This is a genomic window from Streptomyces sp. NPDC086989, from assembly GCF_044745505.1.
GTDB lineage: Bacteria > Actinomycetota > Actinomycetes > Streptomycetales > Streptomycetaceae > Streptomyces.
In genome coordinates this window covers 107272-151767 of record NZ_JBIVAL010000004.1, presented here as the reverse complement: position 1 = coordinate 151767, position 44496 = coordinate 107272, and the positions used below count along the sequence as shown (strand labels likewise).

36 protein-coding genes (1 of these 36 only partly in view) are annotated in these 44496 nt (G+C 72.9%); 19 read left to right on the top strand and 17 right to left on the bottom strand.

Features of this window, described 5'->3' with window-relative positions; genetic code table 11:
- Positions 1-160 precede the first annotated feature (160 nt).
- The 5 genes from ACIPK4_RS10375 to ACIPK4_RS10355 form a co-directional block, all read right to left on the bottom strand.
- Entirely contained in the window at positions 161-859 is a 699-nt protein-coding gene (locus tag ACIPK4_RS10375) for a DUF4191 domain-containing protein (RefSeq protein WP_054225534.1), read from the bottom strand.
- Between the two features lie 10 nt (positions 860-869).
- Positions 870-1067 carry a hypothetical protein gene (locus ACIPK4_RS10370; RefSeq protein WP_054225563.1) on the bottom strand — a complete coding sequence of 66 codons (198 nt, stop codon included), beginning with the start codon at positions 1065-1067 and terminating at the stop codon, positions 870-872.
- A gap of 304 nt (positions 1068-1371) precedes the next feature.
- Positions 1372-2319, bottom strand: coding sequence for a lipoyl synthase (gene lipA / locus ACIPK4_RS10365; protein ID WP_054225535.1), 948 nt, complete (start codon positions 2317-2319; stop codon positions 1372-1374).
- A gap of 110 nt (positions 2320-2429) precedes the next feature.
- On the bottom strand, positions 2430-3227 hold the full coding sequence (gene lipB, locus ACIPK4_RS10360) for a lipoyl(octanoyl) transferase LipB (RefSeq protein WP_402310906.1): 798 nt from the start codon (positions 3225-3227) through the stop codon (positions 2430-2432).
- Positions 3228-3322: 95 nt separating this feature from the next.
- Positions 3323-3601: a hypothetical protein gene (locus tag ACIPK4_RS10355; protein ID WP_054225537.1), complete on the bottom strand. Its 279-nt coding sequence runs from the start codon at positions 3599-3601 to the stop codon at positions 3323-3325.
- Positions 3602-3774: 173 nt separating this feature from the next.
- On the opposite strand from ACIPK4_RS10355, the gene ACIPK4_RS10350 reads away from it, so the two are divergent.
- Positions 3775-5217: a regulator gene (locus ACIPK4_RS10350; protein ID WP_402310904.1), complete on the top strand. Its 1443-nt coding sequence runs from the start codon at positions 3775-3777 to the stop codon at positions 5215-5217.
- A gap of 78 nt (positions 5218-5295) precedes the next feature.
- Here the strand turns inward: ACIPK4_RS10350 and ACIPK4_RS10345 are convergent, their stop codons facing one another.
- From ACIPK4_RS10345 to ACIPK4_RS10335, 3 genes are all read right to left on the bottom strand, one after another.
- Entirely contained in the window at positions 5296-6552 is a 1257-nt protein-coding gene (locus ACIPK4_RS10345; RefSeq protein ID WP_402310901.1) for an FAD-dependent oxidoreductase, read from the bottom strand.
- Positions 6553-6710: 158 nt separating this feature from the next.
- Entirely contained in the window at positions 6711-7604 is an 894-nt protein-coding gene (locus ACIPK4_RS10340) for a TIGR01777 family oxidoreductase (RefSeq protein WP_402310899.1), read from the bottom strand.
- Positions 7605-7653: 49 nt separating this feature from the next.
- Positions 7654-8382 (bottom strand): VIT family protein, encoded by a 729-nt coding sequence (locus tag ACIPK4_RS10335; protein WP_402310897.1) that lies wholly within the window; start codon positions 8380-8382, stop codon positions 7654-7656.
- 89 nt (positions 8383-8471) lie between these two features.
- Here ACIPK4_RS10335 and ACIPK4_RS10330 point away from each other — a divergent pair, with 89 nt between their 5' ends.
- Complete coding sequence (locus ACIPK4_RS10330) at positions 8472-9686, top strand: PP2C family protein-serine/threonine phosphatase (protein ID WP_402310895.1); 1215 nt, start codon at positions 8472-8474, stop codon at positions 9684-9686.
- Between the two features lie 68 nt (positions 9687-9754).
- Here ACIPK4_RS10330 and ACIPK4_RS10325 read toward each other — a convergent pair whose 3' ends face one another.
- Positions 9755-10012: a hypothetical protein gene (locus ACIPK4_RS10325; RefSeq protein ID WP_054225542.1), complete on the bottom strand. Its 258-nt coding sequence runs from the start codon at positions 10010-10012 to the stop codon at positions 9755-9757.
- A gap of 107 nt (positions 10013-10119) precedes the next feature.
- Here ACIPK4_RS10325 and ACIPK4_RS10320 point away from each other — a divergent pair, with 107 nt between their 5' ends.
- The 3 genes from ACIPK4_RS10320 (at position 10120) to ACIPK4_RS10310 (ending at position 12868) form a co-directional block, all read left to right on the top strand.
- A complete protein-coding gene (locus tag ACIPK4_RS10320; protein ID WP_376200172.1) occupies positions 10120-10491 on the top strand; it encodes an ArsC/Spx/MgsR family protein in 372 nt (123 codons plus the stop codon).
- A gap of 203 nt (positions 10492-10694) precedes the next feature.
- Positions 10695-12155, top strand: coding sequence for a PLP-dependent aminotransferase family protein (locus tag ACIPK4_RS10315; RefSeq protein ID WP_402310891.1), 1461 nt, complete (start codon positions 10695-10697; stop codon positions 12153-12155).
- A 164-nt stretch (positions 12156-12319) separates the two neighbouring features.
- Positions 12320-12868, top strand: a complete 549-nt coding sequence (locus tag ACIPK4_RS10310) for a hypothetical protein (protein ID WP_402310889.1) — start codon at positions 12320-12322, stop codon at positions 12866-12868.
- Positions 12869-12928: 60 nt separating this feature from the next.
- On the opposite strand, the gene ACIPK4_RS10305 is transcribed toward ACIPK4_RS10310, so the two are convergent.
- On the bottom strand, positions 12929-13837 hold the full coding sequence (locus tag ACIPK4_RS10305) for a Gfo/Idh/MocA family protein (protein WP_402311768.1): 909 nt from the start codon (positions 13835-13837) through the stop codon (positions 12929-12931).
- 269 nt (positions 13838-14106) lie between these two features.
- Between ACIPK4_RS10305 and glnII the strand changes: the two genes are divergently transcribed.
- Both glnII and ACIPK4_RS10295 read left to right on the top strand, forming a co-directional pair.
- Positions 14107-15126, top strand: coding sequence for a glutamine synthetase (glnII, locus tag ACIPK4_RS10300; RefSeq protein ID WP_054226367.1), 1020 nt, complete (start codon positions 14107-14109; stop codon positions 15124-15126).
- A 398-nt stretch (positions 15127-15524) separates the two neighbouring features.
- A complete protein-coding gene (locus tag ACIPK4_RS10295) occupies positions 15525-16145 on the top strand; it encodes a winged helix-turn-helix domain-containing protein (RefSeq protein ID WP_402310887.1) in 621 nt (206 codons plus the stop codon).
- Positions 16146-16250: 105 nt separating this feature from the next.
- Here the strand turns inward: ACIPK4_RS10295 and ACIPK4_RS10290 are convergent, their stop codons facing one another.
- Positions 16251-17813: a PepSY-associated TM helix domain-containing protein gene (locus tag ACIPK4_RS10290; protein WP_402310884.1), complete on the bottom strand. Its 1563-nt coding sequence runs from the start codon at positions 17811-17813 to the stop codon at positions 16251-16253.
- Between the two features lie 86 nt (positions 17814-17899).
- Positions 17900-18490: a hypothetical protein gene (locus ACIPK4_RS10285; protein ID WP_402310882.1), complete on the bottom strand. Its 591-nt coding sequence runs from the start codon at positions 18488-18490 to the stop codon at positions 17900-17902.
- A gap of 203 nt (positions 18491-18693) precedes the next feature.
- Between ACIPK4_RS10285 and ACIPK4_RS10280 the strand changes: the two genes are divergently transcribed.
- The 8 genes from ACIPK4_RS10280 to ACIPK4_RS10245 all read left to right on the top strand — a co-directional run bounded on the left by ACIPK4_RS10280 (position 18694) and on the right by ACIPK4_RS10245 (position 27447).
- Positions 18694-19296, top strand: coding sequence for a rhomboid-like protein (locus ACIPK4_RS10280; RefSeq protein WP_402310880.1), 603 nt, complete (start codon positions 18694-18696; stop codon positions 19294-19296).
- Positions 19297-19379: 83 nt separating this feature from the next.
- Positions 19380-20177 carry a tyrosine-protein phosphatase gene (locus ACIPK4_RS10275; RefSeq protein ID WP_402310877.1) on the top strand — a complete coding sequence of 266 codons (798 nt, stop codon included), beginning with the start codon at positions 19380-19382 and terminating at the stop codon, positions 20175-20177.
- A gap of 107 nt (positions 20178-20284) precedes the next feature.
- Positions 20285-22228: a hypothetical protein gene (locus ACIPK4_RS10270; RefSeq protein WP_402310874.1), complete on the top strand. Its 1944-nt coding sequence runs from the start codon at positions 20285-20287 to the stop codon at positions 22226-22228.
- 153 nt (positions 22229-22381) lie between these two features.
- A complete protein-coding gene (locus ACIPK4_RS10265) occupies positions 22382-23866 on the top strand; it encodes a hypothetical protein (RefSeq protein ID WP_402310871.1) in 1485 nt (494 codons plus the stop codon).
- Between the two features lie 204 nt (positions 23867-24070).
- Positions 24071-24991 carry a metal-dependent hydrolase gene (locus ACIPK4_RS10260; RefSeq protein WP_402310869.1) on the top strand — a complete coding sequence of 307 codons (921 nt, stop codon included), beginning with the start codon at positions 24071-24073 and terminating at the stop codon, positions 24989-24991.
- The gene (locus tag ACIPK4_RS10255; RefSeq protein ID WP_402310867.1) at positions 24988-26034 is read left to right on the top strand and encodes a PDR/VanB family oxidoreductase; all 1047 of its coding nucleotides are present in this window, start codon (positions 24988-24990) and stop codon (positions 26032-26034) included. The genes ACIPK4_RS10260 and ACIPK4_RS10255 overlap by 4 nt, the downstream gene beginning before the upstream one ends.
- A gap of 30 nt (positions 26035-26064) precedes the next feature.
- Positions 26065-26787: a TetR/AcrR family transcriptional regulator gene (locus ACIPK4_RS10250; RefSeq protein ID WP_402310864.1), complete on the top strand. Its 723-nt coding sequence runs from the start codon at positions 26065-26067 to the stop codon at positions 26785-26787.
- Positions 26788-26910: 123 nt separating this feature from the next.
- On the top strand, positions 26911-27447 hold the full coding sequence (locus tag ACIPK4_RS10245) for a GNAT family N-acetyltransferase (protein WP_054226356.1): 537 nt from the start codon (positions 26911-26913) through the stop codon (positions 27445-27447).
- Here ACIPK4_RS10245 and pulA read toward each other — a convergent pair.
- Entirely contained in the window at positions 27434-32776 is a 5343-nt protein-coding gene (gene pulA, locus ACIPK4_RS10240) for a pullulanase-type alpha-1,6-glucosidase (RefSeq protein WP_402310862.1), read from the bottom strand. The genes ACIPK4_RS10245 and pulA overlap by 14 nt on opposite strands.
- Before the next feature lie 85 nt (positions 32777-32861).
- Complete coding sequence (locus tag ACIPK4_RS10235; protein WP_402310859.1) at positions 32862-34559, bottom strand: carbohydrate-binding module family 20 domain-containing protein; 1698 nt, start codon at positions 34557-34559, stop codon at positions 32862-32864.
- 575 nt (positions 34560-35134) lie between these two features.
- Here ACIPK4_RS10235 and ACIPK4_RS10230 point away from each other — a divergent pair.
- The 4 genes from ACIPK4_RS10230 (at position 35135) to ACIPK4_RS10215 (ending at position 41125) form a co-directional block, all read left to right on the top strand.
- The gene (locus ACIPK4_RS10230; protein WP_402310857.1) at positions 35135-35983 is read left to right on the top strand and encodes a hypothetical protein; all 849 of its coding nucleotides are present in this window, start codon (positions 35135-35137) and stop codon (positions 35981-35983) included.
- A gap of 50 nt (positions 35984-36033) precedes the next feature.
- Complete coding sequence (locus tag ACIPK4_RS10225; RefSeq protein WP_402310854.1) at positions 36034-37371, top strand: FG-GAP repeat domain-containing protein; 1338 nt, start codon at positions 36034-36036, stop codon at positions 37369-37371.
- 117 nt (positions 37372-37488) lie between these two features.
- Positions 37489-38670: a transglycosylase family protein gene (locus ACIPK4_RS10220; protein WP_402310851.1), complete on the top strand. Its 1182-nt coding sequence runs from the start codon at positions 37489-37491 to the stop codon at positions 38668-38670.
- A 61-nt stretch (positions 38671-38731) separates the two neighbouring features.
- Complete coding sequence (locus ACIPK4_RS10215; protein WP_402310848.1) at positions 38732-41125, top strand: FG-GAP-like repeat-containing protein; 2394 nt, start codon at positions 38732-38734, stop codon at positions 41123-41125.
- Between the two features lie 45 nt (positions 41126-41170).
- Here the strand turns inward: ACIPK4_RS10215 and ACIPK4_RS10210 are convergent, their stop codons facing one another.
- From ACIPK4_RS10210 to ACIPK4_RS10200, 3 genes are all read right to left on the bottom strand, one after another.
- Complete coding sequence (locus tag ACIPK4_RS10210; RefSeq protein WP_402310845.1) at positions 41171-42187, bottom strand: LacI family DNA-binding transcriptional regulator; 1017 nt, start codon at positions 42185-42187, stop codon at positions 41171-41173.
- Complete coding sequence (locus ACIPK4_RS10205; protein WP_376196876.1) at positions 42175-43782, bottom strand: glycoside hydrolase family 13 protein; 1608 nt, start codon at positions 43780-43782, stop codon at positions 42175-42177. Before ACIPK4_RS10205 ends, ACIPK4_RS10210 begins: the two co-directional genes overlap by 13 nt.
- Positions 43783-43856: 74 nt before the next feature.
- Positions 43857-44496 carry the 3' portion of a sugar ABC transporter permease gene (locus tag ACIPK4_RS10200; protein WP_054226351.1) on the bottom strand. The gene runs 221 nt beyond the window's last position, so only the last 640 of its 861 coding nucleotides appear in the window; its start codon lies beyond the right edge, outside the window; the stop codon is at positions 43857-43859.

The window sequence follows — 44496 nt, the reverse complement described above, 5'->3', positions numbered from 1 at the left end:
GGCCCCCACTCCCCCCCCCCCCACCCCAACCCCCCCCCGCCCCCCACCCCCCCGCCGGGGCCCACACCCCCCCGGCGGCCCAAAACGGCCCAGCCGGGCCCCCCGGCCCCGCCGGGCCGGGGGCGCCCCTTCTGTCGTATACGACGATCGGCTGAGCGGGTCAGCGCATCTTTCCGCCGCGCGGCATCCGCGTGCCCTTGGGCATCGGGCCCTTCGGCAGCGGCATGTTGCTCATGAGGTCACCCATGGCGCGCAGCTTGTCGTTGACCTGGGTGATCTGCGGGCCGGCCAGCACGCGCGGCAGCTTGAGCAGCGTCGTGCGGAGCTTCTTGAGCGGGACCTCGCCCTCACCGGTGCCCACGATGAAGTCGTGGACCGGGATGTCCGGCATGATCCGGGCCAGCTTCTTCTTCTCGGCGGCGAGCATCGGCTTGAGCCGGTTCGCGTTGCCCTCGGCGATCAGTACGACGCCGGCCTTGCCCACGGCCCGGTGGACGATGTCCTGGCTGCGGTTCATCGCGATGGCGGGGGTGGTCGTCCAGCCCCGTCCCACGTTGTCCAGTACGGCCGCGGCCGCGCCCGGCTGTCCCTCCATCTGCCCGAAGGCAGCCCGCTCGGCCCGTCGTCCGAAGACGATCGCCATCGCGAGGAACGCCACCAGGAAGCCCAGGATGCCCAGGTAGACCGGGTGGTCGATCAGGAAGCCGATCGCAAGAAAGACACCGAAGGTGACGATTCCCACGCCCGCGACGATCAGACCGACCTTCGGGTCGGCCTTGCGCGTCATCTTGTACGTCAGGGCGATCTGCTTCAGTCGCCCGGGGTTCGCAGCAGTCTCTGCGTTTGACTTCCTCGCCATAGAGCGAAGTTTACGTGGCCTGCGGGGTCCGGGTCGCCGCGGCCTCGAGTACGTGCTCGGTTTCGACCCGGTCCTTGGCTCGGCGGCGGTCCTCCAGAACGGCGGTCCACGCGTTGCGGCGGGCGCCGCTCATGAGCAGCGACTCGAAGCCCCGGAAGGCGTCGGTGAACGACGGAATGGCAATGGCGCGTACGGGCGCGGCCTGCATGATGTCGATCCCTTTCACAGTGCTCACGGTGTTCATCGGGGGGCGGGCGGGCACGGCGGGACGGCGCGACGGTGTGCGCCGGCGTGCGCGGTGCGTCGCATTATCGTCACTGACTGGTGTTACCAGGGCATGACCGGCCGGTCAAACGGTGATGAAACATTTACGCGGCCCGCCGGACTCTTCGTTACAAAGAGCCTAGGGGCCGCGTCGATGCGGTGTTACCGGGTGGTAAGACTTTGTGCGTGAGTTCACACAGTCCGTGTGGTAGCGCGCGTCACACCGCCGCGCGCCACTCCCTTTGCGATCAGACCCGGCTGCGCTTCTCCATCGCCTGGGCGTAGAGGCGCCCCGCACGGTACGAGGAGCGGACCAGCGGGCCCGACATCACGCCGGAGAAGCCGATCTCCTCGGCCTCCTTCGCCAGCTCCACGAACTCGGCGGGCTTCACCCAGCGCTCGACGGGGTGGTGCCGCGGCGAGGGCCGCAGGTACTGGGTGATGGTGATGAGCTCGCAGCCGGCCTCGTGCAGCTCCTTCAGTGCCTCCGAGACCTCCTCGCGCTCCTCGCCCATGCCCAGGATCAGGTTGGACTTGGTGACCAGGCCGTAGGCGCGGGCCTGGCGGATCACGTCGAGGGAGCGCTCGTAGCGGAAGCCGGGGCGGATCCGCTTGAAGATCCGCGGCACGGTCTCGACGTTGTGCGCGAAGACCTCGGGGCGGGAGGCGAAGACCTCCTCCAGGAGCTCCGGGACCGCGTTGAAGTCGGGGGCCAGCAGCTCGACCTTGGTGTGGCCGCCCTCGCGGCCCGCCGTCTGCTGGTGGATCTGGCGCACGGTCTCCGCGTACAGCCAGGCGCCGCCGTCGGCCAGGTCGTCGCGCGCGACGCCGGTGATGGTGGCGTAGTTCAGGTCCATCGTGACGACCGACTCGCCGACGCGGCGCGGCTCGTCCCGGTCCAGGGCCTCGGGCTTGCCCGTGTCGATCTGGCAGAAGTCACAGCGCCGGGTGCACTGGTCACCGCCGATGAGGAAGGTGGCCTCGCGGTCCTCCCAGCATTCGTAGATGTTGGGGCAGCCGGCCTCCTGGCACACGGTGTGCAGTCCTTCGCCCTTCACCAGGGCCTGCATCTTCGTGTACTCGGGACCCATCTTCGCCCGGGTCTTGATCCACTCGGGCTTGCGCTCGATGGGGGTCTGGCTGTTACGGACCTCCAGGCGCAGCATCTTGCGTCCGTCGGGTGCGACTGCGGACACGACCGGCTCCCTGTGACTTCGATTCTTCGGCGCCCACCAGGGTACGCCCGTAATTTCATACGCTCTTACGTCGGCCAACCTGGGGGCGGCCGGACGCATTCCCCCGGTCGTCAGCCCGCGGCGGGCTCGATCTCCCGGGGTCGCAGCTCGGCCTGCTCCAGTACGTCCTTCAGGTGGCGTTCGACGACCGGCAGCACGTCGGCGATGGTGATCTCGCGGCCCAGTTCGTACGAGAGCGAGGTCACACCGGCGTCGCGGATCCCGCAGGGCACGATCCGGTCGAACCAGGTGTTGTCCGGGTTCACGTTGATCGCGAAGCCGTGCATGGTGACGCCCTTGGCCACGCGGATGCCGATGGCCGCGAGCTTGCGGTCCTCACGGCGCTGCCCGGCGTTGGAGGGGGCGTACTCGGGGCCGTTCAGGCGGGCGTCGAACTCCTCGTCCGTCAGCCGCGGGTCGAAGTCGAGCGAGAGCCCGCCGATCTTGGGGCGCTCCTCGATCGGGTCGCCGAGCACCCAGACCCCGGAACGGCCCTCGACGCGGGTGGTCTCCAGTCCGAACTCGGCGGCGGTGCGGATCAGCGCCTCCTCCAGACGGCGGACGTGCGCGACGACGTCGACCGGCCGGGGCAGCTTCATGATCGGGTAGCCGACCAGCTGGCCGGGGCCGTGCCAAGTGATCTTGCCGCCGCGGTCCACGTCCACGACGGGGGTCCCGTCCAGCGGGCGCTCGCTGTCCGCGGTGCGCCGGCCGGCGGTGTACACGGGCGCGTGCTCCAGCAGGAGGCAGGTGTCGCCGATCTCGTCCGCGAAGCGCGCGGCGTGGACCCGCCGCTGCTCCTCCCAGGCCTGGGTGTACTCGACGTAATCGGGTCCGAAGCCCAGATGGACAAACCCAAGCTCAGCCACCGCAGCGCCTCCTCGTTGAACCTGCTGTGTGCACGCATCGCACCAGCCAAGGGTACGGCGGGCGGTTTCCGGCCCCTCGGTCGCCTTCCGACCCCTCAGTAACCCGGGGGCGGATCCTCCCCGGGGCCCGGGGGCAGCGGCCTGGGCCGCCTGCGGCCCCGGGGCGGGCGGTCCGGATCCTCGTCCGCCCGCGGCAGCCGCCGGTGGCCCTCCGAGTGGTCGTTGACCCAGCCGCACACCCCGCACGCGTACCGGCCGTCGAGCCCCGCGATGTACGTACCGCAGCGACGGCACTCGGCCTCGGTCAGTTCGGGCGCGGGCAGTGGCGCGGTGGCGTCGGCGGAGGTCTCCGCCCCGGTGGGCCTGCGGGTCATGTCGCGCAGCGTACGCGGACGGAGGGGGCCAGTCCGTAAAGGGCCCTACCGATTCTGCACACGATCGGATGAATGTGGGACAGACAGGGCGGTATGAGCGGTGTTCGCCGCTACATTCACGCCGTTCACAGGGCCGGGACTCCGGTCCGTCACGTCAGGAAACCGTGGAGCCGATGACGGAACGACCTGCCCAGCGCGTCCCCAACCGGCAGCTCGCGGCGCTGATCGCGGAAGCCGGGTTCTCCAACGCCGGTCTGGCCCGCCGGGTCGACCAGCTCGGCCTGGAACACGGTCTCGATCTGCGGTACGACAAGACCTCCGTGACCCGGTGGCTGCGTGGGCAGCAGCCGCGCGGGACCACTCCGGCGCTGATCGCCGAGGTCTTCACCCGGCGCCTGGGCCGGCGGCTCTCGGCTCAGGACCTGGGCCTGGACGCCTGCGCGCCCGTCTACGCCGGCCTGGAGTTCGCGGCCACCCCGGAGGAGGCCGTCGACATCGCCAGCGGGCTGTGGCGCAAGGACTCCGGCTCCCACGCGGAGCTGCGGAAGATCGCGTTCACCCCGGCCGGGCTGGTCGTGCCCAGCCGGGACTGGCTCATCGGGCGCCCCGACGAGCGGGTGGGCCGGGGCGCCGATCCCGCGGCCGCGGCCAGGGTCCCGGTGCAGGGCCGTGCCGCGGTGCCCCGGCAGCGGCAGATCGACAGGGGCCCCGGCCAGCGGGTGACCGGCGGGGACATCGCGGCGCTGCGGTCGGTGAGCGAGCTGTTCCGGGCCCTGGACCAGACGTACGGCGGCGGGCACGCCCGGCAGGCCCTCGTGCGCTACCTGGAGCACGAGGCCGAGCCGATGCTCCGCGGCACGTACGGGGAGACCACCGGCCGGCGGTTGTTCGCGGCCGCCGCCGACCTGACCCGGCTGGCCGGCTGGACCTCGTACGACATCGCCGCGCACGGGCTCGCCCAGCGGTACTTCGTCCAGGCCCTGCGCCTCGCGCAGGCCGCCGGGGACCGGCCGTACGGCTCGTACGTGCTGGTCACCATGAGCCGGCAGGCCGTCTACCTGGGTCACGGCCGGGAGGCGGTGCAGCTGGCGCGCGTCGCGCAGCAGGGCGTCGGCTCGGGGCCGCCGCCGGTGGTGCAGGCGCTCCTGCACTCGGCCGAGGCGCGCGGGCACGCGGTGATGGGCGACGTCCGGGCCGCGACGGCCTCGCTGGTACGGGCCGAGCGGGCGCTGGGCGCGGCCCGGCCGGGGGACGACGTACCGCACTGGGCGCGGCTCTTCGACGAGGCGCAGCTGGCGGACGAGTTCGGGCACTGCCACCGGGACCTCCAGCAGTACCGGGCCTCGGCGCAGCACGCGGAGCGCTCGCTCCAGCTGTGGGCGCCGGGTTTCGCGCGCTCGCGGCTGTTCTGCCGGGTGGTGCTGGCCACGGCCCGGCTGGGGCTGGGCGAGCTGGACCAGGCGTGCGCGCTGGGAGCGGAGGCGGCCCAACAGGCGATGGAGATGCGGTCGGTGCGGGCGGTGGAGTACGTACGGGACTTCGAGCGCAGGCTGGAGCCGTACCGGGACGCCTCGGCGGTCCGCACGTACCGCGACCGGGTCGCTGCACTGTCCTGATCACGGCGCGCCCGGCGGTCGGCGGGTGCCTGCACAGGGCCCGGTCCCCGTCGGGAACCGGGCCCTGGCGGAGGTTTCTCAGGCCACCGCCGGCAGAGCGGGTTCCGCGCTCGCGGGGAGGCGGATGCCGAAGTCGCGCAGGACGGCCGTGGCGGCGCGGCGGGCCGAGTGCAGCGCCCCCTGGACGGTGTTGACGTCGCGGTGGTCGCCGCACACGTACAGCCCGGCCAGGACCCGGACCGGACGGCGCAGGTCGTACGGCGGCGGCATCGCGGGGACGGCCTCCGGGACGTGGTGGACGGCCAGCAGCTCCCAGTCCCGGGTGCCGGTCTCGTACAGCCGGGCGAGGCGCGAGGCGACCGTGCGGGCGGGCGGCGGCGGGCCGAGCACCGTGGTGGTGACCAGGCTGCGGCCGGCCGGAGCCCGCACCGGGTCGACCGCGCTCATCACCGCGGTGTGGGCGACGGGCCACCGGGGATCGCCGTCGAGCAGGAGCGAGCCGTCCCACGGCAGCGGCGCGGCGGTGGCGTGGTGGATGACGGTGACCTCGTGGAACGCCGGCACCCGCAGCCCGGGCAGCAGTTCGGCGGCGGCCCGCGCCCCGGTGGCCAGGACGGCGGAGCGACAGCTGAAGTCGCCGTGCTCCTCGGTGGTGACCAGGTTCGTCGCCACCGACCGGACCCGGACCCCGGTGCGCACGGTGCCGGGCGGCAGCGCGGCGGCGAGCAGGTCGGGCAGAGCCGCGGCGCCGCCCTCGGGCACGGCGAGCCGGCCGCGGGCGAAGGTGCGCAGGGCCAGGTCGGCGACCCGGCTGGAGGTCGTGAGCTCCGGATCGCGGAGCAGTGCGGAGAGCAGGGGCCGCAGGGTGGCGCCGAGGGCCCGGGAGCGCAGGGCGGCCAGCGCCGTGCGCTCGGGGCGGGCCAGTACGCGTTCCACCGGCAGGGCGGCGAGCCGGCCCAGGTAGGCGCTGAGCCGGGCCTGGTCGAAGGATCCGCTGGCCAGCGCGCGGGCCGGGGTCAGCGCTCCGGCCCGCAGCTGCCTGCCGTCGGCGTGGACGAGCACCCCCGCCGCGAAGGGCCGCAGGACCAGGCCGACCAGGCCCGGGGTCCGGTCGAGCTCCGTGTACGAGGTGTTGAGCAACTGCCCGACCCGGTCCAGCCGGAACCCGTCGACGTGCTCGGTGGCCATTCGTCCGCCGGGATCACCGGCGGCCTCCAGGACGGTGACCGTGACCCCTGCCGCGATCAGGTGGTGTGCCGCCGCGAGTCCTGAGACCCCGGCTCCTACGATGACGACGTCCGCATGCTGTGCGGCGCGGTGCGAGCTGCTGAGCACGTGCCCCTCCCCGAGGTCGGCGCGGCTGTGTGGGAATCCTCCTTCCCCCAACCGGCTCCATGGGAACCCGAGTTCGGTCGGGTATTACGCTCCGGTCCGGTCGCACGCCGGTCGCATCCGGGTCACGGAAGGTCGCACGGGGGCGGGGGCGGGGCCCGTCACCGGCCGAGGGCGGACCTGATCGCCTCGTCGATCCCGGGGTGGCGGAAGGTGAATCCGGACTCCAGCAGCCGGGAGGGCAGCACCCGCTGACTGCCCAGCACGTCCCCGGCGAACTCCCCGACCACCACGCGCAGGACCGGCGCCGGAACGGGGAACGGCGTCGGACGGTGCAGCACGCGGCCCATCGCCGCGGTGACCTCACGGTTCGTCAGCGGCTCGGGGGCGGTCAGGTTGACGGGGCCGGACAGCTCGGGGGTGTCGATGGCGTACCGCAGCGCTGCGATCTCGTCGTGCAGCGAGATGAAGGACCAGTACTGCCGGCCGTTGCCCAGCCGGCCGCCGATCCCGGCCCGGAAGACGGGGAACAGCTTGTGCCAGGCCCCGCCCTCGGCGGCGACCACCAGTCCGGTCCGGGCGAACACCGTGCGGACGCCCGCCTCCTGGGCGGGGGCGGCGGCCGCCTCCCACTCGATGCAGACCTCCGGCAGGAAGCCCCGCCCCGCCGGGGCGTACTCGTCGACGGCGTGCTCGCCGGTGTCCCCGTAGTAGCCGATGGCGCTGCCGCAGACGAAGACGGCCGGCGGCGCGTCGAGCGCGGCGATCGCCCGGGCCATCGCGCCGGTGCCGCGGACCCGGCTGTCCCGGATCTCCTTCTTGTACGCGGCGCTCCACCGGCGGTCCCCGACCCCGGCCCCGGCGAGGTGGACGATGGCCCCGCAGCCGGCGAGCCCGGCGGGGTCGACGTATCCGCGGCCCGGATCCCAGGCCGCCTCGTCGGGGGCGGCGGGCGCGCGGCGCACGAAACGCACCACGTCGTGCCCGTCCGCCCGCAGGGATCGTACGAGGGCCTGCCCGATGAGCCCGTTCGCTCCGGTGATCGCGATACGCATGCCCCCATGATGCAGCCCCGTCCCGCGCCGGGGGTGCGGCGCGGCCCGGTCAGGTACCGCCCAGCCAGGTGCCCACCGCGTACGTGACCGCCATCGCCAGGGCGCCGCCCGTGACGTTGCGCAGGACCGCCCGCGGGACGGGGGCCCCGCCCAGCCGTGCACTGATCACCCCGCACAGTGTGAGCGCCCCCAGCACCGCCACCACCGTCACGGGCACCCGCTGTGTCGGGCCCGGCAGCACGATCGCCAGCAGCGGCAGCAGCGCGCCCACCGTGAACGCGACCAGGCTGGCGAACGCCGCGTGCCACGGGTTGGCCAGCTCGTCGGGGTTGATCCCGAGCTCGACCCGCGCGTGCGCCTTCAGCGCGTCGCGCTCCGTCAGCTGCACCGCCGCCTCCCTGGCGAGCTCCCGGTCCAGCCCCCTGGCCTCCAGGAGATCGGTCAGCTCCGCGAGCTCCGCCTCCGGCTCCTCCGCGAGCTCCCGCCGCTCGGTCTCCAGCGCGGCCCGTTCCGAGTCCCGCTGGGAGCTCACCGAGACGTACTCCCCCGCCGCCATCGACAGCGATCCCGCCAGCAGTCCGGCCACCCCCGCCTCCAGGATCGACGCGCGTGAGGTGGTGGCCCCGGCCACGCCCACCACCAGCCCGGCGGTGGAGATGATCCCGTCGTTCGCGCCGAGCACCCCCGCCCGCAACCAGTTCAGCCGTGTGCTGATCGCCGCGCTCTGCTCCGCCGGCCCGTGCGCACCCGTACCCGTACCCGCTCCCGCATCCGTCACGGGACCACTGTCGGCGCCCGGCCCCCGCAGGGCCACCCGGCGGGCCGGTCCGGGGTGCGCGGCCACCGCCCCCGTACCAGGGTGGAGGGGTGAGACGCCGACGCGAGGAGCCTGGCTGGCTGCACGGAAAGCCGCCACCGCGCTGGGCCCGTATTGCCCCCGTGGTGGCCCTCGTGGTGCTGGTGCTCGTGCAGCGACTGACCCGGGGCGAAGCGGAGGTGGGCTTCTTCCTGGCCGGCGTGCCCCCGGTGGCCGCCTTCGCCTACGGGGCCGCCGGCACCGCCGTCTTCGCCGCGATCGTGCTCGCGCTGCTCAGCGCGCCGTTCGCCGGATCCGCGCACCCGCGGGGCGCGGACCTGGCCACCGTGGCCGCGATCGGGCTGCTCAGCGTGGTGATCGCCTGGGTCCGCAGGCGCCGTGACGCGCAGCTGGTCAGCGTGCGGACCGTCGCGGAGGCGGCGCAGCTGGCCGTCCTGCCGCCGGTGCCGGACCGGGTCGGTCCGGTGCGCTGCGCCGGGCTGTACCGGGCGGCCCAGCGCGGAACCCTGGTCGGCGGCGACCTGTACGACGTACGGGCCGGGCCGTACGGGGTGCGGGCGCTGGTCGGGGACGTGCAGGGGCACGGCCTGGCGGCGGTCGGCACGGTGGCCGCCCTGCTCGGCGCCTTCCGCGAGGGGGTGCTGGACGATCCCGAGCTGGCGGGCGTGGCGGCCCGGCTGGACCGCCGGCTGCTGGCCGACGCCGCGGGCCCGGCGACCCCGGCCGGTTCCGCGCGGGCGGGACGGGGCGATCGGCCGGGCGATCGCCCGGGCCGCGACGACCGGGCGGATCCGTTCTTCCGGGGCGAGCCGGGCGCCCCGCAGGACCGCGCCACAGGCCATCCGGAGCTGTTCGCGACGGCGCTGCTGCTGGAGTTCCCGCCCGGGCTGGAGCTCGTGCGGATCGTTTCGTGCGGGCATCCGCCGGCGCTGCTGCTGCGGGCCTCGACCGTGTCGGAGGTGGCCGTGGAGCCGGGCCCGCCGCTCGGGCTCGGGCTCGCCGGGGCGGAGCTCGCGGTGGTGGCCGCCGTACCGCTGCTGCCGGGCGACCGGCTGCTCGCGCACACGGACGGGGTGACCGAGGCCCGGGACACGGCCGGCGAGTTCTACCCGCTGGCGGCCCGGGTCCCGGGCCTGGCGAAGGATCCGGAGGAGCTGGTCGAGGCGGTGTGGCAGGACCTGGTGAAGTTCACGGACGGCGGCCCCCGCGACGACGTGGCCCTGCTGGTGCTGTCCCTTCCGGACTCCGCGGACGGCAGCCGGTGACCGGCCGGGCCGGACGCGCCGGGCCGGACGCGTCGGGTCCGGCCCGGCCGGGCGGTGCGGTGCGGTGCTCAGGCTCCGTTGCTGATGATGAAGGCGCGGACCATCTTGCAGGTGACGTTCGACGGGCGGTGGATGCCCGTGCGGACCGCCATCGTGCGGATCTTCCGGTTGGTCGCGCGGCGGGCGTCGTACGTCCCCGAGTCGAGCAGGGATATCGCCAGCCGCATCGCCTTCAGCCGGCGGTTGTGGCTCTCGTACCATTCGCGGGGCAGGCCCGCCGGAAGCGGCTTCTTCTTGACGGGCCCAGCGGTCATGGCAGTGGCCATCTACAGCCTCCCAAACGGTAGTTGGCTTCCTGTCGTTCTCCTTCGATTTTACCGGGGAGCACTGACAGAAGCCCCTGGCCAGACAGGCTCCGGATAGGCTGCGGGCCATGGAGATCTGGATCAACCCCGCCTGTTCGAAGTGCCGCAGCGCGCTGACGCTGCTGGACGCCGAGGGGGCCGAGTACACGGTGCGCCGCTACCTGGAGGACGTGCCGACCGAGGCCGAGATCCGCGAGGTCCTGGGCCGGCTCGGCCTGGAGCCGTGGGACATCACGCGCACCTCGGACCCGCTCGCGGCGGAGACCGGCGTACGGGACCTGCCGCGCGAGGAGACGGACGCGGCCCGCGGGCTCTGGATCGCCCACCTGGCGGCGCACCCGAAGCTGATCCAGCGTCCGATCATCACCGCCGAGGACGGCACGGCGGTGGTCGGCCGCTCGGAGGAAGCGGTCCGCGAGGCCCTGTCCCGCCGGGCCTGAGCCGTCCGGCGAACCGTCCGGCATGAGCCGCCCGTTCTGAACCGGCCAGCCTGAACCGGCCAGCCTGAACCGTCCGGGCTGAACCGTCCGGTCGAGCCGTATCGCCTGAGCCGTCCGGCCCGGACGGGCGTCCGACGGCGCTCCCGGCAGCGGCCCATGCGGCGCCCGGGGGCGGCCCGGCGCGGCCGCCTACGCTCGCCCGTATGACGTCCGACGACACCGCCCCCGCGTCCGCCGCGGGCACCGGATCAGGCAGCGGCTCCGGCACCGGCCCCGGCGGGGCCGACCTGCACCTCGATCTTCCCCCGCACGGGGCCCGGCGGGCCGTCCTGGCCCGGGCCCTGCGGGACGCCGTGCGCAGCGGCCGGCTCACCGGCGGGACCCGGCTGCCGCCGTACCGGGCGCTGGCCGCCGACCTCGGGCTGGCCCGCAACGCCGTCGCCGACGCGTACGCCGAGCTCGTGGCCGAGGGCTGGTTCACCGCCCGGCAGGGCTCCGGCACCCGGGTCGCCGAGGGCGTGGCCGTCCCCGCCGCCCCGGCGGCGCCCGCCGCGGCCGCCCCCGAGGGTCCCCGTCACGACCTGCTCCAGGGCAAGCCGGATCCCGCGTCCTTCCCGCGGGGCGCCTGGTCCGCGAGTGCCCGGCGGGCCCTGGCCGAGGCTCCCACCGAGGCCTTCGGGCCCGGCGATCCCCGGGGCCGCCCGGAGCTGAGGCGGGCGCTGGCGGCGTACCTCTCCCGGGCCCGGGGCGTGCGCACCGGCCCGGGGAACATCGTGGTGTGCTCGGGCTTCGCGAACGGGCTGCGGCTCCTCGCGTCACTGCGGCCCCGCGACTGGGCCGTGGAGGAGTACGGGCTCCCCTTCCACCACCGCATCCTCGAAGCCGCCGGGGTCAGCCCGCACCCCGTGGCCGTCGACGAGGACGGAGCCCGCACGGACGCGGTCCCGGACCGGGCGCGCACGCTGCTGCTGACACCCGCGCACCAGTTCCCGACGGGCGCCCGGTTGCTTCCGGCGCGGCGGGCCGCCGCCGTGGAGTGGGCCCGTACGACGGGGTCGCTGATCGTCGAAGACGACTACGACGGCGAGTTCCGCTACGACCGCAAGCCGGTCGGTGCGGTCCAGGGGCTGGCCCCCGGGCACGTCGTGTACGCGGGCTCGCTGAGCAAGTCCCTCTCCCCCGCGATCCGCCTGGGCTGGCTGGTGCTGCCGGACCACCTGGTCGACCGGGTCGTGGCGGCGAAGGGCCTGCGGGAGTCCTGGGCGAGCACCCTGGACCAGCTGGCACTGGCCGACTTCATCGAGTGCGGCGCGTACGACCGCCACATCCGCCGCATGCGCCACCGCTACCGCGACCGGCGCGACCGGCTGGTCTCCGTACTGGCTTCGCGCGCCCCGGAGTTGCGGGTGACCGGCATCTCGGCCGGCCTGCACGCGGTGCTGGAGCTCCCCCCGGGCACGGAGGCCGCGGCGCTGGAGGCGGCCGGGGCGGCGGGTCTGGCCCTGGACGGCCTCTCGGGGTACCGGCATCCGGCCGCGGCGGGGACGGGCGCGGGCAGGGAGGGGCTGGTGGTGGGATACGCGGCGCCGCCGGAAGCGGCGTTCGGCCGGGCGCTGGAAGCGCTGGCGGGGGCGGTGGGAGCCGTGGGCGCGCCCCGGCCGTAGCACGGGCGGGTCCGGACGGCGCCCGGCCGGTGCCGCCCGGCCGCCGCCGGCGGCTGTCGTGGGGCGGGACGGGCCGCGAAGGGGCCGGCACTCATCTCGTCCTCATCCGTCACCCCCTAGGGTGTATAGCGACCAAAAGGGATGTATCACACCAAGGGACGGCGATGACCGACACGAAGGACCTGCAGCAGCTCCGACCCCGGCTGCCCCCCGCGCGGCCGGACCTCCCCGCCCCGCGCCGGGGTGCCGACTGGATGTTCGGCGGGGTCTACGGGACCGTGCTCGCGTCCGGGCTGATGGCCGCGCTCAACCAGGAGGGCGAGGCGTTCACCCCGTTCCACGACGCCAGCTGGGTGCTGGTCACCGCCTGCGCGGCCGCCCTCGCGCACGGCTACTCGCACCACATGACCACCCATCAGACCCGCTCCGCCGCCCACCGCCTGCAGGTGCTCTCGCGGGTGCTGTGGAACGAGTGGCCGATGGTCGTGGCCACCCTCCCCACCGTCCTGCTCCTGGTCGCCGCCGGGTTCACCGGATGGGACGCGTACGGGGTCACCTCCGTCGGGCTCGGCCTGAACACCGCGCTGCTGTTCGCGTGGGGCTCCTTCGTGGCACTGCGCGTCGGCTACCGGATCGGTTCCGCCTTGCTGAGGGGCGTCGCGGACGCGACCCTCGGGCTGGCCATCATCGTGGCCAACGCGGTCATCAAGTAGCGCCCGGCCCCACACCGGCCCCCGCACCCGGCCCCCTGCCCCGCCCCCCGCACCGGGCCCTCAGGCCGGCAGCTGGGCCTCCGCCTCCGCCAGGATCTGCGTCAGCCGGGCCGCGAACTCCGCGTCGCGCGGGTCCGCCACCCCGGTCCGGGCAGCGGTGACCAGGGCGTCCAGGGCGCGCCCGTACGCCCCCGGCACGTCGGTCCAGTCCGGCAGCGAGAACACCCCTTCGGCCCCGCGCAGTTCCAGCCCGACCCCGGCCGCCGCGGCCGGCGCACCCAGGCTGAGCACGGCGGTGCTGGCGGCGCCCGAGGCGTGGCGCAGCGCGAGCTGGACCACGTCGGAGGGCCCCCGGGCGGCGATGACGGACGTGACGTCGCCCAGGACCGGGATCAGCACGGACAGCGCGTGCGGGCCGACGTCCCAGAGCCCGCCCTTGTCCTTGCGCCAGGGCGAGGCGGCGTAGGCACTGGGCGCGCCGTCGGGCGGGAAGACGGCGCCGAGCCAGTGGGCGCTCGCGGTGAACCAGCCGGAGCGGGCGGCCTGCTCGGCCACCCAGCCGGCGGCCGGCTCGGCGAAGCGGAGGGTGAGGAAGACGACGGAGGCGACGCCGTGCCGGGCGGCGGCGTCGGCCACGGCGCGGGCGTCCTCGACGGTGGTGGCGACGGGCTTGTCGAGGAGCAGGTGGCGGCCCGCGGCGGCGGCGCGCACCGCGAGCGGGGCCTGCACGTCCGGCGGCAGGGCGAAGGCCACGACGTCACAGTCCGCGAACAGCGCGTCGGGGTCTTCGTACACCTTCACGCCGTACGCGTCGGCCAGCTCGGCGGCGGCTTCGGGGCGGCGGCCCCACACCCCGGCGAAGTCGGAGCCGGCGTGCGCGGCGAGGGCGGGGGCGTGGGTGCGGTGGGCCCAGGGGCCGGTGCCCAGCAGGCCGACCCGGGGGCGGGCGGGAAGGCGGGGTGAGTCCATGGAGTCACCGGCCGAGGTCAAATCGTACGAAATGCTCACCTGCTCAGTGTGCCCCACTCGGACGGGTGTGCTGCCGTCAACCCGCACAACCCCCTCGAACTGCGGAGTAAACCTCGGTAACACGGGGTTCACACCCGGGCAACGGAAGAGAAATCGCGTGCGGGCACGCTGCGGCATACACCGCAACGACACCGCAGCACCGCGAACGCAGCACCCGCAGCAGCACCCGCTGAGTCTGCACCGGAGCGACGCACCGAAGGATGGGGCCCGTGAGCTACAAGGCTGAGTACATCTGGATCGACGGCACCGAGCCGACGGCGAAGCTGCGCTCCAAGACGAAGATCCTGGCCGACGGCGACGCGCTGCCGGTCTGGGGCTTCGACGGATCGAGCACCAACCAGGCCGAGGGCCACGCCTCCGACCGCGTGCTCCAGCCGGTGTTCTCCTGCCCGGACCCGATCCGCGGCGGCGACAACGTCCTCGTGCTGTGCGAGGTCATGAACATCGACATGACCCCGCACGAGTCGAACACCCGCGCCCTGCTCCGCCCGGTCGCCGAGCAGTTCGCGAACCAGGAGCCGATCTTCGGCATCGAGCAGGAGTACACCTTCTTCGACGGCATCCGGCCGCTCGGCTTCCCCGTGGGCGGCTTCCCGGCCGCACAGGGCGGCTACTACTGCGGCGTCGGCTCGGACGAGATCTTCGGCCGCGAGATCGTCGAGAAGCACCTGGACCACTGCCTCGCGGCGGGCCTGAGCATCTCCGGCATCAACGCCGAGGTCATGCCCGGCCAGTGGGAGTTCCAGGTCGGCCCCGTCGGCCCGCTGGAGGTCTCGGACCAGCTGTGGATCGCGCGCTGGCTGCTCTACCGCACCGCCGAGGACTTCAACGTCTCGGCGACGCTGAACCCGAAGCCGGTGAAGGGCGACTGGAACGGCGCGGGCGCACACACCAACTTCTCCACGAAGGCGATGCGCGAGGACTACCGCGCCATCATCACCGCCTGTGAGGCGCTGGGCGAGGGCTCGAAGCCGCTGGACCACGTCAAGAACTACGGCGCCGGCATCGACGAGCGCCTGACGGGTCTGCACGAGACCGCCCCGTGGAACGAGTTCAGCTACGGCGTGTCCGACCGCGGCGCCTCGGTCCGCATCCCGTGGCAGGTGGAGAAGGACGGCAAGGGCTACATCGAGGACCGCCGCCCGAACGCGAACGTGGACCCGTACGTGGTGACCCGGCTGATCACGGACACCTGCTGCGCGGGCCTGCAGAAGGAGGGCCTGGTCTAGGACCGGTCCGGACTGCGTGACGTGCGCGCCCGCCGAGCCCCCGTGGCCCGGCGGGCGCGCACGTCGTGGGGGGCCACTGGAGGCCTTCTCGCGGAATTTGGGATTCCGCTCCACTGGTTGAGACGAGGTCTGCCCCGGGACCCCCGCATCTGCTTCAATGGACCCATGGCCAGCCCTTTGCACACCTCGAACGGTCGCAGCGACCTCGAGCCGTTCTGGCCGTCCCGTCAGGATCACGATTTCGACCGGGTGTGTTGCCGCGCGAAGAACGCGCCGGCCCCCTAAAGCCTCCAGGAACCTCCACCGGACGTTCCCCGCCGAGGCCTTCGGTCTGCGCGGTACGCGATGACGTACGCACGTCTCCTGCCGACCACTCCGCGTGAAAGAGCCGACCACTCATGTCTCACACCCGTTCCCTGACCTCTGCCGCCTCCACCGCGACGGCGAACGCTGCGACCGTGCCCCACACCTATCCGCCCAGTCCGCGCCACCGGCTGCGCGCCGTGGACCGCAACGAGGCCGCCCGCGTGGTCGACCTCCTGCCGCCCGGCGCCACTTGGCTGCCCGCGCCCCAGCACACCCTGCCGGCACTGCCGGGCCGGCCGCCGATGGTCGGCTACCTGGTCCTCGTACCGGCAGGGGCGGCGGACGGGCAGCCTCCGATCGCCTTCGCCCCCCAGTCCGTTCCCGCACCGGCCGCTCCGCAGGCCGCGCCGGACGCCGGGACCACCACCGGGGACGAACTCGTCCGCATCGACCCGGCGCAGCGCACCGCCGAGGTCGACGGCCAGGTACTCGACCTGACGTACCTGGAGTTCGAGCTGCTGGCCCACCTGGTGGCGCACCCGCACCGGGTGCACAGCAGGGACCAGCTGGTGACCACCGTCTGGGGCTACGGTCACGTCGGCGACGGCCGGACCGTGGACGTCCACGTCGCCCGTCTGCGCCGCAAGCTGGGCGCGGCGCACCGCGGGGCCATCCAGACCGTGCGCCGCGTGGGCTACAAGTACGCGCCCTGACGGTGCGGCACGGCACCGCACGGCACGGCACGGCGTACGCCGGTGGGCCCGTACTCCCCTCGCGGAGTACGGGCCCACCGGGCGTTCAGGCGCCGGCCGTCCGGATCAGGCGGCGGCCGCCCCGGCGCGGCGCGCCGCGACGGCGCCCAGCAGGACGTCGACGGCCAGGAACGCGACCAGGCTGATGCCGAGCAGCGGGACGAACCAGCCGACCACGGCGGTCACGGCGGCGAGCGGGAGCAGCAGGGTCAGCGGCACCTTGCGCCAGGCTCCGCGCGGCTGGGGCCGGCCGGCCGAGAGGGCGCGGTCCTTGGTGGGCCGGCGCAGCCACCACATCCGGTAGCCCCAGAACACCAGGAACATCACCGCGACGGCGAGCGCGGCGAGCGCGATCTGGTTGGCGAGGCCGAGGGTCTTGCCCATGTGGAGGTCGATGCCGAACCGCGTCAGCTTCGCGAGGAGGGGGTAGTCGGCGAAGCGCAGTTCGTCGATGATGCGGCCGTCGGCGGGGTCGACGGCGACGGAGTCGAGGTGGACCGGCAGCTGCTTGTCCTGCTCCTTGATCACGTAGCCGTTGCCCTTGGCGGGCAGGGTGATGCGCAGCTCTTCGGTGACCCCGGCGGCGCGGGCGGCGGCCACCGCCTTGTCGATGCCGATGTCCGCGGTGGGCGGCGTCGCGGGCATCTCCATGCCCGGGGTCATCCCGTGCCCCGCGTGGTCACCGGAGCCGGAACCGGAGCCGGAATCGGAACCGGGTGCGAGGGCCGCGGACACGGAGGGGGTGGCGCCGCCGAGGCCGTCCTGGAGCTTCCCGATGTGCTCGCCCGCGTACTTCGACCAGGTCAGGCCGGTGGCGGAGAGGGCGACGAGTCCGATGGCGGCCCAGATGCCGACGGCCCCGTGCCAGGACAGGGTCTTGCGGCGCCCGGTGGCGGCGCGGTCGGGCAGGACGAGCAGGGCCTTGCGGGAGCGGCGGCGGCCGATCCACAGGGCGAGGCCGCCCAGTGCGACGACCCACAGCCAGCTCGCGGCGAGTTCGCTGTAGTTCCGGCCGAACTCGCCCAGCTGGAGGCTGGAGTGGAACTCGCTGAGCCAGGCGCGCAGCGGCAGCGCGTCACCTGCGGTGGTCAGCGTCCCGTTGACGTGGCCCGTGTACGGATCCACGAAGACGGTGCGGGTCCGGCCTTCCTCCAGCCCTGGAGCCTCCATGATCACGCGGGTGGTGGCCTCGGCGTCGGGCGCGGGCCACACGCCCACGACCTTGCCCTCGGGGACGGTGGCCCGGGCGGCCGTGACCTGGGCGCTGAGCGGCAGGGTGCTGTCGCGGACCTCGGTGACGGTCAGTTCGTCGGAGTAGAGGATCTTCTCGGCCTGCCAGGAGCCGGCGTACAGCAGGCCGGTGGCGGCGGCGAGGAACAGCAGCGGGGCTATCAGGATCCCCGCGTAGAAGTGCATGCGCAGGAGCAGCGGCCGCAGGGCCGCCCAGGTGCCGGACGAGGGCCCGGCGGATGCGGCGGGCGCGGCAGATGCGGCCGACGCGGCGGATGCGGCCGACGCTGCGGATGCGGCCGACGCTGCGGATGCGGCCGACGCTGCGGCGTCGGTGGTGGCGGTGGTGTCGGTGGTGGCGTCCGGGGTGCGGACGTCCTGGACCTCTTCGAGGGACATGCGTGTCCTAGGTGTTGGCCTGGCGGCGAAGACATGGGGGATCGGGCCCCGGGTCTCGCCCCCTCACCGATGAGGAAGTGCGCCGGTCAGGCGCAGGCAGGACGACCGGGGGCCGTGGCGCGGATGTCTCGCCGGCCGGGCGGACCGCGGCGCACCAGGGTGTGGGCGGGCACGGCACCGCGCAGCCCGCGCGGGGGCTCGTACGAGGGCCGGGGCGCGGGCGGTCCCGGCACGGGGGCCACCCGGGCCCCGGCCAGTGCGAGCGCGCGGGCGAGGGGCCGGGCCGCCAGCAGAGCGGCGGCGCCGAGGACGGCGGCCAGCCGGAAGACGGCGGCCTCGCCCCACGCCAGCCAGGCGGCGCAGAACAGACCGGCGAGGACGTGGGCGGCGACCATGCCGAGGCCGCCGTGTCCGGCCATGTCGGCCATGCCGGCCATCCCGCCGGCGTCGGCCATGCCGTGCAGGTGCGTCATGCCGTCCATGCCGGTCATGCCGTCCATCCCCGCCGCCCCGTCCATGCCCGCCATGCGGTGCACGGGCACGGGCCGGCCGGAGTGGCCGGCCTGGCCGGCGGAGAAGACCAGGTGCAGTACGCCCTGGACGGCGAGCAGGGCCGCGCTGATCCCGGCGGCTCCCCGGCGGCGCCCGGCTCCGAGCCAGGCGAGTCCGCCGGTCACCCCGAAAGCACCCAGAAGGCCTATCGGGGGGATACCGGTGTCAGACATGTACGAATGCCCCACAGCACCCAAGGTGGTGCACACTGCCGCGAACATCGCGGCCCGTGTGGCGCGCAGCGGCGCGGGGATTCCTGACATGGCTGAAACATGCTCGCACGGCCCCCGGCTCCACCAGTCCGAGGGTCGTATCCGATCATGATCGGATGAATTCACTGCTCTGGCCGCCTCCGGCCCTCGGCGTGGTGTATGCGAGTGGGGTCCAGCTCGGCGCGTACGCCTTGGAACGGCGGGGCGCGGCGGAGCGGGACCGGGTGCTGCGGGGCTGCTCGACGAACGTCGACAACCTCGCCGCCGGCCGCTGGGAGACGCTGCTGAGCAGCGCGTTCGTCGTCGAGGAGCCGATGCCGCTGCCGTACGCGCTGCTGCTCGTCGCGGTCCTCGGGTACGCGGAGTACGCGTACGGGGCCTGGTGGACGGCCGCGGTGTTCCTGTTCGGGCATTCCACGGCGACGCTGCTCGTCTTCGGCGCGCTGCGCCGGACGGCCGGTCCGGCGACCCGGCGGGCCGTGGACGTGGGGGCCAGCTACGGCTTCAACGCCGTGCTCGGTGCACTGACCTCGGCCCTGCCGCGCGGCCCGGTGCGCACGGCCGCCCGGGTGGGGCTGCTGGCGCTCGCGGTACGGCCGGTGCTGAAACGGGAGCGGACCTTCACGGACGCCGGGCACCTCGCGGCGCTGGGGATCGGAGTCGGCCTCTCACTCTTCCTCGATTACCGCTCCGGAACAAAACATCTGAAAATCGGGTGAATGCCCACCGCGAGGGCACCGATGTCACCCGTCGACCCCGCTCGCACCGCCATCGCCGTACGCAGACCGCTGGAGCCGCCACGATGACCACGACCACTCCCTCCACCACCGTCGCCAACCTCCGCGACCTCGGTGGCACCCCCCTCTCCGGCGGCCGCACCGTCCGCCCGGGCCTGGTCCTGCGCTCCGGCCAGCTCGACCGGCTCGACGTCGACGCCGATCCGGTCGTGGCCGCGCTGGGCCTGCGCACGGTCATCGACCTCCGCACCGACGCAGAGCGCGGCGCCCACCCGGACCGGATACCGGAAGGCGTTCGCCTGCTCGTCCGCGACGTCCTCGCCGACAAGCTGCGCTCCGGGGAGATCCCGGCCGCCACGCAGCTCAAGGACCTGCTGTCCGACCCGGCGGTGGCGGAGGAGCACCTGGGCGGCGGCAAGGTGCAGGCGCTGTTCGCCGACACCTACCGGTCCTTCGTGTCGACCGCTTCCGCGCAGGCCGCGTACCGGACCCTGCTCCTCGAGCTCGCGGACCCGGAGGCGGGCCCGCTGCTGTTCCACTGCACCGCCGGGAAGGACCGTACGGGCTGGGGCGCGACCGTCGTCCTGTCGCTGCTCGGCGCGGACGACGAGACCCTGATGGCCGAGTACCTCTCCGTCAATCCGGCGGTCAAGCAGGCGTTCGCGTCGATGATCGAGGGGTTCATCGTCGCCGGCGGCGACCCGGACATCGCGCTGGGCCTGATCGGGGTGTTCCCCGAGTACCTGCAGGCCGCGCTCGACGAGGTGGTCGCGCGCCACGGCTCGATGGAGGGCTACGTGCGCGAGGGGCTCGGCGTCCCGGACGCCGCGGTCGAGGCGCTGCGCGCCCGTCTGACGGCCTGATCCGGCATCCGGGTCCGGCCCGCCGCGGCCCTCCCGCGGCGGCATTCGACCCGAACGTGTGACCTGACGGCGGGTGACCATCCGACGATTCGCTCGTTCTGCTGAACGTGACTGCGCCGGATACCGCCACCCGCCCCCCGTCTCCCGTGCCGCCCGACGTCGAGCTGGCCGAGGCCGCCATCGTCGAGCACTACCCGCGGCTGGTGCGGCTCGCCTATCTGGTGCTGCCGCCCGCCCTCGGCCGCAACCGGCGCGTGCTCACCGCGCATTCGCTGGTCCAGCGGGCCCTGCCGCGCGGGCGGCGCGGGGCCGGTGCGGAAGCCGCCGCCGCGGCCGCCGTGCAGGGCGGGGTGCCGGGCCAGCGCGGGACCGCGTCCGCCGAGTCGGGATACGCGTACGTCCGGCTGCGGGTGCTGCGCGCCGCCCTGGAGGCCGGGATCCCGCTGACCTTCCGGGCACTGCCCCGGCGGGCGCAGCTGCCCCCGCTGCTCCCCCAGGTGTGGGGGCTGCGGCTGTTCCCGCGCTCCGGCGGGGCCGAGGAGCTGGCCCTGGACCAGTGGCTGGCCACCCTCGACGGGCCCGGCCGGGCGGCATGCGTCCTGCGCGCCCTGGAGCGGCTGCCGGAGGCGGAGGTACTCCGGGTGCTCACCGAGGCGGGAGTCGCGAACCCCGGGGCCGCGGTCACGGAATCCGGGGATCCGGCCCACGACGCGCTGTTCGCGTCCCCGGAGTTCGATCCGTGCGTGCTCCAGGCCCGGCCCACCGACCTGTTGCGCCGGCGCCGGTTCGCGCGGGCCGCCCTGGTCGCCGCGGCCGCCCTCGCCGTGTGCGGGGCGCTGCTCGCGCTGCCCGGCGGGGGCTGGGGTGCGGACGGGGCCGCGGCCCCGCCGTACGCGCAGAACGCGGCGGCGGAACAGGCCCTGGATCCGGGCAGGCTGGTCCGGGTGGCGCCCACCGCCTGGCGTACGTCCTCCCGTACGGACTTCTCCACCTGGCCCGCCCGCGGCGACCGCACCGACGACGCCGAACTGCTGCGCCGGGCGCTGGCGGTCTGGGCCCGGCCGGGCTCCACGGTGGTCGCCTCGGCCACCCCCGGCACGCCGCCCGGGCCGCCGATGGGACCGCCGCAGCTGCTGTTCGCGGGCACCGTCGACCAGGCGGTCGTGGTCCTGCTCTACGACGGCCTGCGCGTGGTCCGGTACGCCGAACCGCGCACCGGGACCTCGGTCGCCGCCCTCGACTTCGCCCGGACCGACGGGGCCTCGGCGGACACCGCCACCGCGCTGGTGCTGAGCCGGGTCGACGGCAACGTCCGCTACCTGACCGCGCCGTGGGTCACCGGAGTGGGCCTGCGCGACCTGCTCAAGCCCGGCGACGCCCCGACGGCGCTCAAGCCGAACCAGGACGGGATCACCCCGCCGGTGGCGAGCCCCGCCCCGAGGGGCAGCTGCACCGGCTGGAACGCCCTGGCCCTGACCGGCGCCGGCACCACCCGGCTGGTCACCGACCTCGGCGAACTGACCCCGGTCCGGCTGACCTCGGGCGCGCCGGGCGCGGAGCGCGACGTGGCGGAGGGTGCGGAGCTCGGTGACTGGTCGCGGATCGCGTGCCTGCTGCCGTCGGTCCGCTCGCACGGTGTCCGCAGCGTCAACGCCTGGACGTACGCGAAGCAGCCGCTGCCCGAGGGCGACGGCACGGCGACCTGGCTGTGCACGCGGGCCGAGACCTGGTCGGGAACGGAGGACCGGGTGCAGGCCCAGTTCCTCACCCCGGGCGCCCCGCTGGCGGCGCAGGCCGCGAAGGCGGAGGGCTCGCCGGCGTGCGGCCCGCGGGAGCCGCGGGTGCTGGCGGGCGTGCTGTGGAAGTCCAAGGCGGGCCAGTGGTACGTGCTGGCTGCGGGCAGCGCGCAGTTCGCGTCGCTGTCGGTGTCGGGCGGCGGGGTGAACGGTTCGGCGAACGGCAACCGGCTCGCGGTGAAGGCGCCGGCGGGCGCGCAGGTGGAGCTGGCGGGCAAGCTCACGGACGGTACGAAGGCGGGGGTGCTCCGGTAGCTCCACAGCAGTGGGTGAATCTTCAACCGTCAACAACGGCCGGGGAGTTGGCGGGATCCGGACATGACTGCCACCGCATGGACATGGCATGATCGGATTCCGGTTACCACGCGGTAACCCCCCACACCCCTCACGTACCGAAGGTTCACCCACGTGCGCTTGCTCGCCCGACGCCTCCTGCTGCCCGGACTGACCACCCTGGCGCTCACCGCCACCGGCTGCTCCTCGACCCCGCACACCGGCCTGGCCGACGCGGCCGCCCCCGCCAACCTCGCGCCCACGGGCGACGGAACGTCCCAGCAGCTGGAGGTCGCCGCGGCCCCCCAGGGGACCCCCACCCCGGCCGCCGTGGCCCGCGTCGGCGGGAAGGGCAAGCCGGAGCAGTCCTCGCTGAAGGTCGCCTCGTACGACCAGGCGACCGGACGGGCCGTCATAGCCAGGGCCCCGCAGGGGCCCGCCCCGTCCTCCTCGCCGAGCCGGAAGCCGGAGCCGGGGAAGAGCACCGGCACGGGCAAGTCCCCGGGCTCGGGCAAGTCCCCCGAGACCGGCAAGTCCCCGGACACCGGCACGTCGCCCGACGCCGACAAGCCCGTCGCGGTCGGCGACGTCATCGCCAGCGCGCCTGCGCCCGGTGCCCCCAACGGCCTGCTCGCCAAGGTCACCGAGGTCGTCGGCAAGACCGACCGCGGCACCGAGGTCAAGACCGCCTCCACCACGCTGTCCTCCGTCCTGAACGACGACAAGGCCGACGGCAAGGTGCCCGTCGACCCGTCGTCGGTCACCGTCGAGCCCCTGATGAAGGGCGTCACCTTCTCCTGGGCCAAGAGCGGGGGCGTGAAGTTCGGCCCCCAGGGCGCGAAGCTGCCCCTCGGCAACCTGCGGCTCGACGTGAACGCCGCCGTCGACACCGCCCCGGACGCCCCCGCCTCGGCCGGCGCCTCGGTCTCCGGCTTCGTCCAGCTCGCCCCGCAGGTGGAGTTCGCGTACGACGGCAGCGGCGGCTCCGGCCCGCGCGGCGCCTTTCTCGGCATGAGCGGCGACTGGTCCTCGCAGTGGAAGCTCCAGGGCCGCGCCGCCGCGAGCACCGGGGCGCCCAAGCGGATCCCCTTCGCGAAGCTGCACAGCGCCCCGGTCATCCAGGTCGGGCCCGTCCCGGTCGTCGTCAACCTCGACCTGACCTGCTACGTCCAGGTGGAGGCCGACGGCCGCGTGACCCTCGACGTCCAGCAGGACGTCAAGGGCGACTTCAAGGTCGGCGGCAGCTACGCCCTGGGCAAGGGGTGGACGCCCGTCAGCCAGTCCAACGTCAAGAGCACGCCGGTCACGGCGACCGTCACCGCCTCCGGCAAGGTCAAGGGCGCGCTCGGCGCCGAGGCCTCCGTCGGCCTGTACGGCGCCGTCGGCGTCAGCGCGGACTTCGCCCCCTACCTGCGCGGCGAGGCCGACGCCAAGGCGACCGCGTCCAGCGACGGCAAGACCTCCCTCAGCGGCGCCTGGGCGCTGTACGGCGGCTTCGACCTGAGCGGCAACCTGCACCTGCAGCTCTCGCTGTTCGGCACGCCGCTCTTCGAGCGCAAGATCCCGCTGGGTTCGCTCAACCGTGAGTGGGCCCTCGTGAGCGGGCACGCCGGACGGTGACCGGAGCCTGAGGCACCCCGGAGCCCGGAGTCCGCAGGCTCCGGAGCCCTCCCCCAGAAGTCCCCGAAGTCCCCCGGGCGCGGCCTTTCCGCCCGGGGGACTTCTGCGTGCGCGGGGGACTTCTGCGTGCCCGGGGTGGCCGGGCCGGAAGTTGGTGGCCGCCGAGGGGTTTTCCTCTCCCGTACCCCTCAGTACATTGACGCCATGTCTAATACGCCGCTCGCGCCCGCCCCCGTGGCGTCGGAACACACCGAGCTCAGGGCGCGGAACGTGTCCTTCGGCTGGGAGGGCACCCCCCTCCACTGGCTGCCCGGCGACCCCTTCGCCACGCACACCATCAACGTGCTGCACCTGCTGCTGCCCGCGGGTGAGCGCTGGTTCGTCCACGTCTACAAGCAGGTGCTCCCGTACATCAAGGACGAGCGGCTGCGCGCGGACGTCGTCGGGTTCATCGGCCAGGAGGCCATGCACGCCGCCGCGCACGACGACGTGCTCCCGCACCTGAGGCGCCTCGGCCTGGACCCGACCCCGTACACGGCGCAGGTGGACTGGCTCTTCGAGAAGCTGCTCGGCGACCGGACGCTGCCCCCGGGCAGGGCCCGCCACTGGTGGCTCATGGAGCGGGTCGCGATGATCGCGGCGATCGAGCACTACACGGCGTTCCTGGGCGACTGGGTCCTCAACGCCGACGAACTGGACCGCCGGGGCGCGGACCCGATGATGCTGGACCTGCTGCGCTGGCACGGCGCGGAGGAGGTGGAGCACCGCTCGGTGGCCTTCGACCTCTTCATGCACGTGGACGGCAACTACCGTCGGCGGGCCCGGACCTGGGCCACCGCCTTCACGGCACTGGTCTTCCTGTGGCAGCGCGGCGCCCGCTTCTTCATGGAGAACGACCCGGAGCTGACCGGCGCCAGGGCCTCCCTCGGTCAGTTCTTCCGCGCGGGCCGGCAGGGCACGCTGCCCTCGACGGGCGCGATGCTCAGGTCGATCCCGACGTACCTCTCCCGTACGTACCACCCCTCGCAGGAGGGCTCGACGGCCCAGGCCGTGGCCTACCTGGCCTCCTCCCCCGGCGCGAACGGCGGCGCCAACGGCGGCGCGAACGGCGGTGCCCCGGCATGAGCCGCTCCCTGAAGGCGGCGGCGGTGGCGGGCGCCGTGCTGCTGACCCGCCGCGCCCTGCGCGGGCGCATCGCGCGCTCGCCCCTGTGGCCCCTCCCGGCGCTGGAGACCCCGATCTCGGGCCACTCCCCGCGCCGTTGGCTGCCCACCGTGATCGTCTCCCGTACGGAACCGGCCGAAGGCGTCCTGCAGTTGACGCTGGAATCCCCGGACCTCCCGCCGTGGACCCCGGGCGCGCACGTGGACGTCCGGCTCCCCTCGGGCCTGGTCCGCCAGTACAGCCTCTGCGGCGACCCGGCCGACACGGGCCGCTACACGATCGCGATCCGCCTGGTCGAGGACGGCCGCGGCGGCTCCCGTGAGGCGCACGCCCAGCTGATGGAGGGCGCCGGACTGGCGGTCCGGCCGCCCCGCAACCACTTCCCGCTGGAACCCTCCTCCTCGTACCTCTTCGTGGCGGGCGGCATCGGCATCACGCCCGTCCTGCCGATGCTGCGGGCGGCCACGGCGGCGGGTGCGGACTGGACCCTCCTCTACGGCGGCCGCAGCCGCGCCTCGATGCCGTTCCTCGGCGAACTGTCGGCCTACGGCTCCCGGGTGACCGTCGTCCCGCAGGACGAGGCGGGCCTGCCCGACCTCTCCGCGCCGGCCGCCGCCGCCCCGGGCACGCTGGTGTACTGCTGCGGCCCCGACCCCCTGATGACGGCGGTCCGGGCGGCCGCCCCGGACCCCTCGGCCGTCCGCCTGGAGCGCTTCGCCCCGGCCTCCGCGGCCGGCCCGGCCCGCGCCTTCACGGTGGAACTCCACCGCTCGGGCCGCACGATCGAGGTCGCCGCGGACGAATCCGCCCTGACCGCCGTCCGCCGGGCACTGCCCACCACCCCGTACTCCTGTGAGCAGGGCTTCTGCGGAACCTGCCAACACCGCGTCCTCGCGGGCGAGGTGGACCACCGCGACACCCTCCTCACGGACGGGGAGCGCGAGGACTCGATGCTCCTGTGCGTCTCGCGCGCGAAGGACGATCACCTGGTCCTGGACCTCTGAGCCCCGCAGGACGCCCAGTAGGGTGTCCGCATGACAAGCGGGACGCGGCGCAGGATGGGTGTCGAGGAGCGGCGGCAGCAGCTGATCGGGGTCGCCCTGGAGCTGTTCAGCCACCGGTCGCCCGACGACGTGTCGATCGACGAGATCGCGGCGGCCGCGGGCATATCGCGACCGCTCGTCTACCACTACTTCCCGGGCAAGTTGAGCCTGTACGAGGCCGCCCTGCGGCGGGCCGCCGACGAGCTCGCGCAGCGGTTCGTGGAGCCGAGGGAAGGCCCGCTCGGGGCCCGGCTGCTGCGGGTCATGGGCCGGTTCTTCGCGTTCGTCGACGAGCACGGGCCCGGTTTCTCGGCGCTGATGCGGGGCGGCCCGGCCGTCGGGAGCAACCGGACCAACGCCATGATCGACGAGGTCCGGCAGGCCGCTTACCAGCAGATCGTGACGCACATCGGGATCGAGAAGCCGCCGGCCCGCCTCGAACTCGTGGTGCGGTCGTGGGTGTCGCTGGCGGAGTCCACCGCTCTGATCTGGCTGGAGGGACGGAAGATCCCGCGGGCGGAGCTGGAGCTCCAGCTGGTGCACGACTTCGCTGCGCTGGCCGCGGTGAGCGCCGCGTACGACGCGGAGATGGCCGCGATCCTCGGCCGGATCCTCGCCGACGAGCCGGCCGACGGGCCGTTCGGGGAACTGGTCGGGCGGCTCGTGGGACTCGTCCCGGCGACGGTGGACCCCGGGGTGCCCGCGCCCCGGTGACCGGACCCGCAGACCGGCCCACCGACGGACCCGCCGACCGGGCCCTCGGCCGGGCCCTCGGCCGGCCCCCGCAACGGGCACCCGCGGCCGGGCCCCGGTGATCATCCGCGTGATAATACGCGCGTGATCATTGATGACGGGATCTTGTTCCGGCGGGCCGTCGAGAAGGACGCCGCCACCCTCGTGGCCCTGTACGACCAGGCGGCCCGGTGGATGCGGGGCCACGGCATCGACCAGTGGAAGCCCGGCGACAAGGACGCCGCGCACTTCCTGGCCAAGATGCGCGAGGGCGAGGTGTGGCTCGCCGGGAACGCCGACGGCCGGATCATCGGCGCGTACGAGCTGTGGTGGTCCGACGAGGAGGCCTGGGGCGTGCAGCCGCCGGTCGCCGGCTACGTGCACCGGCTGATGGTGGAACGCGAAGCCGCGCCCGCGGGGGCCGGACGCCGGCTGCTCGAACATGCCGAGCGGCGCATCGCCGGGTCCGGACTGCCGCGGGCGCGGCTGGACTGCGTCTCCACCAACCCCCGGCTGCTCGCGTACTACCGGGGTGCGGGCTACCGGGTGGTCGGGGAGTTCCCCCACAAGGAGGGCAAGGACGGCCGCGTGTACGGGGTCATCCTGCTGGAGAAGCGGCTCGATCAGCTCACCGTCGTGTGAAGACGGCGACCGTGCGGGCCGGGGTGGTGAACTCTCCCGTCCGTGCGTCGTACGTCGCCTGCCTGACCGCAGCGTCGGCGCCGGCCGCCTGGACCGGGTGCAGGGCGTAGCCGGTGCCCGCGAGGGCCGGGATGCGCTGGGGCTGGGCGGTGGGGGTGGCGTTGAAGACCACCACCAGGTCGCCGAGGGTCATGGTGATCACCCCCGGGGTCTCGTCCGTGCCGGAGAGCGGGAAGGCCAGTGCGGCCTGGACCGCCTCCGGTGTGGTGAGGGCGAAGGCCCGTTCCGTCGTACGGATCCGCAGCAGGTCGCGGTAGGCCGCCGAGGCTCCGGTGATGTCGGCGCAGCCGGGCGCCGGGCGGCCGCCCAGCAGCGGCTTCGCGTACGGCCACTTGGAGCCGTTGTCGGCGGCGGGCGGAAGGCCCCGGCCGAAGCCGTTGCCGTCGCGGCAGTCCCAGTGGATGGCGTTGAACCAGTCGCCGCTGTCGAATGAGTTGCGGTCGAGGGACTTCGAGCGGAGCAGGTCCGTGCCCGCCTGGGACAGCGAGGGGCCCTGCGAGAGGGTGCCGACGGCCATCGCCAGGACCTGCATCCGGGCCTGGTCGGCGGTGGAGGTGCCCTCCGGCAGCTTGTACGCCAGGGCGTCGGCCAGGGTTTCGTTGTCGTGGGCGTCGGCGTAGGCGAGGGCGTCGCCGGGGGCCGCCGCGTAGCCGGCCGGGGAGCCGTTGTAGTCCACCTCGGCGCCCTTGGTGCGCCGGCCGGTGGTGTCCGTGAACGCGTACGACGCGAGGTTGCCGGACAGCCCGACCTTGATCAGGTCCTGGTCGTGCAGGAGCCGCGCCCGCTGCTGCTCCGCGGTGCCGTTCACGGGTGAGGCGTTCGGGGCGGTGAACAGGCCGGAGGCGAAGCCCTGGACGCGGGGGTCCTCGTCGAACGGGCCGCCGCCGCGGACCGCGTCGCGCGAACGGTCCGAGAAGGTGGCGATGCCGGTGCCGGCCATGTTCTTCTGCGTGGCCTGGACGAAGCGGGCGTCGTCCGCGACCTCGCCGAAGTTCCAGCCCTCCCCGTACAGGATGATCTTCTTGCCGTCGACGCCGTCCTTGGCGACGGTCAGCGCGTCGAGGGCCTTGCGCACGGCCAGGATGTTCGCCTTCGGGTGGTGGCCCATCAGGTCGAAGCGGAAGCCGTCGACCTTGTACTCCTTCGCCCAGGTGACGATCGAGTCCACGACGAGGCGGCCCATCATGGCGTTCTCGGGGGCGGTGTTGGCGCAGCAGCTGGAGGTGGCGACCGATCCGTCCGCCAGCAGCCGCTGGTAGTAGCCCGGCACGATGCGGTCCAGGACCGACTTGTCGGACTGGCCGGAGGCGACCGTGTGGTTGTAGACCACGTCCATCACCGTGCGCAGGCCGGCCCCGTTCAGCGACTGGACCATCCTGCGGAACTCGACCGTACGGGCCGTGCCGTTCGGGTCGCTCGCGTACGAGCCCTCCGGGACGGTGTAGTGCAGCGGGTCGTAGCCCCAGTTGTACGCGTCCTTCGCGGCCGCCGCGGCCACGCAGGCCTGCTGCTGCGGCGAGTCCGGCGCGTACACCTTCAGGTCACAGGCGGGTTCGGTGCGGTCGGAGGCCTTCTCCGGGATCGTGCCGATGTCGAATGCGGGCAGCAGGTGGACGTACGAGGTGCCGGACGCGGCCAGCGCGCGCAGGTGCTGCATGCCCGCCGAGCCGGTGTCGGTGAACGCCAGGTACTGGCCGGGGTGGGCGCTCGTGGGGTCCGCGACCGAGAAGTCGCGGATGTGGAGCTCCTGGATCTGCGCCGAGGTGAAGGGGACGGCCGCGGGCTTGCGCAGGTCGCGCCAGCCGGGAGGGGCCAGCTTCGGATCGGCCAGGTCCACGGCCAGGCTGTTGGTGGAATCGGTGGTCAGGGCGGTGGAGTACGGGTCGGTGACGAGGTTGCGGACCATCTGGCGCGTGCTGGGGGCCCACACGGTCACGTCGTAGCGGTACGGCTTGCCCTTCCAGCTGCGCTCACCGCGCACCGACCAGACGCCGGTGGTGTCGTCGCGGTGCATGGCGACGGTGCGGCCGTCGAGTTCGAGGGCGACCTTGCGGGCGGTGGGGGCCCATACGGACAGGGTGGGGCGGCCGTCCTCGAAGACGGGGCCGAGCCGGGCCGTGTTCGCGTACAGGTCGTCGAGGACGCCGGCGAGCTGGACGCCGGTCGCGGCCAGGACGGCGCCGTTCGCGGCGCGGGCGCTCGCGACGAGCTGGCCGCGCAGGGCCTCGCGTACGCGGCCCCGGTCGCGCGGGTCGACGGTGTACGCGGTGTACGCGGCCAGGTGCGGGAACTTCTGCTTCTGGGCGGCGGTGAGCTCGGACTTGGCCAGGCGCAGCCACTGCGCGCCGTTCTCGTGCAGGACGCCGTTCTCCGCGGTGACGGCGCCCTCGCGGGAGGCGAGGAGCTGGACGGAGGCGGCGGCCGCGGGGGCGTTCCAGGCGAGGGTGTCGCGGTCGATCCAGACGGCCTCGGCCTTGGTGAGGTCCAGGGCGGCCGAGGAGCCGGCGGGCTGCGGGAGGAGGTAGGGGGCCCGGCCGCCCAGCATCCAGACCTCGTGGCCGGTGGCCTTCAGGTCGAGGGACTGGTCGGTGGGGAGGTCCTTCTCATCGCCCTTGTGGAGGATGTAGCTCAGGCTGGTCGCACCCGCCGCGAGCGGGACCTCGTACACGGCTCCGTAGGAGTCGGTGCGGGCCGGCATCAGCGGCTTGGACCAGTCGGTGGGGGTCGCGGCGCCGGTCCAGACGTGCAGGCCCCAGCCGTCGTGGGCGCCGTCGGCGCGCCGGTAGTGCAGGACGGCCTTGGCCTGGTCCTGCGGCGGGTAGGCGGGGCGGTCGGTGCGGGCCGCCTCGGTGCCCTGCTCCAGCCAGACCTCGCCGCTCTTCGTCACGTCGAGGCTGCGGTCGGCCGCGACGTCCTTGTTGCCGTCCTTGTCGATGACGAGGTAGCCGATCGAGGAGGCGCCGGGCTTCAGGCGGACGTAGGCGAAGGCGCCGTACGCGTCGCGGCCCGTGAAATCGTGCCCGGCGGGCCAGGGCGTGGCCTCGCCGTCGGCGAGGTCGCCCCAGGCGTAGAGCCGCCAGTTCGTGTAGTCGCCGTCGGGGCGGTGGTAGTGGACGACCGCGTAGTCGCGCTGGGTTGCGGTGGGCACCGGGGCGGGCGGGACCTGGCCGGAGACGGATCCGGCGAGGGCGCTCGCGGTGCGGCCCGAGGCGTCGACGACGACGGCCTTGTAGCGCAGGGCGGTACCGGCCGGGGCCGTGATGTGCTGGGTGACCTTGTACGGGGCGTGGTCGGCGGAGCCGAGGACCTGCCACGGTCCGCTACCGGTCTGGGCGGCGAAGACGACCCGGTTCAGGCCGCCGCCGGTGACGTCGGCGGACAGCTCCACGGTGCCGGTGGCGCCGGGGGCCGGGGCCTTCAGGGTGACGGCGGGCTTGGCGGCCGGGGCCGCGAGGGGGGAGACGCCCTGGAGGACCACCGAGCCGAGGGCCGGGACGGTGACGGTGAGCTTGCCGGCCGCGGAGGAGCGGATCAGGGCGGTGCCGCCGTACAGGGTGCGGTACTGCGCACCGGCCGGGGCGTCGAGTTCGACGGTCCGCGCCTCGGTGCCGTTGTTGGCGGCGACCAGGTACTCGGTGCGGCTGCGGGTGTCGGTGCGGGCGAAGGCGTAGACGGAGCCGTCGGAGAGACGTTCGCTCTGGACGCCGTCGCGCAGCGCCGGGTGGGCCTTGGTCAGCCGGGACAGCGCGGCGATCTGGCGGTAGAGCGGATGGGCCGGATCGTAGGCGTCGTCGGCGTGCGTGCGCGCCGTTCCGAGCTGGTCGTCGTCCAGGTAGTCGGCGATGCGCGTGGCGAACAGCGGCTGGCGGGCGTCCTTGTCACCGCCGGCGCCCGTGAAGCCCTGCTCGTCACCGGAGTAGATCACCGGGTTGCCGCGGGAGAAGAACATCAGCTCGTTGGCGAGCCGGTAGCGGTCCAGCAGTTCCTGCTCCCCCGCCCCCGGCCGGTCCTGCTTCAGGAAGGTCCCGAAGCGGCCCATGTCGTGGTTGCCGAGGAAGGTGACCTGCTCGTACGCGTTCGCCTTGTCCGTGGTGTACCGGTAGTCGCCGGCCAGGACGGAGCCCAGCCGCGGGGCCGCCGCGCCCTGGGAGGCGTAGGCGCGGATCGCGTCCTGGAGCGGGAAGTCGAGGGTGGCGTCGAGGCGCCCCTGCGTCACGTACGGGGAGGTGACGGCGGTGTCGGCGGAGTAGACCTCGCCGAACATGAAGAAGTTCTTCCGGCCGTGCCGGGCGGCGTACTTGTCGAGGGCGGTGGCCCACTGCGTCCAGAACCCGGTGTCGACGTGCTTGACGGTGTCGATGCGGAAGCCGTCGATCGAGAAGTCCTTGACCCACTTCTCGTAGATCTTCTCCATCCCGCTGACGACTTCGGGGCGCTCGGTCCACAGGTCGTCGAGACCGACGAAGTCACCCTGGTCGGAGGATTCCCCGGCGAAGGTGGAATCGCCCCGGTTGTGGTACATCGCCGGATCGTTGAGCCAGGCCGGGGACTTCAGGTTCTTCTTCGCCTCGGGTACGAACGGCGTCCGCGGGAAGGACCCGGCGTCGACCGCGGGGAACTTGCCCTTCCCGTCCGCATACGCCGAGTCGTCGAAGGGCACCCCGTCCTTCGTCAGATAGGGGAAGGCCCCCTTCGACAGGTAGGAGTAGGAGGCCTCCCGGTAGTCGACGACATCGGCCGTGTGGTTGGTGATGACGTCGAAGAAGACCTTCATCCCCTTCGCGTGCGCCTTGTCGATCAGCTTCTCCAGGTCGGCGTTGGTGCCGAAGTGCGGGTCGACCTGGGTGAAGTCGGTGATCCAGTACCCGTGGTACCCGGCGGAGGCGTCGGCCCCCTTGCCCTGCACCGGCTGGTTCTTGAAGATCGGCGCCATCCAGATGGCCGTGGTCCCGAGCCCCTTGATGTAGTCGAGCCGGTCGGTCAGGCCCTTGAGGTCGCCGCCCTGGTAGAAGCCCTTGTCCGTCGGGTCCAGTCCGGTCTCCAGCCGGGTGCCGGTCAGGCCGCCGGTGTCGTTGCGCGGATCGCCGTTCGCGAACCGGTCCGGGAGGACGAAGTAGAACTGCTCCCGGGTCAGGTCGTGCCGCGCGGGCTCGGCGGCCAGCTTGGCGTCCGAGGGCGGGGCGGGCGGCGCGGCGGCCGCTGCCGGGAGGGCGGGCAGCAGCGTCACGGCCAGGGCGGCGGCGATCACTCCCGCGGCGGGGCGTATCAAGGCGGGTCTCCTCGTGTACGGGAGGGCCGCCCGGCGGATGGCGGGGTGGAACACCGGGCGGCCCTGGTCTGTGGGGTGTGGTGACTCAGTTGCGCCAGGTGTCGTTCAGCACGACCTTGCCGCCGCCCGGGACGGTGGCGGTGCGGTTGGCCCCGCTCTCCCAGGTCACGTTCCCGGCGGCGTCCTTGCGCAGGTACTTGTACGAGAACGCGGTCCCTGCCGGGAGGGACACGTCGAGCTTCCAGACGGGGTAGGCCGCCGGGTCGAGCTTGAGGGCGCTGCCGGTGTTCCAGCCGCCGAGCTCGGCGCGGTCCCCGGTGACGTAGACGTCCTGCCCGGGCACGGTGGTGGCGTTGACGCCGAACGAGGCGCCGGCGGCGTTCGCGGGCGCACCCGTACAGCCACGGGCGCCCACGTGCAGGGCGAGTGCGGTACCGGCCCCGATCGTGGCCGTGAACTGTCCGGCGGAGTTCACGGTCACGGTGCGCCCGCTCTGCACGTCGCAGTAGTCACCGCCCGCGAGCGAGGTCTGGAAGGTCCGGGTGAGGCCCGCGCCCTCGTGGTTGATGACGAGGTACCCCTTGCCGCCCCGCCCGAAGGCGATCTGGTCACCGCCGTTGTCCCACCAGTCGGTGACGGCCTGGCCGCGCGTGGCGTTGCGGAATCCGACCATGGAGGCGATCTCGCGCCAGGCGTGCTGGCACTTCCACCCGTCGGAGTAACAAGCGTTGACCGTACCGCCGTTCGGCGGGCCGGCGTCCTTGTCGGTCCACTCGTACCCGGAGTGCACGTCGGGGGAGCCGTAGGGCCAGGCGAGCATGAAGACGCTCGCCAGGGTGTAGTCGGAACCGTTCTTGTAGTTCAGGGTGTCGCCGCCGCGCTCGGTGTCGTGGTTGTCGACGAACACCCCGGCCTGGCCGCTCGGCATGTACCCCCAGGCCTCCCCGAAGTTCTTCAGGTAGGCGAGGTTCTCGTTCTGGAAGACCCGCTTGAGGTCGCGGGCGTAGCGGAACTCCTGCACGTCACCGTTGCCGAGGTACTCGCTCGGGGAGACGGCCTCGCCGGCCCCGTAGATGGCCTCCTGCTTCCAGTACACGCCCGGATTGCTCAGCCGGGACTTGATGTTGGCCAGGTCGGCGGCGGGCATGTGCTTGGCGGCGTCGATCCGGAAGCCGTCCACGCCCAGCGACAGCAGGTCGTTCAGGTACCCGGCGATCCGCCCGCGCACGTAGTCCTCACCGGTGTCCAGATCGGCCAGCTGCACGAGTTCGCAGTTCTGGACGTTGGCCCGGTCCTGGTAGTTGGAGATGCTCACCCGGCAGTCGTCCATGTCGGCGCCGGAGTAGACGCCGGGGTAGTCGTACTTCGTGTACGAAGACCCCCCGGTCCCGACGCCGTTCCCGGCGGCCATGTGGTTGATCACGGAGTCGGCGACGACCTTGACCCCCGCAGCGTGACAGGTGTCGACCATGGCCTTGAACGCGGCCCGGTCACCCAGCCGCCCGGCGATCCGGTAGCTGACGGGCTGGTACGAGGTCCACCACTGCGCCCCCTGGATGTGCTCCTGGGGCGGCGACACCTGCACGTACCCGTACCCGGCGGGCCCGAGCGAATCCGTGCAGGCCTTGGCGACGGACTCGAACCGCCACTCGAACAGCACGGCGGTGACGTCCTTGGCGCCGGGCGCGGCGGCAACGGCCCGGGGCGCCTGCCCTGCGAGCCCGGCGGCGGCAAGTGCGGTGGCGGCGAAAAGAGTTGCAGCTCTGACGGCTCTGGCAGGCATGCGGGGGGCCTCCTGGCGGGAGAGGTGGGGATTGCAGCGACGGTAGGGGCCAGGTAGGAGCGCTGCAAGACTTTGCGCAAGAGATTGCAGAATTGTTTCCCCGACGTGTCCTCCAGGCCGCCCGCGCCTGCCGGTTGACGCCGCACTCAAGGGGGCAAACCCAGACCCCTCACCCCAGGCCGGACCCGGCACCGGTCCGAGCGTCGGGGCGGCAAGGCAACCACCCCGGCAGCACCTGGGCAGCGCCCCGGCAACGCCCCGGCAACGCCCCGCTGGACGGAACGGTCCAGGGCCCCTTCCGTCCACCGAGAACCCCTTCCGCCTGCCCTGAGCTGCGACGAAGCTAGTGATCGCCGGCAAGGAACACCACCACCGAGACCACCGGGTGGCAGGAACCCGACCGGCATCGCTCGCCGCGTTTCCCCTACGACCGCTGCACCTGCAGGGCAGCTGTCACGGACCGCGGCACCCGGGCGAACTCCCGGCCACTGAGGCCGCCCCGGCGTTCCGACGCCGCCACCCCGCCGATCACAGGGCACCGCCGTGCCTGCACCGTCCGGAAGGACTGCTCAACCATGCCCGCACCGCGTCGCAGTCGCATTGCGCTGATCGCCGCCGTTCCCGTGGTCGCCGTCGCGGCCCTGGCCACCGCCCAGTTCACCAGTGCGTTCGCCGCCGAAGACCTTCAGGCCGCCGCCCCCGCCGTGACGGCCCCGGCCACAGGCACGCCCTCCGCGACCACGACGCCCGCCCAGACGCCCGGCACCCCCGCCGTCACAGCGACGCCCTCCCCTGCAGGGACGGCGCCGTCGGCCACGGCCAAGCCGACCACGGTCACGCCGTCGGCCGGCCGGGCGGCGGCCGGCAAGGCGCCCGCACCCCTCGCGGTGCAGGAACTGCCCAACCAGGCCAAGGCGGGCTGGAAGCCGATCGGTCCGGCCAAGAGCCGCACGGTCGCCCCCTCCAGCAGCCTCAACGAATGCGCCGCCGTCCAGGGCGCGACCGGCTGGCAGCAGCAGGGCTGGGCGAGCACGGCGAAGACTCCGGCCATCCAGGACACCTTCACCTTCGCCACCCCGGCCGACGCCGACCACGCCCGCCAGGCACTCACCGCCCAGCTCGACGGCTGCCAGGCCACCCTGCGCGACGCGCAGACCAAGCAGGGCGGCACCCCCGACGCCACGTCCACCCGCACGGCCGAACGCCCGGCGGCAGCCGCCTGGCAGTACCAGTGGACCGCCGTGCCCGGCATGTCGGCCCCCGGCCGGCAGACGCACCACGTCTACCTGGCCGCGGACGGCGCCGTTCTCACCGTCCTCCAGTACAGCGACCTCGCGTCTGCCGGACAGGCCAACTCCACCACGCCCGCTTCCGACGCCGATCTGCTGACCACGCTCACCGGAAGCCTGGCCCCCACTCGCTGAGTCCCACCGCTCCACCCCAACGCCTCGACTTCTCACCAGGAGACATCACCATGCCGCGTACCAAGCGCACCCTCGCTTCCCTCGCCTCCCTCACCGTGCTCGCCGCCGCCGGCGCTGCCGTGACGCTCGCCGCCCCGGCCCAGGCCGCGTCCTCGGTGGGCGGCACGATCACCCGCGGCGAGGTCATCGCCCGCGCTCAGAGCTGGGTCGACCAGGGCGTTCCGTACAACCAGGGCGCCTACCACTCGGATTCCAACGGCTCGTACCGGGAGGACTGTTCCGGTTACGTGTCCATGGCCTGGCACCTGAACTCCAGCCTGACCACCTGGACCCTGCCGGACGTGTCCACCAAGATCAGCTTCTCGCAGCTCAAGCCGGGCGACGCGATGGACTACACCGACGCGCACACCTTCCTGTTCGCAGGCTGGACCAACCAGTCCACGGGCGCCTTCACCTACTACGCCGAGAGCAACTCCAACAACCCGACGCACGGCCCGACCTCGGCGAACATCAACAGCTCCTCCCTGGAGGGCTGGCCGACCAGCTACTACGACGCGCTGCGCTACGACAAGATCGTCGATGACGCGGCCCCGGCGCCGGTGATGGCACGGACGGTGGGTGCCGACTTCAACGGCGACGGCAAGCAGGACATCGCGGGCATCGACGCGAACAGCAACATGAAGCTGTACACGGGTGACGGGGCGGGCAACGTCGGCGGCGGCAGCGACATGCTCGGCAGCAACGGCCTGTGGAAGGGCTTCAAGTCCATCGCCGCCGGTGACTTCAACGGCGACGGCAAGCAGGACATCGCCGGCATCGACGCCACCGACAACCTCAAGCTCTACACCGGCGACGGCGCAGGCCACCTCGGCGGCGGTACCAACATGCTCGGCAGCACGGGTCTGTGGAAGGGCTTCAAGGCCATTACGGCCGGCGACTTCAACGGCGACGGCAAGCAGGACATCGCCGGCATCGACGCCACCGACAACCTCAAGCTCTACACCGGCGACGGCGCGGGCAACCTCGGCGGCGGGTCGAACATGCTCGGCAGCACCGGCCTGTGGAAGAACTTCAAGGCCATCACCGCCGGCGACTTCAACGGCGACGGCAAGCAGGACATCGCCGGCATCGACGCCACCGACAACCTCAAGCTCTACACCGGCGACGGCGCAGGCAACCTCGGCGGGGGCACCGACATGCTCGGCAGCAACGGCCTGTGGAAGGGCTTCCGGTCCCTGCTGTCCGCCGACTTCAACGGCGACAACAAGCGGGACATCGCCGGCATCGACGCGAACAACAACATGAAGCTCTACACCGGCAACGGCGCGGGCACCGTCAGCGGCGGCACCAACATGCTCGGCAGCAACGGCCTCTGGGCCGGCTTCTAAGACCCGGCTTCCCTCCCCCGCGGTGTCCGGACCCCGACCAGGTCCGGACACCGCCCGGGCCCGTGCCCCCTTCCTCGCCCCCGCCCCAGCACTTCCTCACCTGAAGCGAGCAAAACGATGAACCGCAAGCGCATCCTGTCGGCCACTCTCGTCGGCCTGGTCTCCGCCTCGACCCTCTGCCTGAACGTCACCACCGCCGGCGCCGCGTCGGTGAGCACCTGGGACAAGGTCGCCAACTGCGAGAGCAGCGGCAACTGGTCCATCAACACCGGGAACGGCTACTACGGCGGCCTCCAGTTCTCCGCTTCGACCTGGAACGCGTTCGGCGGCGGGGTCTACGCTTCCCGCGCCGACCTGGCGACCAAGCAGCAGCAGATCCTCATAGGCGAGAAGGTCCTCGCGGCCCAGGGCCAGGGCGCCTGGCCCAGCTGCGGACCGGCGGCCGGACTGGGCAGCGACCACGCCGACCCGTACCCGACCGACCCGACTCCCCCTGCGGCACCGACGATGGCCCGGACCGTGGCGGCCGCCTTCACCGACCTCACGCCGAGCATCGCCGGAATCGACGCCAACAACAACATGGAGTTGTACCTCACCGACGGCCCGGCCATCATCGGCACCGGTGACGGCAGTCACATGCTGGGCAGCACGGGTCTGTGGAAGGGCTTCAAGGCCATCGCCGCCGGCGACTTCGACAGCGACGGCAAGCAGGACATCGCGGGCATCGACGCCAACGACAACCTCAAGCTCTACACCGGCGACGGCCACGGTCACCTCGGCGGCGGCACCAACATGCTCGGCAGCAACGGCCTGTGGAAGGGCTTCAAGGCCATCACCGCCGGTGACTTCAACGGCGACGGCAAGCAGGACATCGCCGGCATTGACGCCAATGACAACCTCAAGCTCTACACCGGCGACGGCGCGGGCCACGTCGGCGGCGGCACCAACATGCTCGGCAGCACGGGTCTGTGGAAGGGCTTCAAGGCCATCACCGCCGGCGACTTCAACAACGACGGCAAGCAGGACATCGCCGGCATCGACGCCACCGACAACCTCAAGCTCTACACCGGCGACGGCGCAGGCCACGTCGGCGGCGGCACCGACATGCTCGGCAGCAACGGCCTGTGGAAGGGCTTCCGGTCCCTCGTGTCCGCCGACTTCTCCGTCGACGGCAAGCGGGACATCGCCGGCATCGATGCGAACAACAACATGATGCTGTACACGGGCGACGGCGCGGGTCACGTCAGCGGCGGCACCAACATGCTGGACCGCACCAGCGGCGCCTGGGCCGGCTTCTAGGACCCCGCCCCTTCTGTTCTCCGCTCCCCCTCCCGCCCTCCCCACCAGCAAGGTAACTGTCATGCGGAAGTTCTCCGGCCGTCGGACGCTGGCCCAAGGCGCGCTCACGCTGTCCCTCGCCGTCACCGCCACGCTCGCAGTGGACGGGTTCGCCACGGCCGCAGCCGCGCAGCCGGCGGTGGCGGCGGCACCCTCGGCCGTACAAGCCGATGCGGTGGCGGGCAGCGGGGTCCAGCTCACGAAGGCTCCCCGGGACCACCAGCTCTTCCCGCGCGACCCCGCCACGAACAACGCCGTCGTCACCATCGCCGGCAGCGTCACGCAGGCCGGCGCCACTTCGATGCGGCTGGACGTCGTCCGGGACGGGGAGCCCCTGTCGAGCAGCAGCGTCCCGGTGAACGGCGGCGGATCGACGTTCACCTTCACGCCGGGGATCCAGGCGGGTCTGCACGGCTACTCCTTCAGCCTCTACTCCGTCTCCGGTTCCACCGCCACGCTGCAGGGCACGTGGAGCGACATCGTCGCGGGCGACGTGTTCATCGTGAGCGGCCAGTCCAACGCGGCCGCCCGCCGGCACTTCCCGTCGAACCCCGGCAACCCGTCCGACACCTCCAACTCCAGCAGCGCCGACCGGTCGCCCTGGGTGCGTACGTTCGGCTCGTCCACGGCCGATCCCACGGCGGCCGCCCAGGACGACACCTGGCAGGTCGCGGAAGGCGACGGCTACCAGGCCACGGGGGCGGTCGGCCAGTACGCGCTCCGCCTCGGCCACCAGGCGGTGAACACCTACGGCATCCCCGTCGCCCTCCTGCAGGGCGGTCACGAGGGCGTCCCCGTCACCTTCTTCCAGCGCAACGACGCGAACCCCGCCGACGCCGGCACCAACTACGGGCGCCTGCTCGGCCGGGCCCAGCGGGCGGGAGTTCAGGGCCGGGTCCGCGGCATCTTCTGGTACCAGGGAGAGTCCGACAACAACAACGTCGCCAGCCAGACCGCCGGCTTCAAGTCCCTGCTGGACGACTGGAAGAGCGACTACCCGGGTGTGGAGCACGTGTACGCCCACCAGATCCGCAACGGCTGCCTCGACGCCACCGGCGCGCCCCAGAACTCCTACGAGGAGCGCGAGGCCCAACGGCAGTACGCCGCGCTCCCGGGCGTCACCGTCCTGTCCACCACCGGCATCAGCGGACAGGGTCCCGACAACTGCCACTACTACTACGTCGGCGGGTACCGTGATCTCGCCGATCACGACTTCCTCTCCATGGCCCGGGACTACTACGGGGGCAGCGCCGCGGCGAGCACCGCTCCCGACCTCCAGAGGGCATGGTTCTCCAAGGCAGATCGCACCGAGATCACCCTTGCCCTGCGCAACGGCACCGACGCGCTCGTGGCCGGATGCGGTCCCGTCACGGACTTCGTCGTCAACGGCAGCCCGGTGTCAGTGGCGTCGATGGCCGTCAGGCCGGGCTTCGTCCACCTGCGCCTGACCGGTCCGGCAACCGGCGCCACGGGTGTCAGCTACGTCGGGCACGACGGCGCCGGCCCCTGGATCACGAACAGCAACGGAATCGGCCTGTTGGCCTTCTACAACGTGCCGTTCTCCGCGGACCAGGCCGGAACCTTCCCGACGGCGCTCGCGAACTGTCCGGTCCCCGTTCCGGCGCCGGTCATGGCACGGACGGTGGGTGCCGACTTCAACGGCGACGGCAGGCAGGACATCGCGGGCATCGACGCGAACAGCAACATGAAGCTGTACACGGGTGACGGGGCGGGCAGCCTCAGCGGCGGCAGCGACATGCTCGGCGGCAACGGCCTGTGGAAGGGCTTCAAGGCCATCACCGCCGGCGACTTCAACGGCGACGGCAAGCAGGACATCGCCGGCATCGACGCGAACAGCAACCTCAAGCTCTACACGGGTGACGGCGCAGGCCACCTCGGCGGCGGCACCGACATGCTCGGCAGCAACGGCCTGTGGAAGAACTTCAAGGCCATCACCGCCGGCGACTTCAACGGCGACGGCAAGCAGGACATCGCCGGCATCGACGCGAACAACAACATGAAGCTCTACACCGGAGACGGCGCAGGCCACCTCAGCGGCGGCACCGACATGCTCGGCAACAACGGCCTCTGGAGAGGCTTCAAAGCCATCACCGCCGCCGACTACAACAACGACGGCAAGCAGGACATCGCCGGCATCGACGCCACCGACAACCTCAAGCTCTACACCGGCGACGGCGCAGGCCACCTCGGCGGCGGGTCGAACATGCTCGGCAGCACCGGCCTCTGGAAGGGCTTCCGGTCCCTGCTGTCCGCCGATTTCAACAGCGATGGCAAGCAGGACATCGCCGGCATCGACGCGAACAACAACATGAAGCTCTACACCGGAGACAACGCCGGTCACGTCGGCGGGGGCACCGACATGCTCGGCAGCAACGGCCTCTGGGCCGGATTCTGATCGGACCGTGCGAGACGGGGGCACCACTTTGGTGCCCCCGTCTTCTTACGCGCCCGGGCCCTGGCCCGTTGAGCCCCTGACCACCAGTTCCGGCTGGAACACGTATTCCGTGCGCTGGACCGGGGTGCCGCCGACCGCCTCCAGGAGGGCTCCGACCGCGGCCGTCGCCATGGCGCGGACCGGCTGGCGGACCGTCGTCAGCGGCGGGTCCGTGAACGCGATCAGCGGTGAGTCGTCGAAACCGACCACCGAGACGTCCTCGGGCACCCGCAGCCCCCGCTCCCGCACCGCCCGGATCACGCCGAGTGCCATCGGGTCGCTGCCGCACACGATGCCGGTGCAGCCGCGGTCCAGCAGGGCGCCGCCCGCGGCGTGGCCGCCCTCGACCGTGAACAGCGTGCGCTGGATCAGCCCCTCCGCCTCGGCCTCCGGCAGCGCGGCCTTGAACCCCTGCTCCTTGCGGGCCGACGGCACGTACCGGGTCGGCCCGATGGCCAGGCCGATCCGCCGGTGCCCGAGGTCCTCCAGGTGGCGGACGGCCATGTCGGCGGCCGCCCGGTCGTCCGGGGAGATGAACGGGGCGTTGACGTGCTCGTTGAAGCCGTTGATGAGTACGAAGGGGACGCCGCGGGAGGACAGCCGCTGGTAGCGGGAGGGGTCGAGCGTCGAGTCGGCGTGCAGGCCGGACAGGAAGACGATCCCGGTGACCCCGCGTTCCTCCAGCTGTTCGACCAGTTCGTCCTCGGTGGCTCCGCCCGGCGTCTGGGTGCACAGCACCGGCGTATAGCCGTGTCCGGCCAGTGCCTGCTCTATGACCTGCGCGAACGCGGGAAAGATGGGGTTGGTGAGCTCCGGGATGAGCAGGCCCACCAGCCCGTTGCTGCGGCGGCGCAGCCGTACGGGACGCTCGTAGCCGAGCAGGTCCATGGCGGCCAGCACCTTGTGCCGGGTGCCGGCCGCCACGCCCGCCTTGCCGTTGAGCACACGGCTGACCGTCGCCTCGCTGACCTCGGCCTGCGCGGCGATGTCCGTCAGCCGGAGCGGGGAGGTCACCCCTGCCACCACACCGCCGTGTCGGCGGGCAGCGTGCCCGGGTCGGTCAGCTCGGCGCTGGCGAGCAGGACGGCGGTGCCGCGCGCGGGCGTCCGTACGGGCTCGCCGGTCGTGTTGACGGTGCAGAGGAAGTCGCCGCGGCGGAACGCCAGGACGCCCTCGGGCGCCTCCAGCCACTCCACCGCGTCGCCCGCGCCGAGGTCGGCCCGCTCGCGGCGGATCCGCAGCGCGGCGCGGTACAGCTCCAGCGTCGAGGAGGGGTCGCCGGTCTGGGCGGCCACGCTCAGGTCGGCCCACTGTGCGGGCTGCGGCAGCCAGCTGCCTCCGTCGCCGAAGCCGTACGGGGCCTGGTCGCCGGACCACGGGATCGGCACGCGGCAGCCGTCACGCAGTCCGTCCTGGCCGTTCTCCTTGAAGAAGGACGGGTCCTGGCGGACCTCGTCGGGCAGGTCGACGACCTCGGGCAGGCCGAGCTCCTCGCCCTGGTAGACGTACGCGGATCCGGGCAGCGCCAGCATCAGCAGGGCGGCGGCCCGGGCCCGGGCCAGGCCCTGCGCCCCGCCGCCGTAGCGCGTCACGTGGCGCACGACGTCGTGGTTGGACAGCACCCACGTGGTCGGCGCGCCCACGGGCCGCATCGCGTCGAGCGATTCGTCGATGGAGGCGCGCAGCGCGGCCGCGTCCCAGCCGGTCGTGAGGTAGTGGAAGTTGAAGGCCTGGTGGAGTTCGTCGGGGCGCAGGTAGAGCGCGGTGCGGTCGGCGCTCGGGGTCCAGGCCTCGGCGACGCCGATGCGGTCGCCGGCGTACTCGTCGAGGACGGTCCGCCAGGAGCGGTAGATCTCGTGGACGCCGTCCTGGTCGAAGAAGGGCAGCACCTGGTTGCCGAGGAGCTTGAGCTGCTCGTCGCGGCCGAGGTCGGGCAGGCCGGGGGCCTTGACGAGGCCGTGGGCGACGTCGATGCGGAACCCGTCGACGCCGAGGTCGAGCCAGAACCGGAGCACGGAACGGAACTCGTCCTGGACGGCGGGGTGTTCCCAGTTGAAGTCGGGCTGCTCGGGGGCGAAGAGGTGCAGGTACCACTCACCGTCGGCGACCCGCGTCCACGCCGGGCCGCCGAAGATCGACTCCCAGTCGTTCGGGGGCTCGGAGCCGTCCGCGCCGCGGCCCGGGCGGAAGTGGAAGCGCTCGCGCAGCGGCGTCCCCGGTCCCTCGCGCAGTGCCTGCTTGAACCATTCGTGCTGGTCGGAGCAGTGGTTGGGGACGAGGTCCACGATGATGCGCAGGCCCAGCCCGTGCGCTTCGCGGATGACGGCGTCGGCGTCGTGCAGGGTGCCGAACATGGGGTCGATGGCCCGGTAGTCGGCGACGTCGTAGCCGGCGTCGGCCTGCGGGGAGGCGTAGAACGGGCTGAGCCAGACGGCGTCGACGCCCAGCTCCTTGAGGTAGGGAAGCCGGCTGCGGATGCCTTCGAGGTCCCCCATGCCGTCCCCGTTGGAGTCGGCGAAGCTGCGCGGATAGACCTGGTAGATCACCGCTTCTCTCCACCAACCGGGCAGGGTGCTGCCGGCCTGGGTGGGGATCGTTTCGGCGAGGTGCTGGGTCATGTCGTCCTTGGAGAGATCGGGCCGGGGGTGTGTGGGGGCAGGCGCCGGGTGGTCAGCCCGTGGTCGCGAGGGCGTCAGCCCTTGGTCGCGCCTGCCGTCATCCCGGCGACGAGGTGACGCTGGGCGAAGAGGAAGAAGACGGCCGCGGGGATGGCGATGAGGACGGAGGCGGCACTCATCGCACCCCAGTTGGAGGTGTACTGCGTGACGAAGGTCTGCAGGCCCCCGGCGAGGGTGAGGTGCTCGTCGCCGACCATGAAGGCGGAGGCGTACGCGACCTCGCCCCACGCGGTGATGAAGGAGTAGAAGCCGGTGACGGCGAGGCCGGGCTTGGCCAGCGGGAGGATGAGGCGCCAGAAGGTGCCGAAGGGGTTGAGCCCGTCGACGCGCCCGGATTCGTCGATCTCGACCGGGATGGTGTCGAAGAAGCCCTTCATCATCCAGGCGCAGAACGGCACCGCGATGGTCAGGTACGTGATGATCAGGCCGAGCGGCTGGTTGAGCAGTCCGAGCTGTCCCATGAGGTTGTAGAGCGGGACGATGAGGATGGCCATCGGGAACATCTGCGTGATGAGCAGGGTCCACATCAGCGGCTTCATGCCGGGGAACTTGAACCGGCTGACGGCGTAGCCCGTGGTGGCGGCGATGAACACACCGAGGACGGTGGTGATGCCGGCGACGAGCACGGAGTTGCCGAACCAGGTGAAGAAGGAG

Bases quoted from the DNA above. Each gene is read 5' to 3' on its own strand.
- ACIPK4_RS10375 (WP_054225534.1), bottom strand. From the start codon at position 859: ATGGCGAGGAAGTCAAACGCAGAGACTGCTGCGAACCCCGGGCGACTG.
- ACIPK4_RS10370 (WP_054225563.1), bottom strand. From the start codon at position 1,067: ATGCAGGCCGCGCCCGTACGCGCCATTGCCATTCCGTCGTTCACCGAC.
- ACIPK4_RS10355 (WP_054225537.1), bottom strand. From the start codon at position 3,601: ATGACCCGCAGGCCCACCGGGGCGGAGACCTCCGCCGACGCCACCGCG.
- ACIPK4_RS10350 (WP_402310904.1), top strand. From the start codon at position 3,775: ATGACGGAACGACCTGCCCAGCGCGTCCCCAACCGGCAGCTCGCGGCG.
- ACIPK4_RS10340 (WP_402310899.1), bottom strand. From the start codon at position 7,604: ATGCGTATCGCGATCACCGGAGCGAACGGGCTCATCGGGCAGGCCCTC.
- ACIPK4_RS10325 (WP_054225542.1), bottom strand. From the start codon at position 10,012: ATGGCCACTGCCATGACCGCTGGGCCCGTCAAGAAGAAGCCGCTTCCG.
- ACIPK4_RS10320 (WP_376200172.1), top strand. From the start codon at position 10,120: ATGGAGATCTGGATCAACCCCGCCTGTTCGAAGTGCCGCAGCGCGCTG.
- ACIPK4_RS10315 (WP_402310891.1), top strand. From the start codon at position 10,695: ATGACGTCCGACGACACCGCCCCCGCGTCCGCCGCGGGCACCGGATCA.
- ACIPK4_RS10310 (WP_402310889.1), top strand. From the start codon at position 12,320: ATGACCGACACGAAGGACCTGCAGCAGCTCCGACCCCGGCTGCCCCCC.
- ACIPK4_RS10305 (WP_402311768.1), bottom strand. From the start codon at position 13,837: ATGGACTCACCCCGCCTTCCCGCCCGCCCCCGGGTCGGCCTGCTGGGC.
- ACIPK4_RS10295 (WP_402310887.1), top strand. From the start codon at position 15,525: ATGTCTCACACCCGTTCCCTGACCTCTGCCGCCTCCACCGCGACGGCG.
- ACIPK4_RS10290 (WP_402310884.1), bottom strand. From the start codon at position 17,813: ATGTCCCTCGAAGAGGTCCAGGACGTCCGCACCCCGGACGCCACCACC.
- ACIPK4_RS10280 (WP_402310880.1), top strand. From the start codon at position 18,694: ATGAATTCACTGCTCTGGCCGCCTCCGGCCCTCGGCGTGGTGTATGCG.
- ACIPK4_RS10275 (WP_402310877.1), top strand. From the start codon at position 19,380: ATGACCACGACCACTCCCTCCACCACCGTCGCCAACCTCCGCGACCTC.
- ACIPK4_RS10260 (WP_402310869.1), top strand. From the start codon at position 24,071: ATGTCTAATACGCCGCTCGCGCCCGCCCCCGTGGCGTCGGAACACACC.
- ACIPK4_RS10255 (WP_402310867.1), top strand. From the start codon at position 24,988: ATGAGCCGCTCCCTGAAGGCGGCGGCGGTGGCGGGCGCCGTGCTGCTG.
- ACIPK4_RS10250 (WP_402310864.1), top strand. From the start codon at position 26,065: ATGACAAGCGGGACGCGGCGCAGGATGGGTGTCGAGGAGCGGCGGCAG.
- ACIPK4_RS10235 (WP_402310859.1), bottom strand. From the start codon at position 34,559: ATGCCTGCCAGAGCCGTCAGAGCTGCAACTCTTTTCGCCGCCACCGCA.
- ACIPK4_RS10230 (WP_402310857.1), top strand. From the start codon at position 35,135: ATGCCCGCACCGCGTCGCAGTCGCATTGCGCTGATCGCCGCCGTTCCC.
- ACIPK4_RS10225 (WP_402310854.1), top strand. From the start codon at position 36,034: ATGCCGCGTACCAAGCGCACCCTCGCTTCCCTCGCCTCCCTCACCGTG.
- ACIPK4_RS10220 (WP_402310851.1), top strand. From the start codon at position 37,489: ATGAACCGCAAGCGCATCCTGTCGGCCACTCTCGTCGGCCTGGTCTCC.
- ACIPK4_RS10215 (WP_402310848.1), top strand. From the start codon at position 38,732: ATGCGGAAGTTCTCCGGCCGTCGGACGCTGGCCCAAGGCGCGCTCACG.
- ACIPK4_RS10205 (WP_376196876.1), bottom strand. From the start codon at position 43,782: ATGACCCAGCACCTCGCCGAAACGATCCCCACCCAGGCCGGCAGCACC.